The organism is Cerasibacillus quisquiliarum, assembly GCF_014202495.1.
GTDB classification, from domain to species: Bacteria; Bacillota; Bacilli; order Bacillales; family Amphibacillaceae; genus Cerasibacillus; species Cerasibacillus quisquiliarum.
In genome coordinates, this window is sequence record NZ_JACHHA010000006.1 from 1 (window position 1) to 57,671 (window position 57,671).

Here is a 57,671-nt window from a genome sequence, read left to right on the forward strand (position 1 = left end):
TTGCTTTAGATTCATTGCTAAAGCTTGATGCAACAGTCTCGATATATGCATCGATTCCTTTTGTCCGATCGCGTTTGTGATTAGATGCTTGGATTAACTCTCCTTTACCAGAAAAAATACGATGTTTCGCTATAATGACTCCGTTACTAGTTTCTCTAACTAGTAAGTGATGATCATCGGTCACCTCAATATAGACTTGCTTAAGCCTATTAAATGTTCCAAGTGGAACACTATATCGATTGGACTTGTACCAGATTGTATTGTCCTTTCGAACGCTTCTTGTTATACTAGATTCATAGTTGCTATCGAAATAATAATTTTCGATAGGTGTAGAGATTGGTCGCAAGTGTTGCTTCTCAAGGCTGAACACTTCGACTGGTCTTTTTTTTTTGTTGTATTATGAACCTTATAATTCCCAGTACGTTCAAGCCATCTCCACCCTGACTCATTCCAAGCATCTAGACCATAGTAAGTACGATGTTTTGCGAAATTTTGTTTTATATATTTGACGACATTTTCAATTTTCCCTTTACTTTCTGGATCAGCTTTTCTACACATATGGATGACCAAGTCGCGCTCTTCTTTATAAGCTTGAAACTCCCGCGTTAGAATAAGATCTCCGCCATTTTCACTAACTAGAATTAACGCATCCTGATCATAAACGAGCTCATCAGAAATCCCACCAAAATATTGAAATGCATTTTCATGTGCACGAATGACATCTCGTGTCGTAAAAGGTCTGTCTAACCACTCTTTATACTTTTGGCGAGAGTTTCCCAAGACAAATGCTATAAAACGAAGTTTTACTTTCTTTCTATCCGGTGTAAATTGTTCTGTTTCACCAAAATCAACCTGCATTTGCTTTCCCATAGGAACCTCTGGAACAGCTTCGTAGTCTCTAGTTGCTGCTTCCTTTGGAATATCATATTCTTTACGAAGTCCTCTTACATAAAGCCTGACTGTGCTTTCGGCTACTTCAAGACTTGGATATCTCTCTTGTAACCAATCCAAAACTTGGGCTGCAGACATATCAGGATGTTCATAAAGCCAAGATAAAATTATATCTTTATAAGGATCTAGTTTCTTTCTTCTAACCTTCGTTTTTTTCACCCATTTCGACATTGCTTCTGGGTTACGCTCTAAATATCTGTAGACTGTACTCCTTGAAATATCTAACTTTTGAGCCACCTGAACTTTAGTAAACCCTTGTTTTAATAACTGATGAATTTCCATGTACATTTTCCACTTCTCCACCTTTTATACCTCCATCACTGCGACAATAAAATAATACTAATATCATAACAGTGAGAGAAGGTTAATTTGAATAAAATGTTTCTTTTTATTTAGCGGAAACTGTACCATTTAGTTTATCAGTCACAAATGGAGGATGAAAGATGATAACTAAATATACAAGAGCATACGCCTATGTTCGTATTAGCACAAATAAACAACTAGATAACACATCTATTGAACAACAAATTGAAGCAATAGAAAAGTATTGTAAGGAAAATAATATTATTCTTGTAAAAACATATGTAGAGGAACCAGCATCCGGAGAAAGCTTTTCAAATAGATCTGAGATTAAAGAGATGTTTTATAACGTTTTCCAAAAGGAGAATAATATTGATTCCGTCATCGTATTTAAACAAGACCGCATATCACGCAATTCTTTAGATTCTCAATATATCTTTAACCGTTTAAAAAAGGCTAACAAGAACCTAATTTCAATAGCTGATAATATCGACACAAACGATCCTAACTCAAAGCTTATTTATCAGATATTAGGTATTATTGCAGAAGTCGAAAAAGATCTAATCGCTTTTCGTACATCACTAGGTATGGAAAAAACCTTTGAAAATGGAGACTTCAACGGTGGAAGGGTATTTGGATATAATTTAGTAAATAAGAAATTAGTTATTAACGAAGATGAAGCAAGAGTAGTGAAATACATTTTTGATTGTTACTCTAACAAAATGTGGGGTTATCGAAAAATAGCTAGTAATTTAAATATGCAAGGTATCAAAACCAAAAAGGATAATTATTGGTCTATTACTGCTGTTAGAACTATTCTCAATAATAAAATCTACAATGTTTATGTTAAATGGAAAGGAAAATATAAAAAAGGTAACCATTATCCAATTATCAGTGAAGAGCTATGGGAAAGAACTCAAAAACTTTTATCACTACGTAGTTATACCCAAGAAAAAATACACAACGGCTCCTTTCCATTATCAGGTCTATTAAAGTGTCCTACTTGTGGAGGTGCAATGGTACAAGGGAATGCAAACAAAAAGTACAAATATTACGTGTGTGGCCGTTTTAAAAACAGTGGTTCAAAAGCATGTAAGTCAAATCTTGTAAAAAAGGAGTATGCAGAGCAAGAGGTTCTATCACAGGTTATGGGGTACCTTAAAAGTTTAAACCTCTCTGTACCATTACAAAGAGTTGTTATGGATAACCTAAAAAGTGAACTTGAGCCAATTAAAGAGGAACTTAAATTGCTAGAGAAAAATTTAAATGAATTAAAAAAAGAGAAGAAGGATCTCTTGCAACTTTATACAAAAAGAATAATCGACATTGATACACTTAGTGATGAAATGAAAAGAATACAGAATCAAGAAAGTGAACAAAAGGAATTTAAAATACTACTAACAAAGCAGATAGAAATAAAGAATAGCAGTGACGACTTATTACCAGTAATTAATCACATTGCCAATGATTTTAATTCATTTTATAACCTATTAGATGACTTTGATAAAAAAGAATTCCTCCGGTTTCTTATTAAAGAAATTCAAGTTAATGCCGGAGAAAAACCTAAAGAACGAACCATCAAAAAAATAGTCTACGAGTTTGATCAGAAGTTATTTAAAGAGATAAATAATGAACTTGTTTGACAACTTGCTGGCATTTTACTGTAGATTTGAACAATTTTTAGTAGGAAGCTCAATTAGCAGTCTATTTTCTAGCAAATAGACTGCTAAAATTATAATCTTATTATTTTCCCTCTTCTACAAATGTAGTAGTCAATAGAAACTCTGACTTTAAAGCAGGTTTAATATCATTTAATATGACTAAATCTATCGGCTTCTGAAAGTGATCTTCTAGGCTTATTTTTAAGTCCATGTAATTATCAAAAGATAAATCCGAGTCGTTAAATTCTACTATTACATCAATATCACTGGATTCTTTTTGTTCATCGCGGCTGTAAGAACCAAACAAACCAACTCGCTTAACACCGTGTTTATCTCTCCAAGTATTTAGGTTTTTTGATAATTCATCAAGGATTGCTTGTTTCGATAACATATTATCATCACCATTTTCCGACATTGGTTTTTTATTTTCGTTATAATTCCGAACCCATTAACAAATGATATAAGTCCTAATAATACTCTACCATTAATTACACATTCTACTGAACCGCAACCAGCCAAATTACTATTAAATTGCTGTTATTCCTGTAAAGGGTGAGATAGTTTAAGTGTATTAATTAAAGCTCCTATAAATAAGGAGCTTTATCCTGCACAACAAGATAATTTTGATACATCCTTATCAAATGTAAGGGCAGCTAATTTTATTCCCTCTGCCGATGTTAAATATGGAGCAAAGCTTTCTTTTAAATCCTCTACGGTTAAGCCAAATTTAACGGCTAATGTCGCTGCATAAATCACATCTCCTGCATTTTCAGCTACGATATGAACCCCTAATACTTTTAACGTTTTTGCATCAGCTACAAGTTTAAATACACCTGTTGTTTCCCTATTTACTATCGCTCTTGGGACTGCATCTAACGGTAATACTGATGTTTTTACTTCATAGCCTTTTTCTTTTGCTTGTTCTTCCGTTAAACCAACTGTTGCAATCGATGGATTTGTAAATGTAACAATTGGAACAACGGATAAATCTAATTTTTTATTTAATCCACCAACTGCATTATCTGCAACAACTCCACCTTCATAGGCTGCTACATACACAAATTGCGGTCCTAATGTCACATCTCCTGCTGCATAAATCTTTTCATTACTTGTTTGAGCAAATTCATTTATCAGTATTTCCTTTTGTTTTCCAACATCAACACCTGCAGCACGTAAATTTAAAGAATCCGTATTTGGTTTTCTTCCTGTTGCAATAAGTAACTGCTCTGATTCAACGACTTTTTTCTTACTGTTTACAGTTAGATAAACCTTTTTTATCTCCCCATCTTGTTCGACACACTCATATGTTGCTCCTTTGATAAGGTGTATACCCTGTTCGATTAACATTTTTTCTACTGTTTCAGAAATTTCCGGGTCATACTCTTTTAATAATCGCTCACTTCTTTGTATAAGTGTTACTTCTGAACCTAAATGATGGAAGAGTTGCCCAAGCTCAATCCCAATATATCCTGAACCTATCACCGTTAAACGTTTTGGAACTTTCTTTAATTCAAATAGCGTTGTACTTGTTAAATAATCAACTTTATTAAGTCCAGAAATCGATGGGATAGAAGGAGAGGCCCCTGTTGCAATTAAAAAGCGTTTTGCAGAAAGTTTTGTTCCATTTACCTCAATTGTATTTTCATCAACAAAGCTTGCTTCTCCCTCAATTAAATCAAATCCATATTCGTCTATTAAATCGACATATTTTTGATTCCGAAGTTCACTCACTAATTCGTTCTTTTGCTTGATTAAAGGAGCCAATTCCACTTCTCCAGCAGATGTTTGTAAACCTATAAACGGATTTATCTTAGCTAAATGATTGATTTCCCCTGCTCTAAGAAGGGTCTTGGATGGAACACAGCCAATATTCACACAGGTCCCTCCAATCGTTCCACGCTCAATCATTCCAACTTTTGCACCGTATTCAATAGCTTTAATTGCAGCAGAAAAAGCTGCACCACCAGAACCAATAATAAGAAGATCATAATTACCTTTAGTACCTAACACCACATTTTCTTGTTGTAGTAACTCTTCAATTTCTCCAGTTTGATAATTTGCTTCGTTAATTGCCCTTTTTGCACTTTCAACCTCTATACCATTAGGCAATTCAAATACTACTTCACCGCGACGGAAATTTGCTTCAGTATTTTTAGCACCTATACTTTCAAGTGCTGACTCTACGTGTTTTTCACAGCCTGTACAAGTCATTCCTTCAATATTTACCTTATATTTATTCATAATAAAGCTCCTTTCATTAATCTCTCATGTTAAAGTTTCTATTATTGGACACGCATGTAATTGCTTTTCATCAGGACATCGTTGTTTCAAGTCACCTAACATAGTTTCAATTCGTTTTAAATCCTCTATTTGCTTTTGAACTTCCTCTTGTTTTCTAGAAACAAATTCAAACATATCTTGGCAACGGACTTCATCTTTATCTACAACTCCAAGTAACTTGTAGATTTCACCTAAAGAAAAACCAAGCTCTTGTATTCGCTTGATGAATCCTACACGCTTAACGTCATAATCTGAATATAAACGATAACCAGTTTTTGTTCGGGAAGGTTCCTTTAGTAAATTTTTTCGTTCGTAATATCTAATCGTCTCTTTGTTAACTCCACATTTATCTGCAAACTCACCAATGCGATAAATCACTATTTTCACCTCAATAAAATTATAAACCATGTACTACAGTACATGGTCAAGTAGATATATATTATTAAAATTTCCCTACTAAAGTATTCTCCTTCAATGAAAAGTGGTTTTTTATTATAAAATTGCCCCCACTAGTAAATGGTTAAGATAAATTTAAAAAGGTTGGAAGTTCTCCCTACCTTTTATTTCACTTATCAGTCGTTTTATGATTATTGTTTTCCCTTTTTAAAACTCTGATAATTCTTATTCCCACCAGACAGGTTAAATACCTCTTTAAAAAAAACTCATATTAATTAATACATTCTGAGCCGCATTACCAGTAACACCCTTTTGTTCAAGGGAATAAACAGCTGATGCAACTCTAGTTAAATCTGGATCGACACTCGGTCCACAAACACCTGTAGAACAACATTTTGCTGGGTCAAACATTTCTACCTTTTCATCATGAACAACTTCTTTATTGATGTATAGTTATATACTTATATAGAAACCGAAAAGATAAGGCTTGCGTATCAACATGCCTCATCATTCCCTATTATTCACCTGTTTCAGCAAATCGCTTAATCCGTTCTCCTATTTCATCCCGAACGCGCTGAAACACTTTCCAAACTTCTTCTTCCGTACCTTCTGCTTTGGCTGGATCGTCAAAGCCCCAATGTTCACGTTTTACATGAGGTGGTGTCACTGGACAGCGGTCTTTGGCATCTCCACATAATGTTACCGCCAATGTTGCGTTATTTAAAAATTCTTGATCAATGGTTTCCGATTTTTGAACAGAAATATCAATTCCAGCTTCCTTCATTGCTTTTACCGCATTTGGGTTTAGTCCATGTGCCTCAATCCCTGCACTTCTAACTTCCCATTCATCTCCGAGATATTTTTTCGCCCATCCCTCTGCCATTTGACTACGGCATGAGTTCCCTGTACATAAGAAATAAATTGTTTTTTTAGCCATAATTCATTCTCCTTTTTAAAATAGTAGAAGTGTTAGATAAAGACCTACTAAAGTAATAAAAAGTATTGGGATAGTTAAAACAATCCCGGTTTTAAAATAGGTTCCCCATGAAATTTTAATTCCTTTTTGGGAAAGTACATGGAGCCACACTAAGGTTGCTAGTGAACCAATTGGCGTAATTTTTGGTCCTAAATCCGAACCAACTACGTTAGCATAAACAAGCGCTTCTCTTAATACACCAGAAGTATTCGTTTCAGCAATGGCTAATGCATCAATCATTACGGTTGGCATATTATTCATAATCGATGACAGGAAAGCAGCTATAAAACCCATTCCAACTGTAGCAACGAATAATCCTTGTTCAGCCACAGTTTGAAGAACACTTGCGAGCGCAGAGGTCAGCCCGGCATTTCCCAATCCATATACGACGACATACATTCCAATTGAAAAAATAACGATATTCCACGGAGCGCCTTTAATAACTTTTTTCGTATTAACAGCGGCACTACGTCTGGCCATTATGATAAAGAATATAGCTATGGCCCCAGCAATAATAGATACTGGTAAATTTATGAATTCGCTACTAAAATAGCCAATTACTAATAATCCGAGAACATACCAAGAAAGGCGAAACATCTTTATATCGTTTATTGCTTCTTTCGGTTCCCTAAGTTTCGATAAATCATAATTCTTAGGGATACTTTTTCTAAAGTAGATTAGTAATACCGAAATGGTTGCAATTAGTGAAAATAAGTTCGGAATAATCATCCGCGAAGCATATTCAACAAATCCAATGCCAAAGAAGTCTGCAGAAACGATATTTACTAAGTTACTTACAATAAATGGTAATGAAGTTGTATCCGCAATAAATCCACTTGCCATAATGAAAGGGAATATCATTTTTTCTTTAAAATTCAAATTTCGCACCATTGCAAGAACAATCGGTGTTAGGATAAGTGCCGCTCCGTCATTCGCAAATAATGCTGCAACAACTGCACCTAAAATACTAATGTAAACAAACATTTTTATTCCATGACCTTTTGCTACCCGTGCCATGTGCAGTGCTGCCCATTCGAATAATCCAATCTCATCTAGTATTAAAGAAATAAGGATAATTGCGACAAAGGATAGCGTTGCATTCCATGTGATGTCAATTACTTCAAGAACATCACTGAATCCTACTACCCCTACTAATAAGGCAATTACAGCTCCACCCATTGCGGACCAGCCAATGTTTAAGCCCTTTGGCTGCCATATTACTAGTACTAGGGTTGCAATAAAAATTAATATTGCGAGTATAAGCGTTGTAGACAAAATAATACCTCCAATTTAACAACAAGAAATTCGTGTACCATTTTCTTCAAGTTCTTTTAATTTGTAATCTTGATTAGGTAATTGATCAAGAATAGGTTTAATAAATGAATAATATTCATTTTCCTTATCTACGGAGTAAAATATCCATTGCCCTTTTCTTTCTTCCTTAACCAATCCTAAGTCTTTCAACTTACGTAAATGCTGACTAATCGATGGCTGACTGACTTGAAATATTTCAACAAATTCACAGACACAACAAGCTTGATTATCAATTAATTTCATAATCGTTAATCTTGTTTTATCACCCAATAATTTTAAAATAACTGCAGCCTTTTCCATTTCAATGGTTGTTTGCAGCACATCATCTCCTCCTTATAATTTCATTACAACATTAGTATATAACTATTTGCTTATATATACAATAAAATATTTCATTAAAATGTGACATTTAAAATGATGTTTTATTCAACAACCTGTATCAATAATACATAAAGCACGTTTAGCAATAATGCATGTATAATTATTGATGTCTATTTTACTTTATGTATTAAAGTTACAAACCAATAATATTTCTCAGTTACTAAAAAACTTAAAGTCGTTACTCTGTGGTAAAATGGCGTGAATAACAGTTATCTTGTCGTTGGGGTGATTATGAAATGGGTTTATTCGAAAAGATGTATACATTTATTATTTTCTTAGCAGTAATCATAGGCATAAGTCTAGGACAATTAGAACCAATAAGAACGAGTGCAGAGAGTTTTATTGTACCGTTATTAATATCAATGCTTTATATTACCTTCTTACAAATTCCTTTTGAAGAAATAAGAAAGTCTTTTAAAAACTTAAAGTTCACATCTACTACAGTCATCATGAATTTTCTCTGGACACCTCTTTTAGCGTGGCTATTAGCTTTACTATTTTTAGGTGATAACCCTGCATTATATATTGGTTTTATCATGTTAATGGTTACTCCTTGTACTGATTGGTACATAATCTTTACAGGTTTAGCAAAGGGAAATGTTGCTTTATCAACTGCTATTTTGCCTTTAAATTTACTATTACAGGTTTTCTTACTACCCGTTTATCTTCTAATTTTCGGTGGAACTACAGGATTTATTGAACTTTCCTTTTTGGTTGAAAGTATACTGATTGTATTATTCATCCCATTAGCTTTATCAGTCTTAACAAAAGCATTATTGAAAAGTAAACAACAGTTCGCTAAAAATCTATTATCGAAATTAAGTGCGCTACCAATTATTTCTCTAAGCCTTGCAATCGTTGCAATGTTTGCTTCTCAAGGACAATTACTACTTGATAACCTAAATTTATTGTGGAAGTTAACAATCCCTATTCTTCTATATTTTGTAATAAACTTTATCGTTGGCCGGAAAATTGGGCAGCTTCTGAAATTCTCGCAATCTGATAAAGTCAGTTTGAATATGACCACTTTAGCTAGAAATTCACCTATAGCTTTAGCAATTGCTATGACAGCATTTCCGGATCAACCTTTAATTGCTTTAACATTAGTTATAGGTCCATTATTGGAATTACCTATACTTGCTATTATCACTCAGATTTTATTGTTTATCTCTAAAGGTAAGACCACATAAGAGAAAAAAAGAACACATCAAATTTTAGCTTATAATGCGTTCTTTCTATTCTATCCTGTGTCTCCATATTAAATAAATTGGTTTACATCTTCTTTAAAGATTCTCCCTTTAATTATCGGATATATTTTAAAGAAGTGAAAATAAGTCGTTGAATGTACCATTAACTGTTCAACACATTAAAATCTGTTACAACAGGAATCCCTTTTGTTAATGCACCAGTTTTGTCAAAAGCAATCGCTTTTAAGGCACCCATTTCTCCTAGATAAATTCCGCCTTTGATAAGCACACCTTTTTTAGCTGCATTTCCAATTGCTGAAACAATTGAAATAACTAATGCACAAGGACAACCAACGACAAGAACAGCTTGCCCTTGATAAGCCCAAGTTCCCCAGCTCCCACCAAATAATAATAGGTGTATAATATTTTGCAAATTTATCTACAAACGCTTGAGATGGTGTGCGTTCATCTTGTGTTTCTTCTACAAGGTGAATAATTTTGGAGTTTGTTGTATTTCTAACTAGCTCTGTTACTTAAATTCTTTTTGTATTCTTTCTTTTATTCTCTACTCTCTCCTTCTAGGTCAACTTTGTAGTTCTCCTTCCCTTTTCATTAAAATTTCAGAAGTGCATTAATCTTGGTGATTATTCCATAGTAGTAGCAACGAATGTTTATTGTGTCAGATAGAGTTATACAACTTACCTATATATATGTAAATAATAGCAAGTACCTCTCCCAATTCAACTACTAAAAAAGAACCTACCCGATTTGGATAAGTCCCTAATTTAATAATTATTCTACTGATGACAATTCACTTTCCGTTACCCACTTGTGGTTTTTTACTTCATCTCCTGTATCAGTTGTTACAAAATCAACCATATATACCGTTGTTTCTTCGGCAGAATCAATAACTGCATCAGCCCCGTTCATTCCTTCCATATGATCCGTATTTAAGGTCACCTCAGTACCCGGTTCAAATGGTTCTTCCCCGGCTCCTTCAATCTCCTCGTGGATGACCCATTTGTGATTTTCTACCGGTTCCCCACTGGTTGTAGGCGTGTAGGAAACAGTATATACCGTGGTATCATATGCTCCAACGATTGTTGCCTCTGCACCTTTCATTCCCGGCATATGATCGGATTCAATAATTGCTTGGCTGCCAACCTCATAAGAAGGGTTGTCCGCTTCTTGTAAGCCTTCGGGAATTTCGCCAGTGCTAGAATGGTTCATACCAGAATGATCCATGCCTTCCATATCTTCATTGGTATCAGATTCCTCCATATCCATTTCATTATTATTAGCCACATTTTCTTCCGTATTAGATTCGGTTTCTGTATTCTCCTCTTCATTTGCACCTGCACATGCAGATAAGATAAGTACTGTGAATATAGTAATTATCCCTATTACGATTTTTCTACTTTGCATTTAAACAATCCCTCCTAATAAAATAAAGCTTGCTTATATTCTAACCAGTAAATTTGCAGATTATATGCAGACCTTGCAAAACGTAAATTACGAATATTTCCAAAATAAATCTCCATTCCTTTTCCAAGTGGATTACAAAAGGTTATAAAAATACAATGTCATTTAATATCAATGACATTTCAGTAGAATAATCCATTTATACTCAACATCTAAATTTAATAGTGATTAGTTTTTACTCCAATTATGCATTATTTCTCGATATTTGTTCGGTATGATAATTGCGACGATAGATTGAATGGCAAGGGAAGGAGGAAAATGTATTAAAGGTAATTTTCTAACTCGTGGTGATTACAACTAAATAACTCATCAGAAATCTAAAATGCAAAAACCGAAATGATATTTTCAACAACTTATACTTGACGAATAAAGGAGCGAACAAATGAAAAAAAGTATATTGACAGGTGCAGGCTTGTTGCTAATATTGACGGGTTGCACAAACATCACAACAGAACAACAGTCTGTAGAACAAACTATGGAATCTGGAGAAATGCAACATGAAGAAAATATGGATATGAACCACGGGGACATGGAAGGTATGGAAGAACACATGGACCATGATAATATCCCCCCTCTTCAAGCCTCCAAAGGAACTCAGGAGTTAGTAATACCACCCCTGCTAGAAAAACAGAAGGAATCAGATTTCGATTATGAGGTGGTCGCACAAGAAGGCACGACGCAATTCTTTGATGGCTCTCCAACCAATACTTACGGATATAATGGGAATTTGTTGGGTCCGACTTTACAGTTGAAAGAGGGGGAAACCGTTAAAGTGAAGGTCCGGAATGAATTAAACGAACCAACAACCTTTCACTGGCACGGTCTTGAAGTACCGGGAACTGAGGATGGTGGTCCGAGTGATGTAATTCAGCCGGGGGAAAGTAAAATCGTCACCTTAAAAGCCGATCAGCCGGCAGCGACATTGTGGTATCACCCACATCCACACAAATCGACTGCTGAACAAGTTTTCAAAGGGCTTGCAGGAATGCTCTACGTGGAGGAGACGGATGAAGAAGCTCCTGCTTTGCCACATACTTATGGTGTAGATGATATCCCTCTCATTTTTCAGGATCGTCTCTTTGACGAAAACAAGCAACTGGATTATAAAAATCTGATGAACAGTGATGGAACAATCGGAGATGTATCGCTCGTTAACGGTACGATTAATCCGAAACTGACTGTGACAAAACCGCTGATGCGTTTTCGAATCCTAAACGGCGCGAACGCCCGAAATTACACGTTCCGTTTAAGCAATGGGGCCACATTTACTCAGATTGCTTCAGATGGCGGGTTATTGCATGAACCGGTTGAAATGGATGAGATTACGCTGTCCCCATCGGAGCGCGCTGAAATCCTAATTGATTTTTCAGCGATGGAATCCGATGAGCCAATTGCCATTACTGATGAAGAAGGTAATGCTCTGTTGCCTTTTGATTTGGATATCGACGGCGGAACGGAAGAAATGGAATCCATATCTTGGACCGATGACACTACCTTCCTTAAAGAAGAAGAAAAATCCTTACCGGTCTCCAAGAAGATCGAACTGTTTGGAATGATGGATAAGGTCACCATAAACGGCAAGAAATTCGATCCTGAACGGATTGACTTGCGGCAAAAGAAAGGAGTTTCGGAAGTTTGGGAAGTTTATAACAAGCCAGACGAAATGGGGGGAATGATACATCCATTCCATATTCATGGTACTCAGTTCAAAATCATATTGCGTGATGGAAGGGAACCAGCTCCGAATGAACAAGGGCTGAAAGATAGTGTTCTTATTGAACCGGGCGAACGAGTAAGACTGCTCGTCACCTTTCCAGAAGAGGGAATCTATATGTACCATTGCCATATTCTAGAGCATGAGGATAACGGTATGATGGGGCAAGTAGAAGTATACTAATTTTACGGAATAAACATTAAGAAGGGCTGTACCGATTGTTTTGGATTACGTACAGCCCCTTTTTATTTTGCTGACAATTCATCCTAAAACGTTGGTTAATGCCAAGAGATTTTAGGTATCCTTGAAATAATCTACTGTTGCCTTCGAAAAGTTCCACTAAAAATATTTATATAACAATTTTAATTAACCGTTTATAATATTTTCATATGATATAGTAAAAGTAAATTGGTACTTAAATCACTTTTTTGGTTCAGAGAAAAAGTGAAGTCGAGGTGAGATATTTTGTGTTTTTCCTATAGTTTTATTGAACAACAAACTCATGAAATGTCCAAAAAGATATGGGAAAGCTCCTTATACAAATTAATTAGGGTTGACTTTGCAGGTGGCAACTGTTTTGAAGTCCAAAGTAGATTAAATGATTGGGTAAGTCTTGAAACGGAAATGGGGAACAAGTCCGCTTTAATTACAAAAGTTATTTTGGAGGACTTAGAAGGAAAGCATTATTCTATTGAACCGAATGACAATGGGGTAAGATTTGCAAAAGGAGAAATCACTTATAAAGAGTATAAAATTCTTCAAAAGAAAGGGAATGCTCTTTGGATTACAATTTTTATTGTTGGGATTTTAGTATTTTTTACGTTGATGTCAGTGTTGGTAAAGTTTGTTCTTTAATACTATCTAATTTCTAATGGTTAACATATTGGTTCCCTTAGTGAAAGTAACATTATTTATCCAAATTTGAAACCACCCTCACACCTTATTAAATGTATATTAAAAGGCTGGTCTTCTCTATGAAAACCAGCCTATTTCGTATATTTAGGCAACATCATAGCCTTGTTCTTCAATTGCATCTTTCATGGCATCAACATTTACCTTTGATTCATCAAAAGTAACATCTACTTTTCCAGCTTCTAAATTAACCTCAGCTGCTGATACGCCATCTAATTTTTTCAATGCACCTTCAACTGACATTTTGCAGTGACCACAAGACATGCCTTGTACGTCTAATGTTTTCTTTTCCATTATATTTTCACCTCCTTTAAATAAATTTAATATATTTTATAACTTCACTCTTTTTAGTCGAAGTGAGTTAGTAACAACACTTACTGAACTTAACGCCATTGCTGCGCCAGCAATCCACGGCGCAAGTAATCCAATTGCTGCAACTGGTATTCCGGCTGTATTATATCCGAATGCCCAGAATAGATTTTGTCGGATATTTCTAATCGTTGCATGACTGATTTTAATTGCCTTCGGTATAAGCAATAGCTCACCGCCAAGAATCGTTACGTCAGCAGCTTCAATAGCCACTTCTGTACCAGTCCCAATGGCAATACCAATATTCGCTATAACAAGTGCAGGTGCATCATTCACACCATCTCCAACCATTGCAACTTTCTTACCTTGTTCTTGGATCTCTTTTACTTTAGCTGCTTTTTCTTCAGGTAATACTTCAGCGATTACCTGATCAATTCCAACTTGTTTTGCTATTGCTTTGGCTGTTCGTTCATTATCACCTGTTAGCATAAACACTTCTATTCCTAAATCTTTCAATTGCTTAATAGCTTCTGGAGCCGTTTCTTTTATAGTATCTGCAACAGCAACTGTTCCCCGGTACTCACCATCAATAGCAATCAACATCGCTGTCTTACCATCTGTTTCATAATTTATTAATTTTTCTTCATAACCTGTTGTATCAATTTGATGATCATTCATTAACTTTCTATTACCAACAAGAATGTTTTTTCCAGAAATTGTTGCTTCAATACCATGACCGGGTATCGCTGAGAAATGATCTACATCCAAGAAGTCGATGCTATTCTCTGTAGCGTATGCCACAATAGCTTCTGCAAGTGGATGTTCGGATCCTTTTTCTGCACTAGCCAATAATTGTAATGTTTCTTCGTCACCTGAAAAATCTGTTACTTCCGGCTTTCCTTTTGTGATTGTACCAGTCTTATCAAGCACAATTGCTTCTAATTTATGTGTCCCTTCCAGATGTTCTCCACCTTTAAATAAAATTCCACTTTCTGCTGCTTTTCCTGTTCCAACCATAATTGATGTTGGTGTTGCAAGTCCTAAAGCACATGGACAGGCAATAACAAGTACAGCAATTGCTGCAACCAAAGCAGGTTCTAAATGACCCGGTTGTACTAAAGTAATCCATATAATAAAAGTAAGGATAGCAATACCGACCACTATCGGAACGAAATAACCTGAAATAACATCTGCTAATCGTTGAATTGGAGCCTTTGAACCTTGGGCTTCCTCCACGACCTTGACAATAGATGCAAGGGCCGTATCTTTGCCTACTTTTGTTGCTTCCATTTCAATGGAGCCATTTTTATTAATAGTAGATCCAATTAATTTTGCTCCTGAATCCTTTTCAATTGGAATTGATTCTCCTGTAAGCATGGATTCATCAACCGATGTTCTTCCTTTTACAACCATACCATCAACAGGTATCTTTTCTCCCGGCTTGACAATTAAGTGATCCCCAACGACAACTTCTTCTACAGGAATCATTAATTCTTTACCATCTCTAATTACACGAGCTTCTTTTGCTTGTAAATTAAGCAATTTTGATAAAGCATTTGTTGTTTGACTTTTGGCTCTCGTTTCTAAATATTTACCAAACAAAATTAACGTAATCAAAACGGCACTCGTTTCAAAGTATAGATGTGGCATATATTCTGGATTGCCAATAGTCTTGAATGCTTCGTATAAGCTAAAGAAATAAGCCGCACTTGTACCTAATGCAACAAGTACATCCATGTTTGCTCCACCATTACGTAGGTTCTTATATGCTCCTTCATAAAATTGCCATCCGATGATAAATTGAACGGGTGTTGCTAAAGCAAATTGGAACCAAGGATTCATGAATATATCTGGTATACTCATTCCTAATAAATGAACAAGCATCGTTAATAATAATGGTGCAGATAGGACAGCAGAAATAATTAATTTCTTCTTCATATTTTTTAATTCTTTTTCTTTATATGTTTGTTTGTCTTCGGCTTTTGCCTTTGGTTTTGCATCATAACCAATATTTTTAATTTTATCAATTAGGTCTTTTACATCAACGATTCCGGGATTATATTCAATAGCCGCACTTTCTGTCGTTAAGTTTACAGTTGCAAGTTTCACTCCTTCTTGTTTATTTAATACCTTTTCAATACGGTTAGAGCAAGCTGCACAAGTCATCCGAAAGACATCTAGTTCTGTTTTCTCCGTTAGAACACCGTAACCAACATTCTCTATTTTTTCCGATATATCCTCAATAGAGGTTTTTTCTGGATCATAATCTATCGTTGCCTTTTCTGTTGTTAAATTAACTTGGGCCTTGACCCCATCCATTTTATTCAAAACCTTTTCAACACGATTAGAACAAGCTGCACAGGTCATCCCTGTTACACCAAGTGTAGTATGATTTGTTTCACTCATAACAATTCCCTCCTTACTTAGAAAACTGCTTCATGACATTCAATAATTCTTCAATGGTTTCCTTACCTTCACCTTGTTTGATAGCATCACTAACACAATGTTTAATATGTCGTTCCGTGATAGAAAATCCTACATTTTTTAATGCCGATTGAATGGCACTTATTTGTACTAAAATATCTACACAATAACGATCATCTTCCACCATTTTCTGTATTCCACGAACTTGACCCTCAATTCGTTTTAAACGATTAATTATTTTTTGCATTTCATCTTTTGTTCTTGGTTTACTCGGATGATCGTGTAAGAATTTTTCCTCCAAATGAATCACTTCCTTATCTTTATATATTTACGATACCCCCGTATAGTATTATTGTCAATGGATAAACTTTATATTTTGTTATATTTCCCCTATTATTTAACAATCACATTAAAACGCACTTTCTATTAATATTTTGAGATTCTCTTTCTTCATTATTACCTTTGATTAATATTTGCTGAAATCTGCACAAAAAATGGACATTTTTTTTATATGTTATTTAATGGATAAGACTATTAAAGGCAAAGTGAGTGAATTGATATGTTCGAACTTTTTAACGAAATAGGCATCATGTTAAATGAGCCACTTCAACAAATTGCATATGGATATGAACATATACCGCTGTTATTTGCATTTTTTCTTGGTTTAATTGGCGCAGTTGCTCCCTGTCAACTTACAGGTAATATTAGTGCAATGACTATTTATGGGAATAAATCATTAATTGAAAAAGTCCCTTGGTTACACGTATTTCTATTTGTTTTAGGTAAAATAGTCGTTTTTTCAATTATTGGTTTAGTGATTTGGTTACTCGGAAAGGAAGTACACAGTACTCTTACACAAATGTTCCCGATTCTAAGGAAATTAATAGGGCCATTACTTATACTAGTTGGTATATTTATGCTCGGATTATTTAGTTGGAGGAAAACCGGAAAAATGTTTAAAATCCCTACTAGGCTTAGAGACAGCTATCTAGGAAGCTTTTTAATGGGTGCAAGTTTTACGTTAGCATTTTGCCCTACTATGTTTGTATTATTTATACTAACCTTAATGCCAGTTGTATTAGAAACATCATATGGATTTGTATTACCTTCTGTATTTGGAATTGGAACCTCTCTCCCACTTTTATTAATTATTTTTCTTATTTGGTATTATGGGGCAAGTGGGATTATATTAAAGAAAAGCAGAAAAATAGGTTCACTCGTTCAGAAATTTGCAGGGGTTATTATTCTTGTTATTGGTATTCTGGATACTTTAACTTACTGGTAAAAGAGGTCAATTATGTTTAATAAATTATCCTTAAAAATTGGACTATTATTCTTTGTATTCATGTTAATTATCGAGGTTTTTGTTTATTTTATTCTATATACAAATATAGCAAATGAACGTATTGATGAAGTAATGAATAGTTTATTAGCTCGTGCCAATACACATAGTGCTGTCTTGGAAAACAACTTTAATTCATCCACGTTGGAGCATGTTGCTATCATGGAGTCAGAATCGGAATTTGCTGTTATTATTACCGATGCCAATGGTAACATCATCATTAATTCCGATCCTGTCGAAAAAGAAATGTTTGAAGTAATTGATCATACGGATTATAAGGATATACCCAGTGTAGGAAAAGTAGTAGAACAACGTTGGTCGGAAAAACAATATATAGCGGTTGATAGCCCCATTACTATTGATGAGGAACATCAAGGGCATGTCTTTATGTTTGCTAATACCAATATTGTAAAAAATATGGTTAATCATTTGAGTGATCAATTTGTCATAGTTGGACTAATCACCATTGTTCTAACCATCTTTACCGTTTTTATTCTTTCTCGTTTTATTACGTTACCATTAATGAAAATGAAAGAAGCCACAGAACAACTAAGCAAGGGGAAAAATAAGGTGCAATTACATATGGAACGAAAAGATGAACTAGGTGAATTAGCCAGTTCTATCATGAGGTTATCTAGTGATCTAGAACGATTAAAAAATGACAGAAATGAATTTTTGGCAAGTATCTCTCACGAACTTAGAACGCCATTAACCTACATAAAAGGGTATGCGGATATCATCAGTAAGCAAGACATAACGGACGAAGAAAGAAAAGAATATCTGGATATCATACGGGAAGAAACGGAGCATTTGACAGTTCTGGTTAAGAATTTATTTGACCTAGCTAAAATGGATGAGAATAAGTTTGTAATTAATCGAAAAAGTGTTAGTTTAAGACAACTAATCCAAACGATTGAAGAACGAATTGCTCCAGTAATGGAAGAAAAAAATATTACACTTTCTACTTCATGCCAAGTTAATATCATAGGTAATATTGATCCCGATAGAATCCAACAGGTTTTATTAAATATACTGGACAATGCCAGAAAACATACACCCGATGGAAAGTCTATATCATTAGAGGTAACCCAGAATGATAGTGAAATTACTATAACTATTTCAGATGAAGGGGAAGGAATTCCAAAAGAGGAATTACCATATCTATTTGAACGGTTATACCGTGTAGAAAAATCGCGTTCCAGAGAAAGTGGTGGAACGGGATTAGGATTAGCTATTGCAAAAGAAATTATAGAATCTCACGGAGGTACGATTGAAATCGAAAGTGAACTTGGTAAGGGTACAAGGGTTATTATTCATTTAACAAGAGGTGAATATAATGGTTAAAGCTCTATTAGTAGATGATGAAAAACGAATGTTAGATTTATTAGCATTATATTTGAGACCGCATAATTTTATATGTAAAAAAGCTATTAGTGCTAAAGAAGCATTATCTTTTTTAAAAGAAGAAACTTTTGACATAGTACTTATAGATATTATGATGCCTGAAATAAACGGCTGGAAATTATGCCAAGAAATTAGAAAAGATTCGGACATCCCTATCATTATGGTATCTGCTCGTGAACAGAAAGAGGATATTATAAAAGGGTTAAAATTAGGTGCAGATGATTATGTGACGAAACCCTTTGATGAAGATGAGCTATTAGCAAGAATAGAAGCGGTATTACGTAGAATGAAACCCGCGAGGAAGATTGAAGTAAATGGTCTCTTATGGAATGAGGATGAGTTTGAGTTATCATATAAAAATAATACATTAAAGTTAACGCCAAAGGAATTTACCATGCTAGGTTATTTTATGAGAAAACCAAACCAAGTGTATACTAGAGAACAATTAATTGAATTAATTTGGGGATACGATTCGCACACAGAAGGAAGAACAGTTGATTCGCATGTACGGAACATGCGAGATAAAATTCGTCAATCTGGATTTCCCATAGATGATTATTTAATAACTGTTTGGGGTATTGGATATAAATGGGTAAACAAGCCTTCATTATAGGTATAAAAAGGTCTTTAATACAATTATAAAAGAAGACCTTTTGTTTTGACACAAATCTTTTACATAAAATCATAGCCTAATTAATACTGTACAGGGGTATAGTATGATATAGTATGGATAGAAGGATGAATAATACAGAAAATAATAGGAAATTCATCTAAATATCCATACCAAAGGAGGAGTAATAATGAATAACAAAGGAAATGAAGAGAATCAACACAACCACAATAAGCATAAAGAACATGACCATCATAATCATAATCAACATGAGGAACAAAAACATCACAGTCATCAACATCATAATCATGAACATGAAGATATGCATGGTCATCACAAACATGGACATGAAGAACACAAAAATCACGACCACAGTCATGGACATAGTGGGCATCATGGTGGACACGGCGGACATCACGAACATATGGTAGAAGATTTTAAGAAACGTTTTTGGATATCCCTAGTTTTATCAATTCCTATTTTATACTTATCTCCAATGATTCAAATGCTGATTGGATATGAAGTAAATTTCACAGGTGATACCCTCTTACTTTTCTTGCTTTCCACGATTGTCTTTTTCTATGGTGGAAAACCATTTTTACTTGGTGCATGGGATGAGTTAAAAGAGAAATCGCCTGCAATGATGATGTTAATTTCTTTAGCTATCATCGCCGCTTATGTATATAGCACACTGACAGCATTCTTTATCGAAGGCAGCGACTTCTTCTTTGAACTAGCTACTCTTATTGTAATTATGTTGTTAGGACATTGGATAGAAATGAAATCCCTGATGGGTGCTTCAAAGGCACTGGAAGAGCTAATCAAGTTAATGCCAAAAGAAGCCCATAAACTGGACAAATCCGGAAATATTGTTGAGGTAACAGTCGAAGATTTACAACCGGGTGACCTGATTTTAGTTAAATCGGGTGAAAAGATTCCAATTGATGGTGAAATTTACGAAGGAGAATCTACCGTCGATGAGTCTATGCTTACAGGAGAATCTGTCCCTGTTGAAAAAGGACCCGGAATGGAAGCGATAGGTGGTTCCGTCAATGGTGATGGTGTATTAAAAGTTAAGGTAAGTAAAACAGGAAATGACACCTACCTATCCCAAGTTATTAAATTGGTAAGCGATGCAGAAAAATCGAAATCAAAGGCCCAAGGCTTTGCGGATATTGCTGCTAAATGGTTATTCTATGTTGCTCTTGTAGTAGGGATTATAACCTTTGCAGTTTGGTGGACTAACGGGGATTTAGATTTTGCTTTGGAACGAATGGTTACCGTTTTAATTATTGCTTGTCCACATGCACTTGGTTTGGCAACACCACTAGTAACATCTAGATCTACTTCCATTGCAGCTAAAAACGGCTTGTTAATTCGAAATAGAGTAGCATTTGAAAGTGCATTTAAATTGGATCGCGTGGTGTTTGACAAAACAGGAACACTTACGGAAGGTAATTTTGGTGTTACAGATATCCATCCAAGTGAGGGAATTAGTGAAGAAGAATTATTGAAATTAGCTTATTCTGTTGAAACACAATCAGACCATCCAATTGCTAAAGGAATTGTGAAAGAAGGAAATGATCGTAATTTAAAACCCCTTGATGTAAAGGATTATCAGAATTTAACTGGGAAAGGGTTAGTAGCTAAAATCGGTGATGCAGAAATTGCTGTTATTAGTCCCGGTGCTATGAAAGCAAATAAAATTTCTTTTGATGAAAAAATTTATGACCAACTGGCTTTACAAGGGAAAACAGTCGTATTTGTTCTTAAAGATAATGTCTTACAAGGAATGATAGCCCTAGCTGATATCATCCGTGAATCTTCTTATAAAGTTATTAAAGAATTAAATGACCGTGGCATAGAGACGGTTATGATGACTGGTGACAACACACGTGTAGCAAATTATGTAGGAGAAAAATTAGGTATTTCCAAAGTCATCGCTGAAGTACTTCCCCATGAGAAATCAAATAATGTGAAGTATTTAAAACAAAATGGAAAAAAAGTGGCGATGATTGGAGATGGAATTAATGATGCCCCCGCCTTAGCGGAAGCTGATTTGGGAATTGCTATTGGTGCAGGTACAGACGTTGCGATTGAAACAGCTGATGTCATACTAGTTAACAGTAATCCAGTAGACATTTTAAATATCATTAAATTGTCTAAGGCAAGTCGCAGGAAAATGGTTCAAAATTTAGGATGGGCTGCTGGGTATAACATTGTTGCTATTCCTTTAGCTGCAGGTGTATTGTACAATCTTGGGTTTGTCATAACCCCTGCCGTCGGAGCCGCAGTTATGTCACTCAGTACCATTATTTGTGCAATAAACGCTCAATTATTAAAAATCGATTAATAGAAACAAATAGTTTATGTTTGGCTAAGCATGTATGGTATTGCTTAGCCTTTTATTTTTCTGTAGGTAAATTTCTGTTCATAAATAGTACAAAGAATCTGCTTAATTTCTGCAAACTTGTAACGTAATCTAACAGAGAGTGTCTTTAGATAATACCACCGTTATACTATATTTCTATAAGGAGTGATACATACTTATGAGTTTGGAGGAAACAAAAAAGAAGAAGAAAAATAAAAGGAAAAACAGATTAATTTTTAGAACTTCTATATTAATTGTAATGGTTGGAGCTATTATATTTGCATTAGTGTCCAATATACAAGCGGATAAAACCATTTATCAAGTCGGAGATGAAGCACCTGACTTTGAATTAAAGCAAATTAATAAAAATAATGAATTAGAAACTATACGACTAAGTGATTTTAAAGGGCAAGGTATTATGCTGAACTTTTGGGGTACTTGGTGTAAACCGTGTGAAGAAGAAATGCCTTACATGCAAGAGCTTTATCCCGTATATAAAGAAAAAGGAATTGAAATCATTGCAGTTAGTTTGGATAATACAGAATTGGTTGTAGATCGATTTATTGATAAATATGATCTAACCTTTCCAATTCCCCATGATAAAACAGGAGAAGTCAGGGATTTATACAAAATAGGACCAATTCCAAGTTCCATATTCATTAATCCGGATGGGGAAATTCAAAGGATTGTAAATGGGGCCTTATCATTAGAAAGTTTGGAGAGTTACTTTAAAGAAATATTACCAAAACAATAGACTACGATTTTCTAATAAAGGGGGATAAAATTTTTGAATGAAATAAATATATTTCTAGCTTTTGGTGCTGGTTTCCTTTCTTTTATTTCACCGTGTGTATTACCACTATATCCGGCATTTTTATCTTATATTACCGGAATGAGCGTAAGTGAGATAAATGAAGAAAATAAAAAAATGAATAAAAAAGCTCTTTTACATACCGTTCTATTTTTACTAGGGTTCTCAAGCATTTTTATTATGATTGGTTTTACCACCTCTTATATATCGGAATTCCTATTAACCTACCAAGATGCCATTAGACAAATTGGTGCTATTTTAATCATTTTCTTTGGACTAGTAATTGTTGGAGTATTTAATTTTAAATTTCTAATGAAGGACAAAAAAATAACATTCAAAAATCGCCCCGGAGGTTATGTTGGTTCTTTTATAATAGGAATGGCATTCTCTCTTGGATGGACTCCTTGTACCGGTCCAATATTAGCTATTGTGTTATCATTAGCTGCAACCAACCCCGATGTTGGTATGATTATGATGATTAGCTATGTTTTAGGCTTCTCTATTCCGTTTCTTTTATTGGCATTCTTTATTGGTAAATTAAAGTGGATTAGAAAACATAGCCTTAAATTAGTTAAAATAGGCGGATACGTTATGATCTTTATGGGTGTAGCACTGTTCTTTGACTGGATGACTAAATTAACTTCATTTTTGGCTGGTTGGTTTGGTTTTTATGGATTTTAAATATACTTTCCATAATTTCTCTATTACATTTGCACAAATAATGCACATTTGAGTATTATAATACGTTTTATAGATTTTGTTATAATGTAGAAAATCGTTTAACATAGTAATTGATAATAGCATTTAACTAATTAGATGAAAGAGGAGTCGAATAATATGAAAAAAGGATTATTGGCAGTAATTGGATTATTACTTATTTTAATAGTTGCTGCTTGTAGCGAAAGTGAAAGTACATCAAACGAAAACGAACCACAAGATATCAAGAAAGTGGTCCAAGAATACAGCATCGGGGATACTGATGATGTGTCTGCTTCTATTACTTCTGACGAGCTTATTGTAACTGATAGTGATAATAAAGAGACTACCTACAATCTTCCCGAAGACGAGTTCTTTGTTTCCATCGCACCATTTGTTGAGACAACACACCCTTGTACTAATCATAGCTTAACTGGTTGCCAAGGAGAATTAGTAGAAAAGGAATTTGATGTTTATATTGAAGACGAAGAAGGCAATGTTGTTGTTGATGAAACCATGACTTCATTAAAAAATGGATTTATTGATTTTTGGTTACCACGTGACAAAACATATAACGTGAAGATTCAATATGATGGAAAAACAGCTGAATCTGAGATTTCTACATTTGAAGGGGACAATACTTGCATAACAACAATGCAGTTAATTTAGTCTGGTTCCTCACAAATCCTTTTAACACAAAATATAATCATTTAAAGCAAATAGGAAAATGGATATAAACTTTTATAATAATATTTCTAACAGAACCGAGTCTTATCAAAGATAAGCCACTCGGTTCTGTTTTCTTAATTTACTATTTAATGTCTAATTAAATATTGAATATTAAAATCAAGTGGATCAATATAACTTAATATCAGAAATAATATTGCAATGGTAAAAATCAATAAGAATGGATGTTTAAAAAAGGAAAAGGTTTCTTGGTTAGCTTGTTTACGAATTGATTCTTCTGCTGTATATAAAACAAGTAATAAAATCATTGTTATCATCAAAGCCATTATATTGATGATTGCATTTGGCCTTGTCATAGCTACCATGTCTCCTAGCATTGCTCCCATCATTCCCCCATTAGTCCAGATAGTATTCCGTCAATGACAGCAGGTAGACCAATAGGTATTCCTGCAAGAAACCCAACAACCACTCCAATTAATATAGAGTAAACTGTTGATTGAAACAAATCACCATGAAAAGCCACTCCTAGAATGGTTCCTATTAAAATCCCCACCGACATCCCTAATGACATAGAAATCAACATCCCGTTCATTTTTGTTAGCCATTTTCGGTGATTCGTCACATATATTATGGTTGTTACAACTTGGGTGGTACACAACAAAAGTATAAAAAGTAAAGAAATTGACATTATTACAACTCCAATCATAGTATGTATGTCCACTTTTATTGTATTCACTGTTGGATTGCAATATGATATACCCCTATAGGGTAGAAGGATTAACCTTATGAAACAGTATATAGAAGGTTTGATTTAGTTAGCCAAGCCTAGTTCCTAATTAGCAGAACAAACACCATGATCAGTTTTAGGTCATTTTTAGATCGGGTAAATATTTCAGATGAAATATTATACTTTAAGTTAGATTAGCTTCCTATTATCCTGTTAAATTTAAAATCACAACTTCTAAATGTTCTCCATAAAATCTCGATAATTTTTAGGTATGATTTATTTAAGAAAGGAGATGTAATAAATGAAAAAATTATTAATAGGTATTTTAACCGGAGCCGTACTATTAGGAAGTGCTTCATTTGTTGCGGCCGAATCAAATGGAAGTGGAATCTTAAACTTTGAGGAGATGAAACCACATATTGAAGAAATGCATCCTAATTTATCACCAGAACAGCAGGAAGAAATGTTCAACAACTGTCATGGCGAAAATGGTATGATGCAAAACAATACTGAATTCCGTGATACGATGCATGATTTATAGTTTAAAGAGGTGTTCCCGTATGGTTGGGATGATGAGTATGAAGGTTCATAGGTTACTGGGATGGATACTTAACCTTGCATCCATCGGTATTGTTGTGTATTATGCCACCAAATTAGCATTGAAAAATAATCATAAAAATTAATAGTAACTTACAATCCCTTTTAAGTGGTAAATGTCCCCTTAGTAGGACGACAACTAATTGACCATTTAGATAATAATAAAGAAGCCGCCACCCTTTGATCTGCTAAATCAAAATAAGGGTGACGGTTCGCTATGCAAAGTAAATACATTTTTGTTTATCCAGAAATAATTCATTCAGAACAACATTATCATGCTAACTAAAAATGCCAGCAGCATTCTCGGTATTTTTAAGATGTTTGATTTCTAGGATTAAAATTTGCCCCATTTGTTAAATTAGGAATGAAAATAAAGCGTTGAATGTACCATTCTCAAACATGATATAAATCCCTAGCCCTATAAATACAATAGGGACAATCCAACGTTCATATTTCTCAATTTTTTCTGATACAAAATCCAAAGAAGCTAAGCGATAGCTGACATAACATAGAACCCCAACCATAATGAAGAAGACAATACTAGCAATAAGTATTTCAACCGTGTTTAATGCCGTGAAATAAGGTATATAAATAGAAAAGTCATCTGCACTGGAAGACAGCACAATAAATATGACTGTTATATACAATTTATTAAACCGATTTGAGGAAAATAAAGATAATATATTGCTTTCATCTTCATCCTCCTCTCCCTTGATCCAAATCTTAATCCCCAGATAAAGTGGAATAAGCCCTAGAAGACCTAAAACCCATTGCTGAGGGATTAACCATGTAATACCTAGAGCGACTAAAAGACTTGCTACTATAATAATTGCTGTACCTATGTATTGTCCAATCCATATATGTTTTGCTTGACCTTTTTTTATTTGCGAAAATAAAAGGATTAATATAATAAGATAATCAATTCCTGTTGCTACATAAACTGCAACTGCTGTAAGTGCCGTTGTAATCATTTTTTCATCTCCAAGTTTTGGGGTAGGGCTTTTCAATAAGAAGAAAAGCCCTGAGATTGCAAATTTAGTTAATATTTATCTTCTTCCACTCGCATTAGTCTTAAACCATTCAATGCTACTAAAAGAGTTGCTCCCATATCTGAAAGGATGGCAATCCAAAGTGTTAGCCAACCGGGGATAACCAATAATAAGGCAATGAATTTAATTGCTAATGCGAAGGTGATGTTTTGCTTAATTATAGTAAGTGCTTTTCGGCTTAGTTTCACAGAAAATGGAAGTTTTCTTAAATCATCTCCCATTAAAGCTACATCTGCTGTTTCAAGGGCAGTATCTGTCCCTGCTCCACCCATTGCAATTCCAACTGTAGAGGCAGCTAACGCAGGGGCATCATTGACACCATCCCCAACCATCGCTACGTTGCCATATTTAGATCTCAATTGTTTAATAAATTCTAATTTATCTTGAGGCAATAGTTCTGCTTGAATATCCGTTACCCCAACATGACCTCCAATTGCATTGGCTGTACCTTTGTTGTCACCTGTAAGCATGATGGTTTTTTTGATTCCAAGTTGATGTAACTTTTGAATGATTTCCTTGCTGGATTCACGTACTTCATCGGCTACTGCAATGACAGCAAGTATTTCTTTTTCAGTTCCAACCATCATTGCGGTTTTACCTTGATTTTGTAGGTTCTTAACAATTTGCTCTTGTTTATTATTAAAGTCAACTGACAGATTCTCAAATAATTTCGGATTTCCAATGTAGTAAGTCGTACCGTTGATAGTCCCCTTAATTCCTTTTCCTGTGATAGAAGAGAAATCATCCACGATTACATGAGTGTAGGAAATGTTCTCCTCATCTGCTTTTTTCATAATAGCTGAAGCTAGAGGATGCCCGGAACGATATTCTAATGCAGTAATGATAGACAACATATCTTCTGCATTTACCTGATTGTTCAACATTTTAAAATCTGTTACAACTGGAACTCCTTTTGTAAGTGTACCCGTTTTATCAAAAGCTATTGCTTTTAAAGCACCCATTTCTTCTAGATAAATTCCGCCTTTGATAAGCACACCTTTTTTAGCTGCATTTCCAATTGCTGAAACAATAGAAATAGGAGTTGAAATAACTAATGCACAGGGACAACCAACGACCAATACTGCTAGCCCTTGATAAACCCAAGTTCCCCAGCTGCCACCAAATAATAATGGTGGTACTACAGCTACCAGCCCTGCGATAATCATAATAATAGGCGTATAATATTTTGCAAATTTATCTACAAACGCTTGAGAAGGCGCGCGTTCCCCTTGAGCTTCTTCAACAAGGTGAATGATTTTGGAAATTGTTGTATCTTCAACAAGCTTTGTTACTTTAACTTCAAGTATTCCCTCTTCGTTTAATGTACCTGCAAAAACTTCATCATCCACTGTTTTCTCAACTGGGACTGACTCGCCTGTAATAGTTGCTTGATTAACAGCCGAGTAACCATGTACTACTACACCATCCATAGCAAGCTTTTGACCGGGTTTCACAATCATAATATCGCCAACAGCAATATCATCAACATGAATCATCATTTCTTGCCCATTTCTTCTAACAAGCGCCTCTTTCGGAGCAATATCCATTAAAGATCGAATTGATTGTCTTGCTCGGTCCATAGAGAAACGTTCTAAAGCTTCACTAATTGCAAAGAGAATAACAACAATTGCACCTTCTGCCCATTCTCCAATAATAGCTGCTCCAATAATAGCCACTGTCATAAGAGTTTTCATGTCAAATTCAAAATGTAGTAAGTTTTGAAACCCGACTTTAAAGAGTGAATATCCCCCAATAACGATGGCTGCTGCAAACAAAAGGGAAGTAATAATATTATCTTCTCCATTAACAAAATGAGAAATATAACCAAAAACAATTAATAAAGAAGCATATAGTAACGTACTGTGTTTTTTATAAAATGGCTCTTTTTCTTCTTTAACCTCTTTTTTCTCTTCCCTTAATGGTTTATCTGGAGCGACTTTAAGGTTTTCAAAAGCACCAGCTTTTTCTAATTCCTCGATAGTTGTATTCCCATATACCTCAATTTTAGATGCACCAAAATTTACTTTTGCATCATGAACCCCTGATAATTTTTTTACATTCTTTTCGAATTTACCTGCACAATTAGCACATGAAAAGCCTTGTACTCGGTAGGAAGTCATTTCCACTTCAGACCGTTCAGCTTGTTCAGACATTTACCTCCACCTCTTTCTTATGTGTTAATGCAATCATCATAATTTGTTTGATATGTTCGTCGTTTAATGAGTAAAAGGAAAGCTTTCCTTCTTTTCTATAGTTGACAATCCTTTGCTTATAAAGTGTTCGTAAATGATGAGAAGCATTAGCAACTGTAACGCCTAAGATATTAGCTATATCACAAACACATAGTTCATCTTCCTGACACAAAGCATAGGTGATTTTTGCTCTATTTTCGTCGGCAATTGCTTTTAACATTTGAGAAACACCTGAAATATCTACTGTTTGTAGATCACCCTGTATTCGATTAACCTTTTCCTCGTCATAACAAAAAATTTCACAAGTATCTTTCTTATTCAATTCATCACCTCATTCAAGTATTCGCTTGATTATATAATAACTTTTTCCAGCACAACATTCAAGCATATACTTGAATGAAATAAAAAAGAAATGGGTATTTCCAATTCTAAAAAGTACTTCTTCAATTTCCCATTTAAGTCAAACAATCACATAAGGTCCCATTTCTCTTATCTAGTATTTCATTGTAATATCAGTATGAAGGAGGATTAGATATGGATATATCAAGAGTTGCAATTTATGCTCGTGTAAGCACAGAAGAACAGGCAAAAGAAGGTTTTAGTATAGCCGCGCAACTTCAAACACTTCGGCAATATGCTCAAATTTATAACTGGGAGGTGATTGATGAATATGTCGATGAAGGAATTAGTGGTAAATCCGTAAAAGGACGGCCTGAAATGAAAAGACTAATTAAAGATGTAGAGAATGAGAGATTTGATGCTGTAATAGTTTGGAAAATTTCCCGACTTTCAAGAAATATGCTAGAAACACTCATGATTCTAGATAAGTTTGAAAAATACAACGTGAAATTTATATCCTACTCAGAAAACTTTGATACCAGTAGTCCTATAGGTCGTTTAGTACTTCAAATTATGGCCTCAATCGCTGAAATGGAGCGAAATACATTAGCGGAAAACGTTAAGCTTGGGATGAAACAGAGAGCTTTGGAAGGGAGATGGAACGGCGGGGTTGTATTTGGATATGACACTGTTAAGAAGGAGCTAGTTATCAATGAAAAGGAAGCTGAAGTAGTACAGTTAATCTATCATATGTATGCAAATGGCAAAGGGCTAAGAGCGATTTCTAACCACTTAAATAAAGCTGGATATAAAACCAAGCGTAATCGTTATTTCTCCATCAATGGAGTAGCACAAATCCTAGACAATGTAATATATAACGGTAAAATCAGTTGGCTAAAATTTGAAAATTGGGATTCCAAAAGAAGAAAAGGGAAAAATCCAAATCCTATTCTTGTAGAAGGAAAACATGAACCTATTATTTCGGACGAACTATGGAGCGTTGTACGAGCAAGGAGAAAAAGTAAATCATTTAAGCAGCGTCAATCAAACGAACCATTTTTAATAAGTCAGCTTTTACGTTGTCCTGATTGTGGTCAAGGAATGGTGCCATCAATAACAACTTATACACGAAAAGATGGGACGAAACGAAAACATCGTTATTATGTCTGTAGCGATTTTCATAATAAAGGATCTGCTGCTTGTAAAGCTAATTCCATTAAAGCATATGAAGCAGAAGATACAGTTATTAAAAGGATCCAACAATTTTGTTCTAATAAGAAAAAACTTTATAAGACACTAACAGAAATAAGTTCAACTTCTGCCCATGCGATAAAACGGCTTAATATAGAACTAGAAGAGATTGAAAAACAACTAAAGGAAATAGAACAATTACAAGCAAAGTATATGGAAGCCTTTGAGAAAAACACTCTCCCAATAGATATTCTGCAAGAAAGATTACAAAAGGTTTCCGATGATAAAAGGGGGTTCGAACAAAGAAAAAATGAGGTTATAATGCAATTAGGTTCTATCGACTCAAAAGTAATTCAACCAGATTTGATTGAAAAATTACTGAAGAAATTCCTATCTGTTTACAAGAAGACATCTAGGGAAAATAAAAAACAATTACTTCAGTTGTTAATCAATAATATCTCAATCAAGCAAATAGATAAATCTAGAACCATAAAAAACATAGAACTTGAATTTGATTTTACTGAACTGAATATATCGAAAACCTTTATACTAATCCACTTGTTGTATCGAGAAACGGATAATGAACATACATTTTCAATACCCGCTTCCGATAAAGAATTACCACCTTATTTACAAAAGTTTTTGCCTCTATTTGTGGTACGGTTCCCCCTGCATAATCTTAAACCCCCGATAAATCTGCTCTAACAAAATCAGTCGCATAAGCTGGTGGGGGAAGGTCATTTTTGAAAATGAAAGAGCATAGTCACTTCGCTTTCGAACATCGTCACTCAGACCTAGGGAGCCACCGATGACAAAAGTAATTTTGCTTTTTCCATAAGTTGCTAGGTCTTCAAGCTTTTCGGCTAATTGTTCAGATGTAAGCATTTTACCTTGTAAATCAAGTGTGATGACATAAGTATCGGGTGTGACCTTAGCTAAGATGCGATCGCCTTCCTTTTGTTTTACTTCCTGTTCTTCACTGGCACTTAATGATTCAGGTGCTTTTTCATCGGGTACTTCAATGATTTTTACTTTTGCGTAAGCGCTTAGTCGCTTCAAATATTCGGCTATGCCTTGTTTTAAATATTTTTCTTTTAATTTTCCAACAGAAACAATTGTGATATTCATATATGTTCGTCCTTTTTAATTGTCGTATTTTCATCTAGTGTAACAAACATATCATATTTCTCTAAATAATATATGCCGCTACTATAGATACCTGTCTATAAATAAAGGACGATACTTTTTAACAATAAATGTATCGTCCTTTTTCTTGTCATCTCGTTAGCCTAAATCACTAAAAATGAGATGTCTTCTAGAAAAAATAAGCTCAAAATCTCTTATCATTTATTAAATTTATGTTTCGCTAATACGGTTGCAATATCATCTTGAATATCTGTTAAGGAACTGCCGATTTGGTTATTAATTAAAATTGAAAAGATAAGTTTCTCACCATCGGCTGATGTGACATATCCGGATAATGTATTAACTCCTGTTAATGAGCCTGTCTTTGCTTTGACATTACCTTTTGTCGGCTCTTCTGTCATACGGAATCGTAATGTTCCACCGACTAAGCGTTCCGATTCTCCGGCAACAGGTTGAGCATTTTCAAAAATATCAAACCACGGTTCTGATTGAACAGTGTAGAGAAGTTGAGTAAGCGCATCGGTAGTGACAAGGTTTTTATGTGACATACCGCTCCCATCACGTAGTAAAACATGTTGTTTATTCATCCCGTAAGATTCAATCGTATCTTCCATAACTTCAAGACCTTTATCCCAACTTCCCTCATCATAAACGATGCGCCCCATTTCTTTGACAAGGGTTTCTCCATGGCCATTGTTACTTAATTTCATGAAAGGAATCATCAACTCTTCTAAAGTTATTGATTTTTTGGATGTTAATGTTGTTAATTTTTTAGGAGCAATGCCTTTTTTCTGTTTATGTTTTCCAATGAATGTAATATCTTGTTCAGTTAATGATTTATGAAAAACGTCTAATGTATATAATGCTGGGTCCCAAACGGTACGCCAGACACGTGTTTCATTCGCCCCGACTGGAATGGTTCCATTAATAATCATACGATTTGTGCCATGTTCACGTTCGACTGTTATTTTACGATCAGCATCTTTCGCCACTGTTTTAGCGCGATTAACAATTTCTATCACATCTGTCTCTGGCGTTAACTTGACTGTCGGGGGATCGTTTATTTCTTTACCAGGGAATACTTCGACAATCACTGTGCTTGCATCATAATCATCATTCGGTGAAAGTGTTAAAGCTGATATTGGAGCACCTGGATAATTTTCCTCATCTGACCAATTGAGATCTTGTGAATAACGGACATCGTCATACCAGCTTTCGTCTGCAATTAAATCTCCCTTAATTTTTTGAATACCTTTTGCTTTTAAGTCTTTAGCAAATTGATCAAGATCTTCCTTTAATAAAGTTGGATCACCTTGACCAATCATATAAAGATTACCTTGTAGAACTTGTCCTTTAATGTTCCCATCTGTTGCAATTGTCGTATTAAATCGATAATCTGGTCCTAACACATTGAGTGCAGTCACTCCTGTTATTAATTTCATATTTGAAGCTGGGTGTAAATGTAGTTGTCCATTCTGTGTATAGATGAGTTCGCCATCTTGGGCGCGCCGGACACTTACACCGATACTGACCCCGTCCAATCGTGGATCACTTAAAATTTGGTCGATCTTTTTCTTTAATGATTCGTCTGTCATTTGCTTTGCTTGTGATATTTGGCGTGATGATGTTTTAGAAGCGATGGCTTCTGATGATTTTGCCGCGGTTGCTTGTGAAGGGTTTGTCTCATGGTGTGGAAATAACGTAAGCCCAAAACATAATAAAATAACAATAAAATAGCGCCACTTTCTTACAATTGGCATCTTCATTACAAAACCCCTTTCTGATATATTTAAATTATCTCACTATTACTTTATTTAAATATACCATTATTTATTAGAAAAAGCATGTTTATATGATAAATATGTTAAAATAAATAAAATTAAATGATCGCTTTAAAGGGGGAGACTTTGCTTGTTTGTTTATGAAGTTGATGAAGAGATTATATTAAAGATGATGAATACAATGAATGCCGAAAGATTATTTGAAATTACGGATCGCTCACGGGATTATTTAAAAGAATGGTTGCCTTGGTTAGATCATACAACAAAAGTTGAACATTCGAAGCATTTTATTGAGCAAGCTTTTCAAAGTCATGCAGACCGACGTGCATTAATATCAGGTATTTTTTATCACAATGAGTTGGTCGGTGTGATTTCTTATAATTATTTTGATTGGACAAATCGAATCGGCTATATCGGATATTGGCTGGATCAACATTATCAAGGAAAAGGAATTATAACACGTTCTGTTCACGCGTTAATAGACTATGGTTTTGACGTGCTTAAATTAAACCGCATTGATATTCGAGCAGCAGTTGAAAATAAAGCGAGTCGGGCTGTTCCAGAACGACTCGGATTTAAACGAGAAGGCGTTCTTCGCCAATCGGAGTGGCTTTATGACCATTATGTTGACCATGTCGTTTATAGCATGCTTGCTCACGAATGGCAAGATAAGTAAATACATCTCTAAAGATTTTTTAGTGATTTATAAACATCTATGCTGTATGCTCTTCAAATCATTATGTATTACCCGGGAAATATCGACATCATTTTTGTAAAGATAAGAAGTCACTCAACCTTTTATGATTGTTGGGTGACTTCTACACCTTAGTATCGTTGTGTAACAAAAAACAAGTAAAGGTAAGGTATTAGCCTTCCCTCCACTTGTTTATTTTCAAGGAATGACTCAATCATCCCTAATTCATTTGGACATGATGAAGTTGAGCAAATAAACCATTACGCTTTACGAGTTCATCATGTTTACCTTCTTCCTCTATCCCGTTCTCTGTAATAACCATAATACGATCTGCATTTCGAATGGTTGCTAAACGATGTGCAATGACAATCGTTGTTCGATCCTTTGATAGATCTTCCAATGCTTCTTGAATAATGCGTTCTGTTTCTGTATCAAGAGCTGATGTTGCTTCATCAAGAATTAATATCGGTGGATTTTTTAAAAACATCCGTGCGATGGCGATGCGTTGTTTTTGACCACCAGATAATTTTAAGCCTCTTTCACCTACTTCTGTTTCATAGCCGTGTGGGAGTTTTTGAATAAATTCATCTAGATGAGCACGTCGAGCTGCTTCTTCAATTTCGCGATCTGATGCATGTAAATTCCCATAAGCAATGTTTTCGCGAATCGTCCCTGTAAATAAAAACACATCTTGTTGAACGATGCCGATTTGTTTTCTTAAGGAATGTTTCGTCATATCTCGAATATCAATACCATCAATTGTAATTTGTCCACTATCCACATCATAGAAACGTGGAATCAATGATGCAATCGTTGTTTTACCTGCACCAGATGGACCGACTAAGGCAACTGTCTCACCTGCTGTTATATTAAAACTCATCGCTTTTAAAATCGGTCCTTGTTCTTTCTCATAACCAAATGTCACCTTATGAAAGGAAATATATCCTTGGAGTGCTTTAACATCTTTAGCGTCTTTCCGATCGACAACATCTGGATCTTCGTCAAGTAGTTCACAAAATCTTTTAAATCCGGCCATTCCTTTTGGATACAATTCAAGGAGAGCGGTAATCTTTTGAATCGGTTTAAATAGAACATTTGTAAACAAGACAAAGCTAACAAGTTCACCATACGTCATCTTCTGTTGGAATGTAAGCCAAGCTCCAACAACTAAGACAATGAGTATCATTAAATGCATCATTAAATAGATACTAGAATTTACTCTTGCCATAACACGATATGCACCTAACTTCGCTTTACGGAAATTTCTATTTTCTCTTGTAAAGCGGCTCATTTCATACGCTTCATTTGTAAAAGATTGAACGACACGTGCTCCTGAAACAGCATCCTCTACTTTTCCGTTTATTTCAGCAATTTCTTCATACATCTTCTTCCATGCCCGGCTCATCTTCATATTACTATAAGCCATCAGGAAAATAAGAATCGGTACAATAAATAATAAGATAACTGATAAATGAATATTAATATTAAACATTAAAATAAAAGCACCGATAAACGTCATCGTAGCAATAAAGAAATCTTCTGGTCCATGATGTGCCAGTTCACCAATTTCAAATAAGTCATTCGTAATTCGACTCATTATATTTCCTGTCTTCGTATTATCAAAAAACTTAAAGCTTTGTTTTTGAACATGGGCAAACAGTTCCTGCCTTAGATCTGTTTCAATATTAAGGCCTAATTTATGTCCCCAATATGTCACAACATATTGCAATGCAGAACTTAATAAGTAAACTAATAAAAGCAAAATACCGACAGCAATGATCATATTCCAATTGCCACCTGGAATAAGGTCATCAATAAACGTCTGTACGGCAACTGGAAACACAAGCTCTAACAATGCAACAATTACAGCACTTGTAAAATCAATGAGAAACAACCGACGATGTGGTTTATAGTATGAAAAAAATCGTTTCATCATGATGCATTCACTTCCTTCCAAATTAAACACACAATATATCCACAAAGTTATCCACATATGCACAAATGTTCCCACTTATATTGTGTGAGAAAAAATGTTCGCTACTAAACCTAGGGATAACGACTATTTATCAACAGTTTGTGGATAACTTTAGTGGAGTTGTGGATGAATCTGTGAAAAACTTATATCTTTTAAACAAGCTATCTCTTCAAATGAGATAGCTTGTTTCATTCTTGTTTACTTAAAATAAGCTTCGTTTCTTGCTTTTTTCCATCTCGGTAATATGTGATAACGACTTCGTCACCGACATTTTTTTCTTGGTATAATATTTTACGAAGTTGAATGATATCACTCACTTCTTCCCCATCTAAGGCGGTAATGACATCTAGACGATTTAATCCAGCACGATCAGCTGGTGAGAAGCGTTCTATACGCCATATATAAACACCGCCTTCTACTTCTTTAGGCAACTTTAATGTATCAACCCATTCCCTTCGTGGTACGTCGTCTAAAGAATAAATCTCAACACCGAGATATGGACGTGTTACGGTTCCTTTCGATTCTAACTCTTCCATAATCGGTACTGCGATATCAATCGGAATTGAAAAGCCAATCCCTTCCACAGCCGCTTCATTAATCTTCATCGAATTGATCCCTATTAATTGACCAGCCATATTAATCAGTGCACCACCGCTATTGCCAGGATTAATCGCGGCATCTGTTTGGATAACTTCAGCTTGCCAATCAGGGCGTCCATCTTGATTAAAATCTTGTGGAATCGTTCGTTGTTTACCACTAATTATTCCTTGCGTGACCGAACCTGCAAACATATGACCTAATGGGTTACCTACAGCAATGACAGGCTCCCCAACTTTAACTGATTCAGATGAGCCAATCTCAATAATATGAGTAATATACTTACGATCAACTCGTAATACAGCTAAATCAGAAAACAAATCACTTCCTAATAACTCTGCTCTAATGCTTGTATCATCATGCAAAATAATTTCAATTTCATCGGCTCCTTCAATGACATGATGATTAGTGACAATATAGCCGTATGTATCATCTTTTTTATAAATGACACCTGAACCTGTTCCTGCTTCACTTGTTTCTGATTGTGGATTCCAAAGGTTTCTTTGCATTTGTAAATTCGTTACACCTACAACAGTCGGTCCAACTTTTTCAACAATATCAGTGATTTGTGTTGTGACATCAAGCTTTACATTAGTCACAGGCGCATTCTGATCTGTCCTTCTGTCTATTGAAGAATCATTTACTGGCTTAAAAACAGTTGGCTTAACGATAGCAACTAATAAAATGCCAATCATTATTCCTAGTAATAATGGGGTGAGCCAGTTTCTTTTTCGTCTTCTTGGGTAAGCGTGGTCGTCATAGTAGCCCAAGTTGGTCACTCCTCTTTCTTATAAGAAATAAAATGATATATTCTATTATCGACAAAGCGGCTTTCATTCATACTTAGCCAACTCTATATAATGGTGTCGCTTGTTTTGGATCTGTGTCGTGGATCTCGATATCAATGCCACGTTCCTTTAATATTTGATCAACGGTCATTCGTGCTAAGTCTTTCATATTGTTTTCTTCACTTAAATGTGCTAAATAAATACGTTTTGTTCGGTTTGAAATAATATCTACTAAAGCTAATGCACTATCTTCATTAGAGATATGTCCAGAATCACCTAATATACGCTGTTTGACACTCCACGGATAACGACACATTCGTAACAATTCAACATCATGGTTAGCCTCGAATACATAGGCATCAGCATCCTCTATCGTTTTCTTAATACGTTCGGAAACATAACCTAAATCAGTGACTAAAGCCACTTTATTATTTCCTTGATGAAAGGTATAAAACATTGGTTCTATAGCATCATGGGATACACGAAATGACTCAACATCAATGTCCCCAAACGTCTTAACAGAGTAACTATCGAATATAAACTTTTGATCGACGGTTAATTTTCCAATTGAATTTTCCATCCTCTTCCACGTTTTTTCATTTGCATAGATTGGTAATTGATATTTTCTAGCGATTACTCCGAGACCTTTAATATGGTCACTATGTTCGTGAGTGACTAGAATGCCCGATATTTGGCTTGGATCAACATCAATTTCTGCAAATAATCGATCCATTTCTTTACCACTTAATCCTGCATCAACCAATAATTTTGTACGATCAGATTCTATATAAAACGCATTTCCTGTACTTCCAGAAGCTAATACACTAAAACGTAAACTCACTTTGTTTCACTCCGCTTTTTTAAATCTCTCATTTTACTCTCTAACATGTCTATAACAGTTGTTTTCCAAGTAACGTTCTTATTTGGTAAATTCATGCGATTTAATAAGTTTGATAATTGTTCTGCGAGAAAGTCTTCGTCACCACTCGGAAATACAACGCCCTCTGTTGCATTCACATAAAAACTTTTTTCCTTATTCACTGTAATTTTCCAAGTTGGTACGAAAACTTGTACGCCGTCTGATAATGGGACAGCTGTTTGATAACCGACCGTTAATTTATTAACCGTATCACCAGATGCAATCAATTGATTATTATAAAGTCTTCCCACCGCTTCTACCGGATGAATGAGTGGTTTTTTCTCACTATTTATTTCTGCTTTATCTAAGCGTGTTTGTGTATATAAAACAATTTTATTTTTATCATTTAAATAGAACACGATAATACCGCTTGGATTAAAATATACAGGACGACCATTTTTTATCGGGAAGAAATAGATGACATTTTTCTCTTTATTCCATTCGCCAAATCGATATTCATCCCCATATAAAATATAGGGGTGAATAATTTCTTGTAACTGTTCTTCCGTCACTTTATCTGGAAGATCAATAGGTTCCTTAAACTGTGATATGATGAGGTGATTTTCATTCATGACGACTGCTTCTTGATTAGGTAATTTGGCTAATCGGTTTCGATCTTCTTTAGTAAAAGCTTTTTGTCTTATTTTTATAAATGACTCTTCGACACGTTGTTCAGGTATGTTTTCAATTGTAATGTCGTCATCCTTTAGTTGCTGTTCTAACGTAATTTCTTCTCTTTCTAATAAACCGATATTGGCCGCTTGTTGCTTCTCAATAAATTGAAAGATTAAATAAATATCCAAGATCAAAAAGCAGAGGATAAATAATGTTTTTATTTGACTCCATTGCATCCTCAGCTCACCTCTTTATAAATAAGATCTTCATCAGACTGTATCTCAACCCAAGTATTGTTATACTTCATAAACCAAGCTGGTTCCAATGTAAAAATATAAGATGACCTATCTTGAAACTTTAAATGATAACCGATACGAATGTCCTGGATATCCTTCAAATTATACTGAGATTGATTAATGAGTTGAATAATCTTTTCTCCTGAAGGAAGTTCTGTCATTTCTTCAACGATTAAATCACTTATTTGAAATAGAGGCCGTTCATATTTAAATAAATCTTGTTTCCGTCTCTCCACTTCTATTGTAGTACGATTACTACCAAGAATAGGTTCACCGTTTTGATACATTAAAAAAGTAATCTTTTGATCAGCTGTATCAATTGACTCTAGATGGAATTCTCCTGTCCAACCTTTATGTTCATTAATATCAATAACTGTTCGTTCAATTAACTCTATCGAGTTAAGCGAATCTTTAACTTGTGTTTGGCTCGGATTTGTAAATTCCATATTGAGTCTTTGCGAATCAATTTGTAATTGTTGACGACCATCTGTATAATTTGCAATGTTTTCCTTCGTTAAGTTACGCGTTACAAGTGACGGATCGCTAAATAAAGCATTAATTAATTTATTCGGTGCTCGATTAAGGGCTTCAACATCTACACTGAATGATTTCTTTGCCTTTTTCACAGATCCGCTCGGTATATATATATACCAATCTGATTTTGCTTGAAATGGAATATATTCTTCAAGTGTCTTCTTATTTTCCATATAATTTAGAAGGAGTTCATATTTTTCCGCTTGTTGTATGGTTGCTGTCGCTTGTTGTTTCCCATCTATAGACATAAAATGTAATTTCAACATTGTTTGTTTTTTATCAAATGTCATAAATATGCGATTAAATGACCAACTTGGAAGATTTTTCAACCCCTTATCAAAAGTAAATAAACGAGGGACAATTGTCATTGGAAGAGGTGTTGGATAGCGAATTTCAATTTGGCGTTTATGTTTTGGCGGACCAGTTGAATCACCAGTTGAAAAATCATAAATCGTCCAACGCCCTATTTCCCGGTAAATATTTTTTAAATCATTCGCTTCTTGAAAACCGAAAAACTTACCCTGATCATGGAAAATGATTGTACTCGGAATGATAACATCTTCCAATGACAATGTATCACCAGCTAAGAAGAAGTCATCTTCTGGAACATACATCCGTTCCTCTTCAGCATAATGAACATCAAAACCAGGTTTATACGTCCAAATATTATAAGTCAGAATTAAACTTAATCCGACCAATATAAATAAAGCATATGATTTAATAACCTCAATTTTCATACGTATCCCTCCGCACTCGGCCCATTAAAGGCATTAAAGGGAGCGTAAAGTAAATCGTCGTTCCATTACCTTCACTACTTCTTGCCCAAATCCGTCCCTTATGTGCTTCAATCAACTCTTTCGAAATCGCTAATCCTAGACCACTTCCACCCAATTTACGACTTCGAGCTTGATCAGCTCGATAAAACCGTTCAAAAATCTTATCTATTTTTTCATAAGGAATCCCTACTCCTTGGTCAGAAATGCTGATGAGTAATTCTTGACGCTGTTGAACAACCTTTAATGTAACAACACCACCTTCTGGAGAGTATTTGATAGCATTTGAGATAAGATTATCTAAAACTTGCATCATTTTATCGCGATCAATCCAGACAAAGTATTTTCCGTTAGGGATTTTACGAACAAGGGTTATATGTTCAGGAATATTCATTTCAAAACGGTCAATGACATAATGGAAATAATTTGTAAAATTTGTCCGTTCCTTATCTAAATGGAAATCTTTATGATCCATTTTAGATAATTGTAACAAGTCATTTACCATCCGAATCATGCGCTCTGTCTCATTTTGAGTCACTTGTAAAAAGCGCGGCGCTACCTTTTCATCTTTCCAAGCTCCATCTGTTAGTGCTTCTAAGTAGCTGCGCATGGTCGTTAATGGCGTCCGTAATTCATGTGAAACGTTAGAAACAAATTCCCGACGTTCACGTTCCAAATTCTCTTCCTCTGTCACATCACTAAGCACTGTAATATATCCAGTGATTTGTTCTTGGTCATCTAATATCGTTGAGAAGGTCGCACGAATTAAAAAATCCATGTGCTCGTCACCAAAATCAATAATCATTGAATCACTTTCTGTTAATGATGTCATATCAAAATTCGTTTCATCGAGTTGTATCATACTTAATAATGATTGACCTTGACATTCTTCTGGACTTTTACCAATTAGAATACCAGCTGCTTTATTCATGAGCGTAATCGTACCGTGTTCATCAGTAGCAATCACACCGTCTGTCATATTCGATAAGACAAGACTCATTTTTCGACGCTCTTTTTCAATCATGGCGTATGAATAACGTAACTGATCAGTCATATCATTAAATGACATAGCTAGTTGCCCAATTTCATCTGTACCGTATACATTAACCTTTTGTGTGAAATCACCTTTAGCAATTGTCTGTGCTTGGCGACGCATTTCTTTAATTGGCTTTGTAATCGTTCGAGCAACGAGAATGCCTAATAACGCTGATACGATAATCGCTATGATTGAACCTTTAAAGAAAATATCGTTCACTTTCTGTAACTGGTTATAAACACCTTCCATCGATGCTTCTAAATAAATCACACCGGCAACTTGTCCATCTTTCCCTTGAATCGGGACGGCCTTAACAAAAACACGGCTTTCTGTTTTCGGATCAAATAATGTTCGATCTGGTGTTGAGCCATAGAGCGCTTTTTGGATTAATTCACGGGTTGACTTTTTTCCGATAATGTCATTACTATTGACAGTATTATTTGTACCAAGAACACGACTCTGGCTATTAACAACTTCTAATGTCGTCATATCTTTTGAATCAATGTCTGAGATGATTGTTTGTACTTCTTGTTGTAACGTGAACTCTTCTTCTCCTTTTGAACGATCCTTTTCAAAAGCTTTTTCTAGATTATATGTCAATAACTCAATCCGGTCATTGACACTCGATTTAAAGTTGGTTAATAGCTCTTTTTCCAACTGACTTGCAAAATAAGCACCGATCACTTGTACAGCCACGAGTAAAAGTAAAATGTAAATAATTGTAAATTTTAATTGGATGGAACGAAAACCAATCCTTTTCATGTAAACCGGCTCCTACTCAGGGTTCCTCATATAATAGCCTACCCCACGTCTTGTAATAATCCATGTCGGCTCACTAGGATCTTCTTCAATTTTTTCGCGAAGTCGACGTACCGTTACATCTACTGTCCGAACATCACCAAAATAATCATAACCCCATACCGTCTCCAAAAGGTGTTCACGTGTCATAACTTGTCCAACATGGCGGGCTAAATAATGTAATAATTCAAATTCACGATGTGTTAACTCGATTTCTTCTCCATCACGTGTCACTGTATAAGCATCTAAATGAATCATTAAGTTGCCAATTTCAATATCATTATTTTCCTCTTCTGTATTTGGAACATGTGCTTGTCGGCGTAAGTTGGCTTTAACACGAGCAATTAGTTCTCGATTACTAAACGGTTTGGTTACATAATCGTCTGCTCCTAGCTCTAGCCCTAATACTTTATCAATCTCCGCATCTTTAGCTGTTAACATAATAATTGGCATTGATTGTGTTTTTCTTATCTCACGGCATACTTCATTTCCATCTTTATTAGGTAACATAATATCAAGTAAAATGAGATCTGGTTTTTCATCTTTTGCCATTTGTATCGCTTCGTCCCCATCATAAGCACAAACGACATCATAACCTTCCTTTTCTAAGTTAAATTTCAATATATCTGCAATCGGTTGTTCGTCATCAACGACCAATATTTTTTGTGCCATAATTCCTTTCATTCCTTTCCCTAAACTTTTAGGTTTAATTATTTGAAAATTTTTTTTATTTAAACTTTTTAATCGTCCTTCTGTCTATTTTAACGCATTTTCAATAAAAAGTCTTATATGATTCATTACTATCATTATAACGAAAACTCCTTCCTATATGAAGTCTCGTTTCGTCTATGTTTTTTTGAAAATGGGAAAAAGGGCAATGCCGTGTTTAATGACACGATATTGCCCTTTATTTTAAACCTATAATTAATAAACGTCCCTTACGACAATCGTCTGTTTACGATCTGGACCGACTGAGAAGATTGATAACGGAATCTCTGTCAGTTCAGAAACACGTTTTAAATAATGTTGTGCATTTTCTGGTAGTTCTTCAAAACTTGTCACATTAGTGATGTCTTCTGTCCAACCAGGCATTTCTTCATAAACAGGTTCACATTCTGCTAACATAGACAAATTGGCAGGGAATTCTTTAATTATTTCCCCTTTATAGCGATACGCTACACAAATCTTCAATGTATCAATACCTGTTAAAACATCTAAAAGTGTCACAGATAAATCAGTAATACCACTAACGCGTCGTGTATGACGAACAGCAACACTATCAAACCAACCGACACGGCGTGGTCGACCAGTTGTTGTGCCATATTCACGCCCGACTTCTCGAATACGGTCGCCTATGTCATCATGAAGTTCTGTTATAAAAGGTCCATCACCGACACGGGTCGTATAAGCTTTCGTTACACCGACAACTCGTTCAATTTTGGTCGGTCCAACACCCGCACCAACAGTGACACCACCAGCACTTGGATTTGAAGACGTCACAAATGGATATGTCCCTTGATCGATATCAAGCATAACGCCTTGAGCACCTTCAAATAACACACGACGCCCTTCATCTAAGGCATTATTTAAAAGAAGCGATGTATCTGTTACATATTGTTTTATCTTTTGTCCGTAAGCATAATATTCATCAAAAATGTCATCAACAGAAACAGGCTCTGCATCATACAATTTCGTAAATAAACGGTTCTTTTCTTTGACATTTTGTTCAAGTTTTTTTCGGAAAGTATTAGCGTCTAATAAATCAGCTATCCGTATGCCTATGCGTGCCGCTTTATCAGTATATGCTGGACCAATTCCTTTTCTTGTTGTTCCAATTTTATTCGTACCTTTTTCTTCTTCTTGTAAAACGTCTAATTTAATATGATATGGTAAAATAACATGTGCACGATTGCTAATATAAAGATTATCCGTTGAAATGCCGTGGTCATGTATATAAGCTAATTCATCAAGAAATGCTTTTGGATCGATAACCATTCCATTACCTAGTACACATGTTTTTTCTTTATTAAAGATACCAGATGGGATCAAATGAAGCTTATATGTTACTCCATCGAACTTAATCGTATGTCCTGCATTATTACCACCTTGGTAACGAGCAACAACTTCTGCCTTTTCTGCTAAAAAGTCAGTGATTTTACCTTTTCCTTCATCGCCCCATTGCGTCCCGACTACAACTACTGAGGACATGGCGCACCTCCGTTAAGTTTGACTTTAAAAACGTTATTCATTATCACAAAGGCTAGTTTACCAATTATAGAGCATCAAGTCAATTAATAAGCGAACGTTTTATGCAATAATTCAATTATCGTTCGGAATTTAAAACAGCCCATTATGCTTGGGCTGTAGCTGGTGGAATTTGACTTTCATCATAACGATGATCTAAATCAACAAATTTATTATATTCTTTCACAAAAGCCAGTTCGACCGTGCCAACTGGACCGTTACGTTGCTTTGCAATAATGATTTCAATGATATTTTGTTTTTCTGATTCCTGATCATAATAATCATCACGATATAGGAAACCAACAATATCCGCATCTTGCTCAATACTTCCTGATTCACGTAAATCAGACATCATTGGACGTTTGTCTTGACGTTGTTCGACACCACGAGATAGTTGAGACAGAGCAATAACAGGAACTTCTAATTCTCTTGCTAAACCTTTTAATGAACGAGAAATTTCTGAGACTTCCTGCTGACGATTCTCTCTTGAATTCGGACTGCCTTGAATTAATTGTAAATAGTCAATAACAATCATACCAAGTCCGTGTTCCTGCTTAAGGCGACGGCATTTCGAACGAATCTCACTCACACGAATGCCTGATGAGTCATCGATAAAAATACCTGCATTTGATAATGATCCCATCGCCATTGTTAAGCGACCCCAATCTTCTGCTTCAAGCTGTCCATTACGTAGTCTTTGTGAGTCAATGTTTCCTTCTGCACATAGCATACGTTGAACGAGTTGATCAGCTCCCATCTCTAGACTAAAGATCGCTACGTTTTCATCGGTATTTACTGCTACATTTTGTGCAATATTTAAAGCAAAAGCAGTTTTACCGACTGATGGACGTGCTGCGATAATAATTAAATCATTGCGCTGAAAGCCGGATGTAATCCGATCAAGATCTCTATAGCCAGTTGGAATCCCTGTGACATCACTCTCACGATTATGCAGCTGTTCGATATTATCATATACTTCAATTAAAACATCTTTAATCGCTTTAAAGGAACCTGTATTTTGACGATTAGCAACTTCTAAGATTTCTCTTTCAGCTTGATTAAGCACCTCATCGACATCATCTTCATGTGTATACGATGTCGTAACGATATCCGTCGCTGCTCGGATCAGACGTCTAAGCAATGCTTTTTCTTCAACAATTTTACAATAATAACTAATATTAGCTGCTGTAGGTACACTACTTGCTATTTCTGTTAAATAAGAAACACCGCCTGCTTCATCCAAAATCTTACGGTCCTGTAATGCCGCTGTAACGGTTAATATATCAATCGGCTCACCACGGTCTGATAAGTTTAACATCACTTCAAAAATCCGCTGGTGACCCGCTCGATAAAAATCTTCTGGTTGGAGAATCTGTGAGGCTGTTGAAAAGGCTTCTGGTTCTAAAAAAATTGCCCCAATAACAGATTGCTCCGCTTCTATATTATGTGGTGGAATCCGATCGTTCATCATTTCACTCAACAGCCATACCTCCCTCTCCACAAGCAACTTTCACAAGATACGTTACTGTTCAACAACATGAACTTTTACAGTTCCTTGAACATCTGGGTGTAACTTAATTGGAACATTAACAACTCCGAGTGATTTAATGGGATCACTTAATTCGATTTTTCGACGATCTATTTTAAATCCATGTTCTTTCTTTAAAGCGTCAGCAATTTGTTTATTCGTAATCGATCCGAATAAACGACCACCTTCGCCTGACTTCGCTTTTAATTCAACCGTAATCTTTTCTAATGCTTTTTTAAGCTCTATCGCTTCCGCTTTTTCCTGTTTTGCTTGTTCATCTAACTTGCGCTTCTTAGCTTCTAATTGTTTTAAATTCCCTGGTGTCGCCTCTACTGCTAAGTTATTTTTAAATAAATAGTTACGCGCATAACCTGCAGATACCTTTTTTACATCACCTTTTTTTCCTTGACCTTTTACGTCTTTTAATAAAATGACTTTCATGATTCATTTCTCCCCTCTATATATTCATCAATAATTATTTTTAACTGTTTTTCAACTTCATCAACCGTTGTATGTTCTATCTGGGTAGCAGCATTCGTTAAATGACCACCACCACCTAATTTCTCCATGATTACTTGAACATTTATTTTACCAAGAGAACGGGCACTGACACCAATTTTTCCATCTTCACGTTCGGATATAACGAATGAAGCTGAAATATCACTCATCGTTAATAATGTATCAGCCGTTTGTGCAATTAATACAGATCCAAACGTCTGCCCTGGTACTGCTTTTGCAATAGCAATCGTTTCTCGATAAATCTCGGCAGTTTCAATTAAGCGGCTACGGTGAATGTACGATTCAAAGTCTTCCTTAAGAAACTTCTGTACCAATACTGTGTCGGCACCTTTAGAACGTAAATATGATGCTGCTGCAAACGTTCGCGAACCAGTCCTTAGCGTAAAGCTTTTCGTATCAACAACGATTCCTGCTAATAAAGCTGAAGCTTCAAGAATTGATAATTTTTTATCTTTCGGTTGATATTCAAACAACTCCGTCACTAATTCTGATGTTGATGATGCATATGGCTCCATATACACAAGTGTTGGGTTATCAATAAAATCTTCTGCACGTCGGTGATGATCAATGACAACTTTGTAATCTGTTTTGGATAATAGTGATTCGTCAGCTACCATTGACGGACGATGTGTATCTACGACAACGATTAAACTGTTCTGGGTGATTTTTTCATGGGCATCTTTTGGAGTGACGAAATATGACCATAAATCTTCATCTTCCTTAATGGCATCAAGTAGACGATACACTCCTGTATGCACATCTTCTGGATCAATAACAATATATCCCTTTCTTCCATTTGCACGCGCTATATGTAGTATCCCTATAGCAGAACCAATTGCGTCCATATCAGGGACTTGATGTCCCATTATAAAAACATAATCACTCGCTTTTACTAAACCTGTTAAAGCATGTGAAATCACACGAGCACGTACCATCGTACTCTTCTCTATCGGATTCGTCTTACCGCCGTAGAAACGTGCTTTACCTGTTTCATCTTTGATAGCGACTTGGTCCCCGCCTCTTCCAAGTGCTAAATTTAAACTCGAATGCGCCATTACACCAAGTTCAGGAAGTGATGGATGACCATAACCGATTCCGATACTGATTGTCAGTGGGACGTTTTGCATCGTGTCTATTTCTCGAACTTCATCTAAAATAGCAAACTTCGACTCTTCAAGCTCTGCTAATATTGCGTTTGTCCCGACAGCTAAAAATTGTTCTTGTGATGTACGCTTTAAATATAAACCGAACTGACGCGACCATTCATTTAAAACAGAAGTTACTTTTGAGTTCAGTTGACTTTTTAATGTATCGTCCATATTCCGTGTCAATTCATCGTAGTTATCTAAATAAATAATTGCTAAAACGGTATGTTCATTATTATATAATGTTTCAATCTTAAGTTGGTCCGTACGATCAATGACATATAATAGACGTTCTTCTTTACGGATGATCGCTTGAAAACCATGATCCTCATACTTAAATGTAACATCATCTTGATTTTCATTAATAGCTGGAATGAGCTTATCAGATATATCTTCAAGTGATTTCCCTATCATATCTGTTTCAAAATATTGATGCATATGTGGGTTCATCCATTCCACATCATAATCATCATTAAAAATAATCATTCCGATAGGCATATCTAATAAGACCTCTTCACCAACATCTTCGACATGATGTGACAAAGATGCAATATGTTGCTTTATTTCATTTTCATTTTTCTTCTCTTGTTTAATCGCAAGATATATAGCGACACTTAATAATAATGTCATAACTAATCCTAAGATAATAGATACATACCATATGATCCCAAGCATAATAAATGCGACCAAACTTAAACACAAGAGATGTAATCTTGATTTTATTTGATTGTTAAACATAGTAAATTCAACTCCTACAAAGAAAAACGCTTAGCGCGTCTTTCATGAGTAAGGACCAGAGTGAATGCCCTGGAATGTCATTATATTTTTACATCTATTCGCTCACGTAAGCGAAAGCCTAAATCAATTATACCTAAAATCCTTACTAAAGGAATAAGAAACGGTGATAGAAGAACGATGAATATCGTAACAATAATTGGTAATGTCTTCGATATCTTTTTCTTATAAGCGAAGAAAAAGATAAATGAAACACCTTGGATTGTCATAAAAAAGCCAAGCAGGTTCATAACATTTTGCGTACTAATCGCCACATAACCTTCTGGATCTAAATTCATAAAACTAATGAGCATTGCGATGAAATATAACCAAATAATTGTAACTGGAAATGATAATTGGCGAAATGGTGGGAAACGAAACGTCTTTTTTTCCAAGAGATTTATCACTTTATAACCAATCCATTGACTTAAAAACGCCATAAACAAAGCACCAATAACTAACAGCATTGGAAACAAGTTCATGATCAACGGTAATTGCTTTTCAAATAATTTCATCTGTTCGTCAACATCGGTCCCCATGCTAAATTGCTTAAAGAAATGTTTCGTCTGATCAAATGATTGTTGAATCATCTGTTCATAAACTTGCATTAAATTAATGTCCATCACGAATTGTGTAAAAACATACGTAAATAAAAATCCGAAAATAAAACCGACCGTTCCTCTTGCCCATGTTTCATATGGTGTTAATTGTTGATGCATCGCAATCCCTATCATCATACCACCAAGTCCTGGAATAATGGCCAATGGTAAAGAAATAAATGTCGCAAAAAGGATCGTTAATAAACTAATAACGACTAATAATAGGAGGGAAGGACGCCAATTATAACGATAAGCATAAATTATAAACGGAATAGGTAGTAAAACACTCGCAATGAGTGAAACAAACGGTATAAATGCCGCAATCAAAACCAACACAATAAATACGCCAGCCATGAGTACTCCGTCTGTTAGTTGCTTTGATTGATTCATTATTTGCACCTCTTCATCAATCGACTAATCATTATTGCTATTATCATATGATAACATGATTTGATTAAATATGGCACTTAGAAGTGGTTTTGTTAAATATTTATTGTCTGTTTTTTACAATTTTTTAACTAAAGCAACTATATATTTAAACCACTATATACCTTTCACCCTAGCATAATACTCCAGATTCTTATGTATTTCATATATAATTAAAAGTGATTGCAATATTATAAGTCCTTACATGTTTATGTTTTTCATCACATCTTGATAGAAATGTCGCCTAGATTTATAACAACAGAAGAAAAAAATTAGCTAATTAACTTAAGGAAGACTCATTACAACTAATAAAGGATGGACATGATGATATTTTGGCAAGCTTTTATACATAGTCTAAAACTACCAAAAAAACATTCAGTTTTTCAATTGAATCGTGTAGGAATGGACATCGTTGTTTTTTATCTCTTTATTTTGATTGGAATCGTTTCATTACCTACTCTAATTGAGTTTCTATTTGACAATAATGGGTTAACTGCACATATGAATATTGTGTTTAAACTCATTTACTTCTTTATCTTTTCCTATCTACCATTAACGATTATAGTCTTTTTGTTATTGTCTCTTATTGCATACATAGGACTTGGGATGACACGTTTTCTCAAACGAAAATTGCACTACTCTATTTTATGGAAGATGAGCGCTTTTATCTCTACAATTCCTTTTTTACTTTATACATTTATCAGTTTATTTCATCCATTAGATGATCGCTGGTTATTTATATTAATTCCATATACACTTTTCTTTTTAGTGAAAATTATAACAATCTATCCAAAAAGAGCGACATAAGAGCAATCCGAAATACACGATTATGAGTCATAAATGATTTGACCTATATCATCTATTTCATATTGAAGCCGTCATATTTTTCCTAAAACGTTGATTACCTCACAATCGAACGGTTAAGTCTAATGTTTTATATTTTTTGTTATGGCGAGAACATTATTAAATATATTTTATTTTTAACTAGGAGGAATCATATGAAACGATGTCGCATAGTCTTTCCACTATTAATAGCCATTATCTTACTATCTAGTTGTGGAATAACAGATAACAAACAAACAAACGAAATAAAAGAAAAAGCTACATTAACTATTTCCGCTGCGATTAGTCTAACCGATGCTCTTGAAGAAATGAAACCTATTTTTGAAAAAGAACACGATGTTGAATTAACATTTAATTTAGGCGGTTCCGGAAAACTAGCCCAACAAATTCAACAAGGCGCACCTGTTGATGTCTTTATCTCTGCGAATCAAGATTGGATGGACATACTAGAACATGAAAAACTTATTCAATCGGATACGAGAAAAGATATAACCGGTAATAAGATTGCGTTCATCTCCTCTAAGAAAACGAATTTATCAATTGATTCATTAGAAGAAATTGATCAACTTGATTCGGTTAAACAAATTGCCGTTGGAAACCCTGAAACGGTTCCAGCTGGAAAGTATACCGAACAATTTCTAACGTCATTAAATAAATGGGATGAATTACAAGATAAATTAATTTTAGCTAAGGATGTGCGCCAAGTGTTAACATACGTTGAAACAGGCAATGCTGACGTCGGATTTGTTTATGAAAGTGATGCGAAAACATCTAATCAAGTTAACATTTTATTCACTGCTGACACAACACTGCATGATCCAATCGTTTATCCAGCTGCTGTTATGAGCGATACAGAACATGAAGATTTAGCTAAAGATTTTTTACGTTTTCTTGAAAGTGATCAAGCTCAAGACATTTTAAAATCATATGGATTTAATAAATAGTTAGGTGTTATTTATGGATGAAATGAATTTATCGCCACTTTGGTTATCTTTTAAAACAGCCATCATAGCAACTATTATTGTCTTTATCGTTGCTGTCTTTTTAGCACGTGTTTTATCAAGACGGTCATTTCCCGGTAAAAGTGTCATAGAAGCGATTTTTCTATTACCACTTGTTTTACCTCCAACAGTTGTCGGATTCGGCTTACTCATCTTATTCGGTAAAAATGGTCCAATTGGAAAAGTCCTTATCGAGTGGTTTAATATACAAATTGTCTTCTCGTGGTATGCGGTCATTATTGCTGCGATTGTCGTCTCTTTTCCTCTTATGTACCAAAGTGCTTCTGCAGCATTTCAAGGATATGATGCTCATTTGGAATATGCCGCTTATACGATGGGCGCTTCTAAATGGCGCGTGTTTTGGACCATCTCCTTTCCTTTAGCCTGGCCTGGTTTATTAGCTGGGCTTGTGCTCACATTCGCTAGAGCGTTAGGTGAATTTGGTGCGACATTAATGTTAGCTGGTTATATCCCTGGTATAACTGATACGATTCCACTAGCTATCTATTTTGCTGTAGAATCTGGAAATATGAAAATGGCTACCTTTTGGGTAATTATTATTGTTGTTCTCGGATTCAGTGCGATACTCTGGCTAAACTGGTGGAGTAAACGACATATGATGGACCATTCTAATAACAAGAAGGCATGAGGAGAGAATCATCATGTTAGATATCAATATTTATAAAAAGCTTTCTCATTTCGACTTACACGTCCAGTTAAAAGCACAACAAGAACGCATTGTCCTATTCGGACCATCTGGTTCAGGAAAAACAACGGTGTTAAACTGTATTGCCGGTATTTTACATCCTGATGAAGGACATATTCGATTAAAAGAGCAAACGTTCTTTGACTCAAATGATAAAAGAAAGAAGCCAACCCCTATTCAAAAGAGAAAAATTGGATACCTTTTTCAAGATTATGCCCTTTTTCCCCATATGACAGTAGAGCAAAATATTGCATATGGAATGAAAGATCCAGCGATTGTAAAAGAATTATTAGATGTGGTCGGTATTAAGCATTTATTAAAAACTTATCCTAGTAACATATCCGGCGGTGAGAAACAACGCGTCGCATTAGTGCGAGCACTCGCCACAAAGCCAAATGCATTACTTTTAGATGAGCCATTTTCTGCTTTAGACGATCAAACACGTTGCGAATGTCAAGATGAGCTCTTACGTATTCATAATATGTGGAGAATACCGATGATTATTGTGACACATCATTTAGGAGAAGCTAGAAAGTTAGGACAGCGAATTTTAAAAATAAATGATGGAACACTTATACAGGAATGAAAGTAGCTAAAGACAAACATATAAAAAGCCCACTAGATCTGATGACTAGCGAGCTTTTATGATTGATTACTCAGATACATATGGTAAAAGTGCCATTTGACGTGCACGTTTAATTGCCTTTGTTAATTTACGTTGATATTTAGCAGATGTACCTGTTACACGACGTGGAAGAATTTTTCCACGTTCAGAAATAAAACGTCTTAACAGATCAACATCTTTGTAATCGATATGTGTGATACCATTTGATGTAAAGTAACACACTTTACGACGTCTACCACGACCACCACGACGAGCTGCCATATATATCCCTCCTTTTATTTATCGTTTACGTTCTTTTTATATACACTAGAATGGCAAATCATCATCAGAAATATCAATTGGTTCTCCACTATCTTTGAAGATATTATCGTCCATTCTATTTTGGTTATTTTGATTCATTTGGTTGTTCTGATTCGGTTGTTGTTGGAAACCTGAACCAGCACTTGGTGAGTAAGCATCCTGACTACCTCTACCTTGTGACGAGCGTGATTCTAAAAATTGGACACTATCAGCTACGACTTCGGTAACATAGACCATTTTCCCATCTTGTCCTTCATAACTACGTGTTTGAATCCGACCATCTACACCAATTAGATTTCCTTTTTTCATATAATTAGCGAGATTTTCAGCTGGACGGCGCCAAACGACGCAATTAATGAAATCTGCTTCACGTTCTCCTTGTTGGTTTGTAAAAGGTCGATTACAAGCCACAGTAAAATTAGAAACGGCTACTCCACTTGCTGTATAACGTAATTCAGGATCCCTCGTTAATCTGCCGACAAGTACGACACGATTTAACATCAGAACCACCCCTTTTTATTATTGGTCATCATCGCGAACTACGATGTGACGAACAATATCATCTGAATACTTCGCTAAGCGACTGAATTCATTAACTGCATTCTCATCACTTTTGAAGTTTACAACGACATAGTATCCATCACGGTAGTTGTCAATTTCATATGCAAAACGTCTTTTGCCCATTTCATTAACCTTTTCGATTTCCGCACCACGATCTTTTAAAATCGTATTGAAACGCTCAATCAAGTCTTTTTGCGCTTCCTCTTCGATATCTGGGCGGATGATGTACATAATTTCGTATTTTCTCATCCGTTACACCTCCTTTTGGTCTTTACGGCCCTTATATAACATAAGAGCAAGGAGTAATCCAATATAAAATTCAATTACTCACGATAGTTAATTATAGCAAAAAAAAATTTGTTATACAACCATTATTAATAGATCCACGTTATGTTATACATTAAAGCGAAAATGAATAATATCGCCGTCTTGGACAATGTAATCTTTTCCTTCTAAACGAACTTTTCCATTTTCTCTTGCTTGCGTCATAGAACCTGCTTCCACCAAATCGTCATAAGATACAGTTTCCGCCCGAATAAAGCCTTTTTCAAAATCTGTATGAATAATACCTGCTGCTTGAGGTGCTTTCATACCTTTTCTAAACGTCCATGCACGAACTTCTTGTTCTCCTGCTGTAAAGTATGTGCCTAACCCTAAAAGCGAGTATGACGCTTTAATCAGTTGGTCCAGACCTGACTCTTGAATACCTAGCTCACTTAAAAACATTGTTTTTTCTTCTTGATCTAACTCAGAAATTTCTTCCTCAATTCTCGCACTGATGACGATGACTTCTGAGTCTTCTTTCGCTGCATATTCTTTTACTTTTTTTACATGTTCATTCGCTTCAGGTTCAACAATGTCATCTTCACTCACATTAGCTACATAGAGCATTGGTTTTGACGTTAATAAATGAAGACCTTTTACGATTTTCATTTGATCTTCGTTAAAATCTATTGATCGTGCGGGCTTTTCATTTTCAAAAGCCTCTTTTAACTTAGTAAGCACTTCATATTCCATAACTGCTTCTTTATCTTTTTGTTTGGCTAATTTCTCTACACGTTGATAACGTTTATTAACGGTTTCTAAATCAGCCAAAATTAATTCTAAATTAATGATTTCTATATCATCAATTGGATTAATTGCACCAGATACGTGTGTAATATTTTCATCGTCAAAACATCTTACGACTTGGCAAATCGCATCAACTTGCCTAATATGGGATAAAAACTGATTACCTAGCCCTTCTCCCTTACTAGCCCCTTTAACAATTCCTGCAATATCTGTAAATTCAAAAGCTGTTGGTACAGTTTTTTTCGGTTTAACTAATGTTGTTAAATGATTTAAACGTTCGTCTGGGACTTCCACTATACCTACATTTGGATCAATCGTACAAAATGGATAGTTTGCTGATTCTGCTCCTGCCTGTGTTATCGCATTAAATAATGTAGACTTTCCTACGTTTGGTAGTCCGACAATTCCTGCTGTCAAAGACATACAACTTTCACTCCTTAAGGATTCCATTCATATGAATGTGTCAATCACTCTAATTATAGGTTTAATAAGTATATAAAACAAGTTATCAAAAAAAGAAAAAGACAGTGAGAAACCGTCTATTTTTCCATTTCAATTTAGGAAAAACTATTTTTCTTCGCTATGTTCAAGTACTTTTTTCATTTTCTTAACAAATTTCCTACGTGGCATGAGGACACTGTGATCACAACCGAGACATTTAATCCGTATATCCATACCCATACGGATAATTCGCCAACGATTTTCACCACATGGGTGTGGTTTTTTCATTTCGACGATATCATTTAACATAAATTGCTTATCAAGCATCCATATCTTCCTCCCTATTACATTTTAAACGACTTTTATATAAATTTTCAGTAAACATATGTAGTATGCATATACGCCTTATATCTATTAATAATATGCTTTATCTTTATAAATGTAAAGCTGTGATGATGATACGCTTCAGTAGAATAAAAGTCGTGTCAAAACATATAGATTTAAAATTCCATATACAGGATATGTGTAATGAATCAATGCTCCAAAACCAATAGCTGTCATAGGAATCATGGTACAAAGTGTTAAACTAACAATAACGCCTGTTTCAAGAGAAGTATGTCTTCTAATTCGTGATATAATTCCTATCATTCCTGCTGCAGCTGTTGTTAAAATCGCAAACCATAATAATAACGACATCAATATATTTAATGACATTGAATATTTTTGTAACATAATAAATAGAGGTATATCATTTAAAGTCAGCTCATGGGCAATATGTATTAAATTATTATTATATAGATAAGATATGCTACCTAATATAAGCGCACTTCCTAAACTTGCAAGCCAAATCTCTCCTTTTGATCCGATTTGTTGACCGATTGCCCCGAGCACTGCAATGAGTGGTATCATATTTAATGCTGTAAAAGGAAAAGCTTGTAACCAATTAGATTGGTTTGTCCAAAATGGAAGAAAAGGAATCTGTTCATCAATAGAAAATAGGATAAGAACGTAAACTAGAGCAATAATTAATATTGGAATTAAGATGAAGTTAATCATCAATGTATGATGGATACCTTTATAAAATAACATGATGAGAACAATTGTCAAAAAAATAATCCCGATCGAGTAAGGTAAATCGAATACTTGTCCAGTTACACCACTTCCAGCTAACATAACAATCGTTGTCGTATATAAATAAAAGAAAATCATGCCATCATAGAATATAACGAGTCTTTTTCCAACTATCTCCTCCAATACAGGTCGATAATCAGATGTTTGCTTATTAAAACTAATTATCATAATTGTAAACGTAGCAATAAAGAAGCAAATAGCAAATAATATGATGGCCAACTCACTTTCCGGTCCGAAAAACTCCCATAACTCCCTACCAGAAGCATAACCTGCACCGATGGTTGTCCCTATAATGAGAAACATCCATTTCATTCCTGCTCTTATCATTTTTATCCCCCAACACGTCTTTCATATCATGTATAAAATTCATAAAAATACCGTATACTTTAACAATATGATTATGGAGGATAAGCTATGAATCAAAGTTTACACAATCATTACCATAAACAACATCGTTCTCTACGCGTTCATTATACTCAACCATATGCAAGTCAACTATTAGCCCAACAACTTTTGAATTGGTTACCACATACACCACATGATTATGTTATCGCTTGTGTCGGAACAGATCGTTCAACTGGAGATGCTTTAGGTCCATTTGTCGGTACTTATTTAAAAAAAAGACGTTTAAATCAAATGACAGTATACGGTACACTTCAAGACCCTATTCATGCAATAAATTTAAGAGAATCTATTTATCATATTAAACAATCACATCAACGTCCATTTATTATTGCTGTTGATGCTTCTTTAGGAAAAAAGACATCAATTGGACAACTTGTTGTTAAAAAAGGCGCCTTAAAACCAGGTGCCGCTCTAAATAAAATGCTTCCATCCATCGGAGACTTACATATAGCCGGGATTGTCAATGTCGGTGGTTTTATGGAATACAATGTTTTACAAAACACTCGCCTTGCTCTTGTCGTTGAAATGGCCAAAACAATAGCAAACGCAATTAACAAGCTTGACCAACAATTGACATATACACCCTCCTCGTATCCCCAATCATTTAAATAGCCATCCTTTAACAACTAAAGGATGGCTTCACAATCTACTTAAAAATGTTTCACGTGAAACATTTTTATCATACACTTTCCATCATATTAATAATTCGATTTAAATCATCATCCGTATAAAATTCGATTTCTATTTTCCCTTTCCGCTTCCCTCTTTGTATCGTCACAGCTGTTCCAAATTTTTCTCGTAAAACAGATTCTTGGGCGACGATAAATGGATCTTTCGCTTGCTTCTTAGTTTTCTTATGTTGTTTTTCATTTAATTCCGCAATCATTCGCTCAACTTGACGAACATTTAGCTTTTCTTTAACAATTTTTTGGGCCAGTGGTATCACTTGTTCTTTATCTTTTAATCCGAGTAAAGCGCGCCCATGTCCCATTGAAAGTTCACCATTGTTAATTTTTGCAGTAACCGCTTTAGGCAATGCAAGTAAACGAACCATATTCGCAATATGTGAACGACTTTTACCAAGTCTTTTTGATAAT

At 35.0% G+C, this 57,671-nt stretch carries 56 protein-coding genes and 3 pseudogenes (1 of these 59 running past the window's edge); 19 read left to right on the forward strand and 40 right to left on the reverse strand.

The window, feature by feature from the left end; all coding sequences use genetic code 11:
• A pseudogene (locus tag HNQ35_RS14095) lies at window positions 1–184 on the reverse strand (IS21 family transposase); the annotation flags it as partial.
• A gap of 98 nt (window positions 185–282) precedes the next feature.
• Entirely contained in the window at window positions 283–1,254 is a 972-nt protein-coding gene (gene istA / locus HNQ35_RS08205; protein ID WP_183330134.1) for an IS21 family transposase, read from the reverse strand.
• A gap of 140 nt (window positions 1,255–1,394) precedes the next feature.
• Between istA and HNQ35_RS08210 the strand changes: the two genes are divergently transcribed.
• Complete coding sequence (locus HNQ35_RS08210) at window positions 1,395–2,894, forward strand: recombinase family protein (RefSeq protein WP_146937128.1); 1,500 nt, start codon at window positions 1,395–1,397, stop codon at window positions 2,892–2,894.
• Window positions 2,895–2,994: 100 nt separating this feature from the next.
• Here HNQ35_RS08210 and HNQ35_RS08215 read toward each other — a convergent pair whose 3' ends face one another.
• The 7 genes and pseudogenes from HNQ35_RS08215 to HNQ35_RS08245 form a co-directional block, all read right to left on the reverse strand.
• Complete coding sequence (locus HNQ35_RS08215) at window positions 2,995–3,303, reverse strand: nucleotidyltransferase family protein (RefSeq protein ID WP_062351127.1); 309 nt, start codon at window positions 3,301–3,303, stop codon at window positions 2,995–2,997.
• A 209-nt stretch (window positions 3,304–3,512) separates the two neighbouring features.
• Window positions 3,513–5,153 (reverse strand): mercury(II) reductase, encoded by a 1,641-nt coding sequence (gene merA / locus HNQ35_RS08220; RefSeq protein ID WP_146937130.1) that lies wholly within the window; start codon window positions 5,151–5,153, stop codon window positions 3,513–3,515.
• Window positions 5,154–5,177: 24 nt separating this feature from the next.
• On the reverse strand, window positions 5,178–5,570 hold the full coding sequence (gene merR / locus HNQ35_RS08225; RefSeq protein WP_040037804.1) for a mercury resistance transcriptional regulator MerR: 393 nt from the start codon (window positions 5,568–5,570) through the stop codon (window positions 5,178–5,180).
• Between the two features lie 209 nt (window positions 5,571–5,779).
• A pseudogene (locus tag HNQ35_RS14510) lies at window positions 5,780–5,951 on the reverse strand (hypothetical protein); the annotation flags it as partial.
• Window positions 5,952–6,105: 154 nt separating this feature from the next.
• Window positions 6,106–6,525: an arsenate reductase (thioredoxin) gene (gene arsC / locus HNQ35_RS08235; protein ID WP_040037803.1), complete on the reverse strand. Its 420-nt coding sequence runs from the start codon at window positions 6,523–6,525 to the stop codon at window positions 6,106–6,108.
• A gap of 15 nt (window positions 6,526–6,540) precedes the next feature.
• Window positions 6,541–7,839: an arsenic transporter gene (locus HNQ35_RS08240; RefSeq protein WP_040037802.1), complete on the reverse strand. Its 1,299-nt coding sequence runs from the start codon at window positions 7,837–7,839 to the stop codon at window positions 6,541–6,543.
• A 15-nt stretch (window positions 7,840–7,854) separates the two neighbouring features.
• Window positions 7,855–8,199: an ArsR/SmtB family transcription factor gene (locus HNQ35_RS08245; RefSeq protein WP_087941717.1), complete on the reverse strand. Its 345-nt coding sequence runs from the start codon at window positions 8,197–8,199 to the stop codon at window positions 7,855–7,857.
• Window positions 8,200–8,495: 296 nt separating this feature from the next.
• Here HNQ35_RS08245 and HNQ35_RS08250 point away from each other — a divergent pair, with 296 nt between their 5' ends.
• Window positions 8,496–9,449, forward strand: a complete 954-nt coding sequence (locus HNQ35_RS08250) for an arsenic resistance protein (protein ID WP_040037801.1) — start codon at window positions 8,496–8,498, stop codon at window positions 9,447–9,449.
• A 166-nt stretch (window positions 9,450–9,615) separates the two neighbouring features.
• Here HNQ35_RS08250 and HNQ35_RS08255 read toward each other — a convergent pair.
• A pseudogene (locus HNQ35_RS08255) lies at window positions 9,616–9,967 on the reverse strand (cation-transporting P-type ATPase); the annotation flags it as partial.
• A gap of 271 nt (window positions 9,968–10,238) precedes the next feature.
• Window positions 10,239–10,871, reverse strand: a complete 633-nt coding sequence (locus HNQ35_RS08260) for a YdhK family protein (protein ID WP_146937132.1) — start codon at window positions 10,869–10,871, stop codon at window positions 10,239–10,241.
• Between the two features lie 439 nt (window positions 10,872–11,310).
• Between HNQ35_RS08260 and HNQ35_RS08265 the strand changes: the two genes are divergently transcribed.
• Window positions 11,311–12,825: a multicopper oxidase domain-containing protein gene (locus HNQ35_RS08265; RefSeq protein WP_146937134.1), complete on the forward strand. Its 1,515-nt coding sequence runs from the start codon at window positions 11,311–11,313 to the stop codon at window positions 12,823–12,825.
• Between the two features lie 282 nt (window positions 12,826–13,107).
• Window positions 13,108–13,497: a hypothetical protein gene (locus HNQ35_RS08270; protein ID WP_040037995.1), complete on the forward strand. Its 390-nt coding sequence runs from the start codon at window positions 13,108–13,110 to the stop codon at window positions 13,495–13,497.
• Between the two features lie 144 nt (window positions 13,498–13,641).
• Here the strand turns inward: HNQ35_RS08270 and copZ are convergent, their stop codons facing one another.
• Genes copZ through HNQ35_RS08285 form a run of 3 tightly spaced genes read right to left on the reverse strand, consistent with a single transcriptional unit; the run spans window position 13,642 to window position 16,534 of the window.
• The gene (copZ, locus tag HNQ35_RS08275) at window positions 13,642–13,848 is read right to left on the reverse strand and encodes a copper chaperone CopZ (RefSeq protein ID WP_040037994.1); all 207 of its coding nucleotides are present in this window, start codon (window positions 13,846–13,848) and stop codon (window positions 13,642–13,644) included.
• 36 nt (window positions 13,849–13,884) lie between these two features.
• Complete coding sequence (locus HNQ35_RS08280; protein ID WP_146937137.1) at window positions 13,885–16,269, reverse strand: heavy metal translocating P-type ATPase; 2,385 nt, start codon at window positions 16,267–16,269, stop codon at window positions 13,885–13,887.
• A gap of 13 nt (window positions 16,270–16,282) precedes the next feature.
• Window positions 16,283–16,534, reverse strand: a complete 252-nt coding sequence (locus HNQ35_RS08285; RefSeq protein WP_046128617.1) for a metal-sensing transcriptional repressor — start codon at window positions 16,532–16,534, stop codon at window positions 16,283–16,285.
• A gap of 312 nt (window positions 16,535–16,846) precedes the next feature.
• Between HNQ35_RS08285 and HNQ35_RS08290 the strand changes: the two genes are divergently transcribed.
• From HNQ35_RS08290 to HNQ35_RS08320, 7 genes are all read left to right on the forward strand, one after another.
• The gene (locus HNQ35_RS08290; RefSeq protein ID WP_146937139.1) at window positions 16,847–17,572 is read left to right on the forward strand and encodes a cytochrome c biogenesis CcdA family protein; all 726 of its coding nucleotides are present in this window, start codon (window positions 16,847–16,849) and stop codon (window positions 17,570–17,572) included.
• Window positions 17,573–17,584: 12 nt separating this feature from the next.
• A complete protein-coding gene (locus HNQ35_RS08295; protein WP_146937141.1) occupies window positions 17,585–18,973 on the forward strand; it encodes a HAMP domain-containing sensor histidine kinase in 1,389 nt (462 codons plus the stop codon).
• On the forward strand, window positions 18,966–19,646 hold the full coding sequence (locus HNQ35_RS08300) for a response regulator transcription factor (RefSeq protein ID WP_146937143.1): 681 nt from the start codon (window positions 18,966–18,968) through the stop codon (window positions 19,644–19,646). Before HNQ35_RS08295 ends, HNQ35_RS08300 begins: the two co-directional genes overlap by 8 nt.
• 187 nt (window positions 19,647–19,833) lie before the next feature.
• Window positions 19,834–21,996 (forward strand): copper-translocating P-type ATPase, encoded by a 2,163-nt coding sequence (locus tag HNQ35_RS08305; RefSeq protein ID WP_146937145.1) that lies wholly within the window; start codon window positions 19,834–19,836, stop codon window positions 21,994–21,996.
• A gap of 196 nt (window positions 21,997–22,192) precedes the next feature.
• Window positions 22,193–22,768, forward strand: a complete 576-nt coding sequence (gene resA / locus HNQ35_RS08310) for a thiol-disulfide oxidoreductase ResA (RefSeq protein WP_040047918.1) — start codon at window positions 22,193–22,195, stop codon at window positions 22,766–22,768.
• 33 nt (window positions 22,769–22,801) lie between these two features.
• Window positions 22,802–23,506, forward strand: coding sequence for a cytochrome c biogenesis CcdA family protein (locus HNQ35_RS08315; RefSeq protein ID WP_040037827.1), 705 nt, complete (start codon window positions 22,802–22,804; stop codon window positions 23,504–23,506).
• Between the two features lie 156 nt (window positions 23,507–23,662).
• Window positions 23,663–24,190, forward strand: coding sequence for a CueP family metal-binding protein (locus HNQ35_RS08320; RefSeq protein ID WP_040037828.1), 528 nt, complete (start codon window positions 23,663–23,665; stop codon window positions 24,188–24,190).
• 146 nt (window positions 24,191–24,336) lie between these two features.
• On the opposite strand, the gene HNQ35_RS08325 is transcribed toward HNQ35_RS08320, so the two are convergent.
• Window positions 24,337–24,594: a hypothetical protein gene (locus HNQ35_RS08325; RefSeq protein ID WP_052725892.1), complete on the reverse strand. Its 258-nt coding sequence runs from the start codon at window positions 24,592–24,594 to the stop codon at window positions 24,337–24,339.
• On the reverse strand, window positions 24,594–24,779 hold the full coding sequence (locus HNQ35_RS08330) for a hypothetical protein (protein WP_146937149.1): 186 nt from the start codon (window positions 24,777–24,779) through the stop codon (window positions 24,594–24,596). Before HNQ35_RS08330 ends, HNQ35_RS08325 begins: the two co-directional genes overlap by 1 nt.
• Before the next feature lie 457 nt (window positions 24,780–25,236).
• On the opposite strand from HNQ35_RS08330, the gene HNQ35_RS08335 reads away from it, so the two are divergent.
• Entirely contained in the window at window positions 25,237–25,476 is a 240-nt protein-coding gene (locus tag HNQ35_RS08335; RefSeq protein ID WP_040036846.1) for a hypothetical protein, read from the forward strand.
• 409 nt (window positions 25,477–25,885) lie between these two features.
• Here the strand turns inward: HNQ35_RS08335 and HNQ35_RS08340 are convergent, their stop codons facing one another.
• The 3 genes from HNQ35_RS08340 to HNQ35_RS08350 all read right to left on the reverse strand — a co-directional run bounded on the left by HNQ35_RS08340 (window position 25,886) and on the right by HNQ35_RS08350 (window position 29,095).
• Window positions 25,886–26,503 carry a CadD family cadmium resistance transporter gene (locus HNQ35_RS08340; protein WP_146937151.1) on the reverse strand — a complete coding sequence of 206 codons (618 nt, stop codon included), beginning with the start codon at window positions 26,501–26,503 and terminating at the stop codon, window positions 25,886–25,888.
• Between the two features lie 68 nt (window positions 26,504–26,571).
• Window positions 26,572–28,734, reverse strand: coding sequence for a heavy metal translocating P-type ATPase (locus HNQ35_RS08345; protein WP_146937153.1), 2,163 nt, complete (start codon window positions 28,732–28,734; stop codon window positions 26,572–26,574).
• The gene (locus tag HNQ35_RS08350; protein WP_040047916.1) at window positions 28,727–29,095 is read right to left on the reverse strand and encodes an ArsR/SmtB family transcription factor; all 369 of its coding nucleotides are present in this window, start codon (window positions 29,093–29,095) and stop codon (window positions 28,727–28,729) included. The genes HNQ35_RS08345 and HNQ35_RS08350 overlap by 8 nt, the downstream gene beginning before the upstream one ends.
• A gap of 212 nt (window positions 29,096–29,307) precedes the next feature.
• Between HNQ35_RS08350 and HNQ35_RS08355 the strand changes: the two genes are divergently transcribed.
• Window positions 29,308–31,008: a recombinase family protein gene (locus HNQ35_RS08355; RefSeq protein WP_146937155.1), complete on the forward strand. Its 1,701-nt coding sequence runs from the start codon at window positions 29,308–29,310 to the stop codon at window positions 31,006–31,008.
• Here the strand turns inward: HNQ35_RS08355 and rlmH are convergent.
• The gene (gene rlmH, locus HNQ35_RS08360) at window positions 30,952–31,431 is read right to left on the reverse strand and encodes a 23S rRNA (pseudouridine(1915)-N(3))-methyltransferase RlmH (RefSeq protein WP_146937157.1); all 480 of its coding nucleotides are present in this window, start codon (window positions 31,429–31,431) and stop codon (window positions 30,952–30,954) included. The genes HNQ35_RS08355 and rlmH overlap by 57 nt on opposite strands.
• A gap of 215 nt (window positions 31,432–31,646) precedes the next feature.
• The gene (dacB, locus tag HNQ35_RS08365) at window positions 31,647–33,215 is read right to left on the reverse strand and encodes a D-alanyl-D-alanine carboxypeptidase/D-alanyl-D-alanine endopeptidase (protein ID WP_146937159.1); all 1,569 of its coding nucleotides are present in this window, start codon (window positions 33,213–33,215) and stop codon (window positions 31,647–31,649) included.
• Between the two features lie 145 nt (window positions 33,216–33,360).
• Between dacB and HNQ35_RS08370 the strand changes: the two genes are divergently transcribed.
• Window positions 33,361–33,906: a GNAT family N-acetyltransferase gene (locus tag HNQ35_RS08370; protein WP_146937161.1), complete on the forward strand. Its 546-nt coding sequence runs from the start codon at window positions 33,361–33,363 to the stop codon at window positions 33,904–33,906.
• A 238-nt stretch (window positions 33,907–34,144) separates the two neighbouring features.
• Here HNQ35_RS08370 and HNQ35_RS08375 read toward each other — a convergent pair whose 3' ends face one another.
• The 12 genes from HNQ35_RS08375 to HNQ35_RS08430 form a co-directional block, all read right to left on the reverse strand.
• Window positions 34,145–35,860: an ABC transporter ATP-binding protein gene (locus HNQ35_RS08375; protein WP_146937163.1), complete on the reverse strand. Its 1,716-nt coding sequence runs from the start codon at window positions 35,858–35,860 to the stop codon at window positions 34,145–34,147.
• Window positions 35,861–36,087: 227 nt separating this feature from the next.
• Window positions 36,088–37,266, reverse strand: coding sequence for a S1C family serine protease (locus HNQ35_RS08380; RefSeq protein ID WP_146937165.1), 1,179 nt, complete (start codon window positions 37,264–37,266; stop codon window positions 36,088–36,090).
• Between the two features lie 73 nt (window positions 37,267–37,339).
• On the reverse strand, window positions 37,340–38,125 hold the full coding sequence (locus HNQ35_RS08385; RefSeq protein WP_146937167.1) for an MBL fold metallo-hydrolase: 786 nt from the start codon (window positions 38,123–38,125) through the stop codon (window positions 37,340–37,342).
• Window positions 38,122–39,054, reverse strand: coding sequence for a two-component system regulatory protein YycI (locus tag HNQ35_RS08390; RefSeq protein WP_146937169.1), 933 nt, complete (start codon window positions 39,052–39,054; stop codon window positions 38,122–38,124). Before HNQ35_RS08390 ends, HNQ35_RS08385 begins: the two co-directional genes overlap by 4 nt.
• Before the next feature lie 2 nt (window positions 39,055–39,056).
• Window positions 39,057–40,385: a YycH family regulatory protein gene (locus HNQ35_RS08395; protein WP_146937171.1), complete on the reverse strand. Its 1,329-nt coding sequence runs from the start codon at window positions 40,383–40,385 to the stop codon at window positions 39,057–39,059.
• A complete protein-coding gene (walK, locus tag HNQ35_RS08400; protein WP_146937173.1) occupies window positions 40,375–42,219 on the reverse strand; it encodes a cell wall metabolism sensor histidine kinase WalK in 1,845 nt (614 codons plus the stop codon). Before walK ends, HNQ35_RS08395 begins: the two co-directional genes overlap by 11 nt.
• Window positions 42,220–42,231: 12 nt before the next feature.
• Window positions 42,232–42,927 (reverse strand): response regulator YycF, encoded by a 696-nt coding sequence (yycF, locus tag HNQ35_RS08405; protein ID WP_146937175.1) that lies wholly within the window; start codon window positions 42,925–42,927, stop codon window positions 42,232–42,234.
• Window positions 42,928–43,179: 252 nt separating this feature from the next.
• A complete protein-coding gene (locus tag HNQ35_RS08410) occupies window positions 43,180–44,463 on the reverse strand; it encodes an adenylosuccinate synthase (RefSeq protein ID WP_146937177.1) in 1,284 nt (427 codons plus the stop codon).
• 142 nt (window positions 44,464–44,605) lie between these two features.
• Window positions 44,606–45,979 (reverse strand): replicative DNA helicase, encoded by a 1,374-nt coding sequence (dnaB, locus tag HNQ35_RS08415; RefSeq protein ID WP_146937179.1) that lies wholly within the window; start codon window positions 45,977–45,979, stop codon window positions 44,606–44,608.
• 42 nt (window positions 45,980–46,021) lie between these two features.
• The gene (gene rplI, locus HNQ35_RS08420; protein WP_146937181.1) at window positions 46,022–46,468 is read right to left on the reverse strand and encodes a 50S ribosomal protein L9; all 447 of its coding nucleotides are present in this window, start codon (window positions 46,466–46,468) and stop codon (window positions 46,022–46,024) included.
• A complete protein-coding gene (locus HNQ35_RS08425; protein WP_146937183.1) occupies window positions 46,465–48,429 on the reverse strand; it encodes a DHH family phosphoesterase in 1,965 nt (654 codons plus the stop codon). The genes rplI and HNQ35_RS08425 overlap by 4 nt, the downstream gene beginning before the upstream one ends.
• Before the next feature lie 80 nt (window positions 48,430–48,509).
• Entirely contained in the window at window positions 48,510–49,454 is a 945-nt protein-coding gene (locus tag HNQ35_RS08430; protein WP_146937185.1) for a YybS family protein, read from the reverse strand.
• A gap of 360 nt (window positions 49,455–49,814) precedes the next feature.
• Between HNQ35_RS08430 and HNQ35_RS08435 the strand changes: the two genes are divergently transcribed.
• The 4 genes from HNQ35_RS08435 to HNQ35_RS08450 all read left to right on the forward strand — a co-directional run bounded on the left by HNQ35_RS08435 (window position 49,815) and on the right by HNQ35_RS08450 (window position 52,626).
• Window positions 49,815–50,297 (forward strand): DUF1189 family protein, encoded by a 483-nt coding sequence (locus HNQ35_RS08435; protein ID WP_146937187.1) that lies wholly within the window; start codon window positions 49,815–49,817, stop codon window positions 50,295–50,297.
• Window positions 50,298–50,488: 191 nt separating this feature from the next.
• A complete protein-coding gene (gene modA, locus HNQ35_RS08440) occupies window positions 50,489–51,277 on the forward strand; it encodes a molybdate ABC transporter substrate-binding protein (protein WP_146937189.1) in 789 nt (262 codons plus the stop codon).
• Window positions 51,278–51,299: 22 nt separating this feature from the next.
• Complete coding sequence (modB, locus tag HNQ35_RS08445) at window positions 51,300–51,983, forward strand: molybdate ABC transporter permease subunit (protein WP_146937367.1); 684 nt, start codon at window positions 51,300–51,302, stop codon at window positions 51,981–51,983.
• A gap of 13 nt (window positions 51,984–51,996) precedes the next feature.
• The gene (locus HNQ35_RS08450; RefSeq protein ID WP_146937191.1) at window positions 51,997–52,626 is read left to right on the forward strand and encodes an ATP-binding cassette domain-containing protein; all 630 of its coding nucleotides are present in this window, start codon (window positions 51,997–51,999) and stop codon (window positions 52,624–52,626) included.
• A 66-nt stretch (window positions 52,627–52,692) separates the two neighbouring features.
• On the opposite strand, the gene rpsR is transcribed toward HNQ35_RS08450, so the two are convergent.
• The 6 genes from rpsR to HNQ35_RS08480 form a co-directional block, all read right to left on the reverse strand.
• Window positions 52,693–52,926 carry a 30S ribosomal protein S18 gene (gene rpsR, locus HNQ35_RS08455; protein WP_146937193.1) on the reverse strand — a complete coding sequence of 78 codons (234 nt, stop codon included), beginning with the start codon at window positions 52,924–52,926 and terminating at the stop codon, window positions 52,693–52,695.
• 45 nt (window positions 52,927–52,971) lie between these two features.
• The gene (gene ssb, locus HNQ35_RS08460) at window positions 52,972–53,466 is read right to left on the reverse strand and encodes a single-stranded DNA-binding protein (RefSeq protein ID WP_146937195.1); all 495 of its coding nucleotides are present in this window, start codon (window positions 53,464–53,466) and stop codon (window positions 52,972–52,974) included.
• 18 nt (window positions 53,467–53,484) lie between these two features.
• Entirely contained in the window at window positions 53,485–53,775 is a 291-nt protein-coding gene (gene rpsF / locus HNQ35_RS08465; protein ID WP_146937197.1) for a 30S ribosomal protein S6, read from the reverse strand.
• Window positions 53,776–53,919: 144 nt separating this feature from the next.
• Entirely contained in the window at window positions 53,920–55,020 is a 1,101-nt protein-coding gene (gene ychF, locus HNQ35_RS08470) for a redox-regulated ATPase YchF (RefSeq protein WP_146937199.1), read from the reverse strand.
• 144 nt (window positions 55,021–55,164) lie between these two features.
• Window positions 55,165–55,365, reverse strand: a complete 201-nt coding sequence (locus HNQ35_RS08475; RefSeq protein ID WP_146937201.1) for a DUF951 domain-containing protein — start codon at window positions 55,363–55,365, stop codon at window positions 55,165–55,167.
• 138 nt (window positions 55,366–55,503) lie between these two features.
• Window positions 55,504–56,496: a YkvI family membrane protein gene (locus HNQ35_RS08480; RefSeq protein WP_146937203.1), complete on the reverse strand. Its 993-nt coding sequence runs from the start codon at window positions 56,494–56,496 to the stop codon at window positions 55,504–55,506.
• A gap of 87 nt (window positions 56,497–56,583) precedes the next feature.
• Between HNQ35_RS08480 and yyaC the strand changes: the two genes are divergently transcribed.
• Window positions 56,584–57,186 (forward strand): spore protease YyaC, encoded by a 603-nt coding sequence (yyaC, locus tag HNQ35_RS08485; protein ID WP_146937205.1) that lies wholly within the window; start codon window positions 56,584–56,586, stop codon window positions 57,184–57,186.
• A gap of 67 nt (window positions 57,187–57,253) precedes the next feature.
• On the opposite strand, the gene HNQ35_RS08490 is transcribed toward yyaC, so the two are convergent.
• Window positions 57,254–57,671, reverse strand: the 3' portion of a protein-coding gene (locus HNQ35_RS08490) for a ParB/RepB/Spo0J family partition protein (RefSeq protein WP_146937207.1). It continues 422 nt past the right edge of the window; 418 of the gene's 840 nt are visible here — the last part of the coding sequence; the start codon falls outside the window, past its right edge — the gene reads right to left on this strand; its stop codon occupies window positions 57,254–57,256.

Excerpts from the sequence above, each read along its gene's own strand:
- HNQ35_RS08215 (WP_062351127.1), bottom strand. The coding sequence starts at position 3,303 with ATGTTATCGAAACAAGCAATCCTTGATGAATTATCAAAAAACCTAAAT.
- HNQ35_RS08475 (WP_146937201.1), bottom strand. The coding sequence starts at position 55,365 with ATGCTTGATAAGCAATTTATGTTAAATGATATCGTCGAAATGAAAAAA.
- arsC (WP_040037803.1), bottom strand. The coding sequence starts at position 6,525 with ATGGCTAAAAAAACAATTTATTTCTTATGTACAGGGAACTCATGCCGT.
- rpsR (WP_146937193.1), bottom strand. The coding sequence starts at position 52,926 with ATGGCAGCTCGTCGTGGTGGTCGTGGTAGACGTCGTAAAGTGTGTTAC.
- rlmH (WP_146937157.1), bottom strand. The coding sequence starts at position 31,431 with ATGAATATCACAATTGTTTCTGTTGGAAAATTAAAAGAAAAATATTTA.
- HNQ35_RS08410 (WP_146937177.1), bottom strand. The coding sequence starts at position 44,463 with ATGTCCTCAGTAGTTGTAGTCGGGACGCAATGGGGCGATGAAGGAAAA.
- HNQ35_RS08345 (WP_146937153.1), bottom strand. The coding sequence starts at position 28,734 with ATGTCTGAACAAGCTGAACGGTCTGAAGTGGAAATGACTTCCTACCGA.
- HNQ35_RS08265 (WP_146937134.1), top strand. The coding sequence starts at position 11,311 with ATGAAAAAAAGTATATTGACAGGTGCAGGCTTGTTGCTAATATTGACG.
- HNQ35_RS08260 (WP_146937132.1), bottom strand. The coding sequence starts at position 10,871 with ATGCAAAGTAGAAAAATCGTAATAGGGATAATTACTATATTCACAGTA.
- HNQ35_RS08450 (WP_146937191.1), top strand. The coding sequence starts at position 51,997 with ATGTTAGATATCAATATTTATAAAAAGCTTTCTCATTTCGACTTACAC.
- HNQ35_RS08295 (WP_146937141.1), top strand. The coding sequence starts at position 17,585 with ATGTTTAATAAATTATCCTTAAAAATTGGACTATTATTCTTTGTATTC.
- HNQ35_RS08395 (WP_146937171.1), bottom strand. The coding sequence starts at position 40,385 with ATGAAAATTGAGGTTATTAAATCATATGCTTTATTTATATTGGTCGGA.
- HNQ35_RS08480 (WP_146937203.1), bottom strand. The coding sequence starts at position 56,496 with ATGATAAGAGCAGGAATGAAATGGATGTTTCTCATTATAGGGACAACC.
- rplI (WP_146937181.1), bottom strand. The coding sequence starts at position 46,468 with ATGAAAGTCATTTTATTAAAAGACGTAAAAGGTCAAGGAAAAAAAGGT.
- HNQ35_RS08305 (WP_146937145.1), top strand. The coding sequence starts at position 19,834 with ATGAATAACAAAGGAAATGAAGAGAATCAACACAACCACAATAAGCAT.
- HNQ35_RS08210 (WP_146937128.1), top strand. The coding sequence starts at position 1,395 with ATGATAACTAAATATACAAGAGCATACGCCTATGTTCGTATTAGCACA.
- ssb (WP_146937195.1), bottom strand. The coding sequence starts at position 53,466 with ATGTTAAATCGTGTCGTACTTGTCGGCAGATTAACGAGGGATCCTGAA.
- HNQ35_RS08375 (WP_146937163.1), bottom strand. The coding sequence starts at position 35,860 with ATGATGAAACGATTTTTTTCATACTATAAACCACATCGTCGGTTGTTT.
- HNQ35_RS08280 (WP_146937137.1), bottom strand. The coding sequence starts at position 16,269 with ATGAGTGAAACAAATCATACTACACTTGGTGTAACAGGGATGACCTGT.
- HNQ35_RS08320 (WP_040037828.1), top strand. The coding sequence starts at position 23,663 with ATGAAAAAAGGATTATTGGCAGTAATTGGATTATTACTTATTTTAATA.
- HNQ35_RS08355 (WP_146937155.1), top strand. The coding sequence starts at position 29,308 with ATGGATATATCAAGAGTTGCAATTTATGCTCGTGTAAGCACAGAAGAA.
- copZ (WP_040037994.1), bottom strand. The coding sequence starts at position 13,848 with ATGGAAAAGAAAACATTAGACGTACAAGGCATGTCTTGTGGTCACTGC.
- HNQ35_RS08340 (WP_146937151.1), bottom strand. The coding sequence starts at position 26,503 with ATGATTACAACGGCACTTACAGCAGTTGCAGTTTATGTAGCAACAGGA.
- rpsF (WP_146937197.1), bottom strand. The coding sequence starts at position 53,775 with ATGAGAAAATACGAAATTATGTACATCATCCGCCCAGATATCGAAGAG.
- HNQ35_RS08290 (WP_146937139.1), top strand. The coding sequence starts at position 16,847 with ATGTTCGAACTTTTTAACGAAATAGGCATCATGTTAAATGAGCCACTT.
- dacB (WP_146937159.1), bottom strand. The coding sequence starts at position 33,215 with ATGAAGATGCCAATTGTAAGAAAGTGGCGCTATTTTATTGTTATTTTA.
- HNQ35_RS08390 (WP_146937169.1), bottom strand. The coding sequence starts at position 39,054 with ATGCAATGGAGTCAAATAAAAACATTATTTATCCTCTGCTTTTTGATC.
- yyaC (WP_146937205.1), top strand. The coding sequence starts at position 56,584 with ATGAATCAAAGTTTACACAATCATTACCATAAACAACATCGTTCTCTA.
- HNQ35_RS08285 (WP_046128617.1), bottom strand. The coding sequence starts at position 16,534 with ATGCAAAAAATAATTAATCGTTTAAAACGAATTGAGGGTCAAGTTCGT.
- walK (WP_146937173.1), bottom strand. The coding sequence starts at position 42,219 with ATGAAAAGGATTGGTTTTCGTTCCATCCAATTAAAATTTACAATTATT.
- yycF (WP_146937175.1), bottom strand. The coding sequence starts at position 42,927 with ATGGCACAAAAAATATTGGTCGTTGATGACGAACAACCGATTGCAGAT.
- HNQ35_RS08335 (WP_040036846.1), top strand. The coding sequence starts at position 25,237 with ATGAAAAAATTATTAATAGGTATTTTAACCGGAGCCGTACTATTAGGA.
- merA (WP_146937130.1), bottom strand. The coding sequence starts at position 5,153 with ATGAATAAATATAAGGTAAATATTGAAGGAATGACTTGTACAGGCTGT.
- resA (WP_040047918.1), top strand. The coding sequence starts at position 22,193 with ATGAGTTTGGAGGAAACAAAAAAGAAGAAGAAAAATAAAAGGAAAAAC.
- modA (WP_146937189.1), top strand. The coding sequence starts at position 50,489 with ATGAAACGATGTCGCATAGTCTTTCCACTATTAATAGCCATTATCTTA.
- HNQ35_RS08435 (WP_146937187.1), top strand. The coding sequence starts at position 49,815 with ATGATATTTTGGCAAGCTTTTATACATAGTCTAAAACTACCAAAAAAA.
- HNQ35_RS08300 (WP_146937143.1), top strand. The coding sequence starts at position 18,966 with ATGGTTAAAGCTCTATTAGTAGATGATGAAAAACGAATGTTAGATTTA.
- HNQ35_RS08425 (WP_146937183.1), bottom strand. The coding sequence starts at position 48,429 with ATGTTTAACAATCAAATAAAATCAAGATTACATCTCTTGTGTTTAAGT.
- modB (WP_146937367.1), top strand. The coding sequence starts at position 51,300 with ATGAATTTATCGCCACTTTGGTTATCTTTTAAAACAGCCATCATAGCA.
- HNQ35_RS08430 (WP_146937185.1), bottom strand. The coding sequence starts at position 49,454 with ATGAATCAATCAAAGCAACTAACAGACGGAGTACTCATGGCTGGCGTA.
- HNQ35_RS08250 (WP_040037801.1), top strand. The coding sequence starts at position 8,496 with ATGGGTTTATTCGAAAAGATGTATACATTTATTATTTTCTTAGCAGTA.
- HNQ35_RS08325 (WP_052725892.1), bottom strand. The coding sequence starts at position 24,594 with ATGGGAGCAATGCTAGGAGACATGGTAGCTATGACAAGGCCAAATGCA.
- HNQ35_RS08330 (WP_146937149.1), bottom strand. The coding sequence starts at position 24,779 with ATGTCATTAGGGATGTCGGTGGGGATTTTAATAGGAACCATTCTAGGA.
- ychF (WP_146937199.1), bottom strand. The coding sequence starts at position 55,020 with ATGTCTTTGACAGCAGGAATTGTCGGACTACCAAACGTAGGAAAGTCT.